This is a genomic window from Paludisphaera soli, from assembly GCF_011064595.1.
GTDB lineage: Bacteria > Planctomycetota > Planctomycetia > Isosphaerales > Isosphaeraceae > Paludisphaera > Paludisphaera soli.
On the sequence record NZ_JAALJI010000026.1, the window covers coordinates 1 to 55972 of the forward strand.

Here is a 55972-nt window from a genome sequence, read left to right on the forward strand (position 1 = left end):
CCGGCGAGGGCCAGGGCCGCCAGCAGGGCCAGGCGGGGCAGCTCCGACCCCCGGAAGAACGGGCTCGGTCGATCATGCATGGCGGCTCAGCCTCCCTCATCGCCCCGCAGCTCGTCGAAGCTCAGCTTGGGCTCCTTCTTCGCCTTGATGAACGCGTTGGTGAAGGCGTCGATGACCGTCATCAGCTCGGCGTAGCGGAGGTTCGGGTCGACCTTGATGAGGGTCTGGTCGAACGGCGAGTCGGGGTCCTGGAGGTGCCGGTCCAGCTCCTCTTGCAGGGCGGCCGGGTCGTTCGACACGTCCACGTCGGCCACGTTCACCTGCACCAGGCGGCCGGCGTCGTCGGCCCGGAGGACGACCGGGAGCGTCCGCAGGGTGGCCGGCAGCTCGTTTGAAGCGGCGGCGTCGGCCGGCGCGGCCGCCATGGCCGTCGCGGGCTGGGGGGGGAGCAGGTTCATCACGAACTGCCCCTCCACCGGCGCGGCGCGGTAAGTCAGCACGAAGAAGGTCAGGAGCTGGAACGCCATGTCGAGCATCGGCGCGACCGGCACGTCCGGCCCTTCCATCTCGATCCCTCCGCGTCGACGTCGCACGGCGCGTCCCCCTTGGTCTCGGTCTGATGCTCGCGTTCGGATGGCTGGATGGATCGGTCGATCGGCGGCGGTCAGCTTCGGATCATGGCCTTGAGGGCGAACTTGCGGAAGCCCTGGGCCTGGCAGGCCTTGATGATCCCCAGGACCGAGCCGAACGTCGTCTCCTTGTCGGCGCGGAGGATGATCGTGGTCGGCAGGCCGGCGGCCGCCGGGTCGAACTTCACGCCCGACGCCTTGAGGCCGAGCTTCACCAGGTCGGCCTGGTGGCGGATCGTCTGGACGGCCTGGTCGATCCCCTGGGCCTCGTCGCCTTGCAGCAGCCGGCCCTCGGAGTCGACGTTGAGGACCAGGCGGTCCTCGGCGATCCGCGAGTCGTCCTCCACCGGCCGGGCGGAGCCGGCGTCGGGGAGGTTGATCCGCTGGTCGTAGTTGTCGCTGGCGAAGTTGATCACGAGCATGAAGAACGTGATGAGCTGGAAGACGATGTCCAGCAGCGGCGTCAGGTTCGGCTCCGCCTTCTCCTTGGAGATCACTCCCCCGCTCATCGTGGCGACTCCCCGATCTGGGCTGGGCTGGGCGGTTCAGGAGGCGGTCGGCTTGGACGTCGAGGTGGTCTTGGCGGCGGCGACCAGCGAGTTGATCGTGCGGTCGGCCACGCGGTTGGCCTCGATGCTCATCGCGGCCACTCGGTTGCGGAAAAAGGCGAAGAAGAAGATCGCCGGGACCGACAGCGACACCCCTTCGAGCGTGATGAACAGGGCCGTCGAGATGCCCGCGGCCACCTTGTCGGGGCGGGGCTGGGCGCCGGCGGCGGTGGCGATCTCGCGGAAGCTCTCGATCATGCCCCAGACCGTGCCGACCAGCCCGATCATCGGGCCGAGCGTGCCGATGGTCGCCAGGTAGCTGATCTTCATCTCCAGCTCGGTGACGATCTCGGCCGAGGTCGTCGCCATCGCCTCCTTGGCCTCGGCCCGGCCGTTGGGGAGGTTGGCGATCCCGGTGCGGACCAGCCGCGCCAGGAACGAGTCGTTGTCCCGGCAGAGGTCGTAAGCCTCCTGGAACTTCTTGTCGCGGATCGCCGCTTCGAGCTTCTCGACCAGCGGCGGCGGCACGGCCTCGCTCACGCGGTACTCGATGAACAGCCGGATCACCAGCGCGGTGAAATAGACCGACAGGAAGACGAGGAAGACGCCGATCGGCCCCGAGGCCCGGATGGCCCACTGGAGCATGTTCTCGGGCGCGGCCGGGGCCGAGCCCTCCTCGCCGGCGGCGGGCGCGGCCCCCTCCTCGGCCGGGGCGGGGGCCTCGGCGGCGGGCTCCGGCGCGGGCTCGGCCGGGGCCTCGGCCGCGGGGGCTTCCTCCTTCGCCGGCTCCTGGGCCGACAGGCTCGCCGCGCCCCCGGCCGCCAGCCAGATCAAGAGGGCGGTCGCCGTCGAGAACGCCAGCCACGCCCCGCCCGCCAGGCGGGCCTCCTGTCGCAGACGCATGAAACGCTCCCCCCGACCGGCTCCCAGGGCCGCCGGAAACCTCGATGTGCCTCGACCGAACGCCCGCCCCGCGGATTCACTATCCGACGCCCGCCCGGCGCTGTCAATCCGCCGGAATTCGGACCCGGGCCGCTCTCCGCTACAATCTACGACGTCCCGCCCGCCGTGCGACCGGGCCGAAGCCAGGCTATCGGAAATCCTCGGCGTGGGCGATGACGAAGCGGGTCGCCCCGGCGACGAGGCTCTCCTCGCAGGCGTACCATCGACCTGCCAGCTCCTCCAGGGCCTGCCCGTGTCGCCGGCAACGTCGTCCGACGTCCGCGCGACGCCGGGCCGGCCTCCACCATCCTCCCACCATGAGGCCGACGGCCTTCCGGGCGATCGAGGCCCGTTCGACGAACCCCATCGCCTCCAGACCCTCCAACGCCAGGTGCCATTCATCCTCGGCCGTGCAAGTGAAGAAGTGATCGAACCCCCCATTGCCGACCAATCCGTCCAGCGCAATAACCGCTTCGTACCAGACCTCGTACCGAGTGCGACTCGCCCTCGGCTTCCGTTCGAGCCGCGCCTCCAAATCGTGCAGGCCGTGATAAGCGAGCAGGCCCTCGCTCGCCCCCTGGGCGGGGAACTCGTCCGGGCCGTCCAGCAGTCTTTCGAGTGCGGCCAGATCGCGCGGATCGCGATGCGACCCCAGGAGCGGAAGTGTTGGGGCCAGCAAGCCGTCCGCCGGATGCAGGTCTCCGCCCGGCTCCAACCGTCGAATGAAATCGACGAGTCGGTTTCGCGGCACGAGGACGCCGGCCTCGGCGAGGGCCGAGAGGGCGCCGGCGAACCAGTCTGGCGGGGACTGCCAACGTGATTCGGCGGCCAGGTACTCGACGGCCCGCTCGCGGTCGATCGCCAGCAGGAGCTTCGCCTCGTCCCGGCCGCTTCGAGCCGTCTCGTGCTTCGACCGGACCTCCTCGAACATCTCCGCGACGCTCCGCTCCGGGATCCGCCCCAGCCGGGCCGCGACGAGCAGCCCCTCCATCGCCGCAACGGCCATGCGCTCGTCGAGGTCTCGAAACGCCCGGCGCAGGAAGGGGAGTGCGTCCTCGGTCGCGAGCTTGCCGTACATCCGCGCCGCCTTCGCCCGGACGGCCTGCATAGGATAGACGAAGAAAGGGGCGAGCCGCGACGCGGCCTCGTGGGGCGGGGCGTCCCCGAGCAGGTCGCAGGCCCGGTCGAAGGGAGCCTCGCAGATCATGACGCCGCCGGGCCGATCCGCGAGGCGATCGCGGATCGACTCGTCCGCCAGCAGGTCGAGCACCGGGCCGTGGACGCGGTCGCCGAGCGCCCGCAACTCCTCCGGCACCGGTGTCTGGGGCTCGTCGGATGAGTCGTCGAAGACGAAGCGTCGGACTTCCTCGGCGATGCGGGCGTCCCTCCAAAGCTCGGGATCCGTCATAGGACAGGACCCTTCTGGACGCCCGTGTTCGCCGATCGGCGGCGTACCGGAACAACGAGGCGACGATCGCAGCTCACTTCAGTTCCTTGATCGCGATGTTCCGGAACTGGACGAGGCTGGGAGGGCCGGTCCATTCGCCGGCGGAGTTCTTCGCGCCGTGGTGCTGGAGGGCGAGGCGGCCTTTCGCGGGGAGGTCGGGGATCTCGGCGGCCTCGATGACGACGACGCCGTTGAGGACGGTCGTCACGGTGTTCCCCTTCACGGTGATCTCGAACGTGTTCCACTCGCCGACGGGTTTGTCGGCCTGGTGCTTGGGGGTCACGGCGGCGCGGAGTTCGGGGGAGGTGGCGGGGTCGGTGCGGAGGCCGTACATCTCGCCCGAGCCGATGGGCCAGCACCAGATGTTGGCCTGGTACGTCCCGTCGCCTCGGAGGAAGACGCCGGAGTCGGAATCCGGCAGCGCGAGCTGGAGCGGCTTGCCGTGGATGTCGCGGGCGTGGCTGCCGTCGGGGAGGATGTACGGGATGTGCTTGTTGATGAACGGAGTCTCTTTGATCCGCCAGTCGATCCGGAGCGTGAAGTCGCCGTACTCGCGCTCGGTCCAGAGATTCTTGTCCCCCTTCGCCTCGCTCTCGGCGTCGTAGTCGATCGCGCCGTCGACGACCTTCCAGTGGCCGCCGTCCCCCTCGGGGACCGTCCAGCCGGCGAGGTCCTTGCCGTTGAAGATCGGGGTGAAGCCGTCGGCGTCCTCGGCCCGGGCGGCCGAGATCGTCAGCAAGCCCAGGGCGGCGATCGCGGCGAGGCGGATTCCGGTCATCGGTCGGTCTCCTGTCGGCGTCCGTCGGATTCCCATCCCGGCGAGTCCGGGCCGACCTATCGTGGCCTCGCGGCGAGGGCGTCGCAAGGCGCCCTCGCCGAGCGAGTCGGCCGCGAGGATGGGGCCGCCCTCGCGCAATCCCGGAGACGCCCGGATGCATCCCGCGACCCGAGGCCATGATCACGATAAGGGATGCTCCGCGCGGGGCGGATCGCCGGCGGCCGAAGCGACGTGGAGAAGACTCGCATAACACGCGAATGCGCGCCGAACGAACCCAATCTCCGGGGGCGAAACGCGATGTTAAGTTGTTTTATCGATATGGCTTGCGTCGATTGGGTTCGTTCTCGGTCGGCGCGAACGGACCCAATTTTCGGATTCGCGACTCGGCCATTCCGCCGCATCGGGACGAGCGTCGGGGCCAGTCGATCCAGGGGCCGTCACCCCGGCGAAATTCTGCGGGGAGCCCTGTCGGATCGGACTCGAAAGCGCGCCGAACGAACCCAATTTCGTGGGCCGATCTCAGTAGGTAACATCAAGGAGATAAATGTTTTACGTCGATCGGCTTCGTTTTCGGGTCGGCGCGAACGAAGCCGATTTCCGGGCGGCTCCGGGCGTTCAACGGAGTTCCGGGGCGATGCCGGCGGCCTGGCGGACTTCGGGGTCGCTCGGTCGTTCGACCAGGGTTTCGGGGCCGGCGGGCTTCTCGATGACGAACGAGTCGGCGACCTCGCCGTCGCGGGTCCAGGCGCGGTAGGTGAGGCGGCGGGAGGTCTCGTCGATCTCCATGGTCTGATAGGTTGCGGTCCGGGTGCGGCCGACCTCGATGTAGTCGCGCGAAGGCTGGTCGTCGACGAACTTGTCGCCCGAGACGGCGACGACGTAGGTGGTCCCTTCCGCCGAGGTCGAGACCCGCTGATGGCCGCGCATCGGGGGCGTGCGGAGGTAGGCGTGGTCGTGCCCCTGGAGGACAATGTCGACGTGGTGGCGGTCGAAGACGGGGACCCAGTGCTCCCGGATGACGGGGTTGTCCCGGGTCGGGTGGGAGGGGTAGATCGGGTGGTGGAACATCACGAACTTCCAGTCGGAGCGGGTGTTCGCGAGGGCCTCGTCGAGCCATTCCGCCTGCCGACGCGCCTGGTCGTCGCTCATGACGGCCGAGGTGCTGTCGAGCACGGCGAAGAAGGCGCCGCCGTAGCGGAAGCTGTAGGCCAGGCCGGGGGTCAGGCCCGGCGGGCCGTCCTGAGGGAGCCGGAAGACCGAGTTGTAGAGCCGGGGGCCCTGGTCCAGGTACTCGTGGTTGCCGGCGGCCGGCATCAGCGGGACGCGGTCGAACACCTGCGCCGCGCGGAGGAAGAAATGGTCCCAGTTCGTCCGCTCGTTGCCCCGGTCGACGAGGTCGCCGGCCAGGAGGATGAAGTCCAGGCCGGGGTGGCGCCGGGAGGCGGCCGTGAGCAGCGTCCCCCAGGATTCGAAGCCGGTCTGGGCGTCGCCGAGGTAGAGGAACTCCATCCGCCTCGGGCGCGCGGGGCCGGTCTTGATCGTCCGCCAGGAGCCCCAATTGGCCGGAGAGCCGTCGCCGACCGAGTAGTAATACGTCGTGTCGGGCTCCAGGCCGTCGACCGTGACGGCGTGACGCAGGACGACCGGGTCGTTGAGCAGGCCGTCGCAGCGGATCGGGCGGGCGTCCCCCTGGATGGTCCGCATGCCGACCAGGTCGGGGGGCGAGGTCGGGTCGTCCTCGGGCGTCTTGTACTTCGCCGGGGCGATGCGGACGACGCTCGACGTGACCCGGAGGGAAGTCCGCCAGCTCAGGACGAGCTGCCGCGTCGGGTCCTCGCCGAAACTCACGACCATCTGGTCGGGCAGGTTCGTGGAGGCGGAATGCGTCTTCCAGACCCGTCCACGGGCCAGCAAGGCCGCGTGGCGACGATCGTGGGCGGGCTGGAGCAGGACCGAGCCGTCGAGTTCGTCGGGGATCGCGCGGATCGGCCGGTGGCCGTCGTTCGACGCGCTCACGCCGTCGCGGGCGACGACCGCTTTCCAGGTCGCTCCCTCGTCCGCGACCAGCGCGAGCGCGGCCGGATCGAGGGCCTCGCGACCCGGGAAGGGGCGGACGAAGGCGACGTAGTGGGCCTCGGGCGAGCGATCCAGGCCGTTGACCCCCAGGCCGATCCAGCCGGCGGGGAACGTCTTCCGGTGCACGTCCCAGGCGAGCCCGTCCACTTCGATCGTCAGGCCCGACGGGCGAAATCCCTGCTCGGCCAGCCAGAAGGGGGGCGACTTGGGAGGGGCGGCGACGGCGACCATCACCGGGACCTCGGCCCGGAACCGCACGGCGTCGCGCCCGAGGGCGTCGCGTTCCGAGGCTTCGAGCCACGGGAGGAGCAGGGCCTGGCGGGTCGCGGCGGCGGTCAGCTCGCGTTCCGACTTCACCTGGCTGAGCCGGACGCCCGCAGCGTCGAGGGTCGCGCGGGGGCCGGGGAGGGCCTCGATGGGCGCGGCGTCCCGGCAGCCGGCGCAAGCCAGGGCCATCAAGACGAACCAACCCCGGCATCGCTTCCATTCGTGCATGTTCCGCCGTCCCTCCTGGATCTGGCGCGTCGACTTGAGGAAAGATAGATACCGCATCGGGCCGAGTCTTCAAATGGCGATTTGCCGAGAAGCCACGCCCTTCCCCCTGATGAGACGACGCATGCCGCCGGCCGAACTCGCCCGATTCGCCCAGATCCCGCTCGCCTGGGCCGCTGGCGAGGAAGTCGACCTGAGGATCTGGGCGGTCGTGGTAGGCCTCGGGATGGCCCTCCTGGCGGTCGAACTGGCCCGGCTGGGACTGCGGGCCCGGCGAGCCTCGCGCGACTCGGCGAATCGCGAGGTCGCGACCGGGCCGATCGACAATCCGGCGCTGGGCGTCGTGGACCTTGACCTTGCGCCGAAGGAAGGGAACCCGCACGACCCTCGCTATTCCCGCTACGTGGGGCCGTTTCGCGACGACCAGCGGACCGACGAGCGGCCGGCGATGCCCTGGCGGCGGGTCGCCTGCCCGCCTTTGCGGGGGCGGGTCGCGCTGGTCTCTCTGTTCGTCGGGGCCGACGGCGTGGGCTGGAGCGAGGAGGAGGTCGCCCGGCACCTGGCGGCCCTCGACCGCGCGGCGAGGTGGATGGAGCAGGAGGCCGGCCGGTATGGCGCGAGCCTCGGCGTGGGGACGGCCGAGGTGTATTTTCAGGTGGACGGCGAGACGACCCCCGAGGTGGACATGGTGGTCGCCCAGAGCGGCGGCGAGGTCGGCCTGTTCGAGGCCGACATGACCGTCCGCGCCCTGACCCTGATGAGCCGGGCCGCCGCCGAGCTGGGATTCCGCGACGCGGTGGACTTCGTCCAGGAGGTCGCCGCGAGGCTCCCCGGATCGACCGCGGCCTGGCTCCTGCACCTGCGGCTGGCCGGGCGGTCGTTCGCCGTGCCGCTGGATCGGACCGAGCTGGACGGCGTGGGCCTGGCCTTCTGCCACGCCCGCCAGGCCAACTTCACCGAGCCCCTGATCCGCCCCCCCGCCCCCCGCGCGGCGGTGCTCGCCCACGAGGTCCTCCACCTCTTCGGCGCCCAGGACAAGTACGGCTGGCCGCTCTCCCACTTCCCTCCCCGCACCGTGACCCGCCGCGACGTGATGCGCCTCGACACCGAGCGGCTTTCCGAACTCCGGGTCGACCCCCTGACCGCGGGCGAGCTGGGGTGGACCCCCTGAACCTTCGGCCGACGCAAGGCGTCCGTAGATTCGTCGGATCGCCATCGCTCGATGCGGCTGGATTCGGGGCCCGCGCCGGGATACGATGGCCGCGGAATCCTCTCCCCCCGTTGGTGCACTGACGCGTCCCGCCTCCCGCGTCCCGTTTCGGCTCCCGACCGAGGAGCAACCATGTCCCAGTCGCCGCCGGCCTCCCTGCACGACCCCGACTTCGACGAGCCCGGGACGGCCGCCGTCAAGGCGGTCAAGGCCGAGGGCCTGGCTCACGCCGGTCGGCCCGACGACGCTTCGGGGGCCGGGATCTGGGGCCACTCGCGGCTCCTGCTGGCCCGCCTCGCGCCCGCTCCGCTGGCCCCCCTCGTGCTCCGTCCCCCATCCGGGGGGCTGATCGCGGACCTGGCCCGCGTCTATGCGACTATTCTTCTGGTGGGATTGAGCCAGCTCCTGGCCTGGTTGCGGCTCGTCGAGTTGGGGCTCCGGGGGCCGGCCGGCCTCGGGAACGCTTCGGCCGTCTGCGACGCGAAGGCCGGTCCCGGGGAATCGGCGGGGGCGTCCGATCCGCTGGTCTTCCGTCGCGTGGGGGACGTCGTCCGAGTCCGGACCCGCGAAGGGGTCGGCCGGATTGCGGTCGTCCGCGAGAAGGCGGGGGGGATCCGGATCCAGATCGCCCCGCCCCCCCGGGCGTCCGCGGGCGAGTTGAGCGTCGGGGATCTCGGGCTCCTGGCGTTGACGGGGTGTCTCGGCTTCCTGGCGATCGTCCTCGTCCGCACGGTCCGCGAGCAGTTCCGCATCACCGAGGTCGTCGTCCTGCGGGGGGGCTGGATCGGGATCCGGCGCCCGGGGTCGGAACGCGGCCACGAGAGCCATCCGCTCTCCGAGGTCCGCGACCTGGGTTGCGGGCGGTCCACGCCCCTCCTCTGGGCCCTGATCGCCGGCGAAGTGGGCTCCGTCGGAGGGCAGGGCGGCCTGCTCCGGTCGATTCGGGGCTGGAATCCGTTCCGACGGCCGACGATCCGGTTCGGGTGCCGGGGAGAGACGGTCCGGTTCGGCGACGCCTTGTCGCGGGACGAGGCCCGGTACGTCGTCTCGCTCCTCCGGGCCGGGATGGAGGGGGCCGGGCAGCCCGGGCAGGCCCCGGGGGACGCGGCGATGAAATCCTGGGACGCGAAGGGGGCGGGCGACTGGCCGGCGATCCCCTGGCAGGTCCGGGCCATCGTCTATCTCGGCCTCTGGACGGGAGTCGGGGGCGGCCTGCTGGCGATCGCCGAGCTTCGCCGACTGTCCCGGCCCGACGCCGCCGAGGACCTCGCCGTGATCCTCGGCGAAGGGACGGCCCGGGGGGCGATCCCGCTCGTCTGGGGGGACTGGGGGCACATCCGATATCGGATCGGCGGCGGCGACGGGCCGGGGGGAGGCTATTCGTCGGGAGGGACGATCTCCGTGACCCCCGGCGGGATGAGCTTCGTGGAGATCGGCGGGATCGGCGAGCTTCGGGGCCGTATCGACGACCTTCGGGCCCTCGGCAACGGCCTGGTCTTCCGGGGCGAACGCGCCCGCTGGGCCCTGCGGCTCCTGAACCTCTGGGCCCTGACCCGGGCCGCGGCGACGATCGCCGCCTGCGTGGCGACGGTCCGGCGTCATCCTCGGGCTCGGCCGGCCCTAACCGCCCTGGCCTGCCTGGGCCTGGCCGAGGGGCTCGCCTGGATCGGGCTGACGAGCGTCCGCGAGCCGGTCCTCGCCCTAAGCCTGATCGCCCCGACCCTGGTCTTGGTCGCGCTCGGCCGCCCGGACGTCCGATCGTATTTCCTTCGAGGCGGCGGTTCGTCGCCGGGGGAGGCCGATCGAGTCTGGGCCGAGGCCGCGCGCGACCTGGCGTGAATCCGGGCTTTCGGGCGGCTCACCTTGCCGATCGGCGGGCTCGCCGCGACAATGTGTTCAGACAGGATCGAAACCCAGGACCCCCCGGACGACGCCCCGTGCCCACCTCCGAAACCGCGACGCCCCCGCTCACACCGACCTCGTCCGAGGACAAGTCGAACCAGCGCGTCCGGCGGATGTTCGCGTCGATCGCCAAGCGGTACGACCTGCTCAACCACCTGCTGAGCCTGAACATCGACCGTTCCTGGCGGCGCTTCACCACGCGGACGGTCCCCCCGTCGCCGGGCGTGCCGGTCCTCGACTGCTGCACCGGCACGGCGGACCTGGCGCTGGAGTACCACAAGGCCGGGAAGGGCCGGTCGCCGATCGTGGGGGCCGACTTCTGCCGCGAGATGCTCCTCGTCGGCGACAAGAAGGTCCGGAAGGCCAAGGCCGAAGGCCTGGTGACGCTGGTCGAGGGGGACGCCCAGCATCTGCCCGTGCCCAGCGACACCTTCGGGGTGGTCAGCGTGGCCTTCGGCCTCCGGAACGTCCGCGACACGGTCGCCGGGCTGGACGAGCTGATCCGGGCGGCGAAGCCGGGGGGCAAGGTGGCCGTCCTGGAGTTCTCCCGCCCCCGGGGCCGCGTCCTGGGGCCGATCTATCTCGGCTTCTTCCGCAAGATCCTCCCCCGGATCGGCCAGGCGATCGCCCCGAACCAGGACTCGGCCTACCATTACCTCCCGAAGACGGTCCTGGAGTTCCCCGACGGCCAGGAGCTGCTGGACCTGATGGGTTCGCGAGGGCTCGTCGACCTGGAGATGCACCCGCTGACCTTCGGGATCGCGACGCTCTACGTCGGCGTCAAGCCGGCCGCCCGATCATGACGACCGAGCCTCCCCTCGTCCTGGCGATCACCGGAGCCAGCGGCGCGCTCTACGCCCTGGCCCTGCTCAGGACGCTGCTGGGCCTGGGCCGGACGGTCCACATGACGATGAGCCCGAGCGCCGTCGAGGTCTTCCGGGCCGAGGTGGGCCGCGCCCCCTCGCTCGACGCCTTCCGGGCCGAGGATCTGCTCGACGAGCCTGGGCCTGGGAAGCTGGTCTACCACGACCACCGGAACTTCTCGGCGGGGATCGCCAGCGGGTCTTTCCTGACCGCCGGCATGGTGGTCGTCCCCTGCAGCATGAGCACGCTGGGCTCGATCGCCCACGGCATCACGACGAACCTGATCACCCGCGCGGCCGACGTCCACCTTAAGGAGCGTCGCAAGCTGATCCTGGTGCCTCGCGAGACCCCCCTGAGCCTCGTCCACCTGGAGAACATGGTGCAGGTCACCCGCGCCGGGGCGATCGTCCTCCCCGCCGCGCCCGCCTGGTATCACCGACCCAAGGGGCTGGAGGACATGGTCGCCTTCGTCGTCGGCCGGATCTGCGACCAGCTCGGAGTCGCCAACCGCCTGATCCCGCGATGGGGCGAAGGGGAGGGGGCCGACTGATGGCCGACCCCTCCTCAAGCCTGGCCGCCGGCCGGGTCGTGCTGATCACCGGCGCATCGGCCGGGCTGGGCGCGGCGATCGCCCGCGAGGTCGTCCGCCGGGGCGAGGCCCGGGCGCTCGTCCTGGTCGCCCGCCGGGCCGACCGCCTGGACGCGCTCGCAGCCGAGCTGCGAGGGGTGGCTCCCGGCGTCGAGGTCCTGACGATCTCGGCCGACCTCTCCGAAGCCGACGCGTGCAGGAGGACGGCCGAAGAGGCGGTCGCGCGGTTCGGCGGCGTCGACGTGCTGGTGAACAACGCCGGCCTCGGCCTGCCGACCCTGTTCGCGGATTCGCCCGTCGAGGACCTGGTGCGGCAGGTCGCGGTCAATCTCACGGCCCCGATCCTGCTCACGCGGCATCTAGTCGGCACGCTCACCGCGAGGCGGGGGACGGTGATCAACATCGGCTCGGCGATCACCTGCGTGGCGAACTCGGCCCTCGGGGCCTACGGCGCGACCAAGGCCGGGCTCGCCTACTGGAACGACGCGATCCGCCGCGAGCTGGAGCGCGACGGCGTGACCGTCTGCCTCGTCGAGCCGGGGCCCATCAAGACCGAGTTCTCCGACGCCTTCCAGAAGCTCGCCCGCGACGGGGCCCGGCCGCACCCGGTGGTCGAAACCCCCTCGGGCTGGATGACCGCCGACGTGGACGACGTGGCGCGGCGGGTCGTCGGCCTGCTGTCGCGGCCGAAGCGTCGGCTCTCCGTCCGACGCCGGATGGTCTGGCCGTTCCGGGCGATGGGGGCGCTGGCCTGGGCGTTCCCGGCCCTGGGGGACTGGTTCGTCACCCGCGTTTTCGGCGTGGATCAGGCTTCGGGACGCGCCCGGGAGGCTCGCTAAACGTCATGTCGATCGCACTGCGGCGCGTCCGCGACTATCTGGAGCTGGTACGGTTCAGCCACACGCTGTTCGCGCTGCCGTTCGCCCTGCTGGGGGCCGTGCTGGCGGCCTGGGGATCGGACGGACTGGAGGGGAGGCCCCGCGACTGGCTGGGAATCTTGCTCTGCATGGCGACGGCCCGCTCGGCGGCCATGGCGTTCAACCGGCTCGTCGACCGCGACGTGGACGCCAAAAACCCCCGCACCGCCGGCCGGCACATCCCCCGGGGGGCGCTCTCGCCGGCGGCCGTGGCGTTGTTCACCCTGGCCTGCGCGGGGGCGTTCGTCGCCTCGACCCTGATCTTCCTGCCGAACCCCTGGCCGCTGCGGCTCTCGGTCCCGGTGCTGCTCTGGCTGCTGGCCTACTCGTACACCAAGCGGTTCACCAGCCTGGCGCACTTCTGGCTGGGGGCCTCGCTGAGCCTTTCGCCGATCGCCGCCTGGATCGCGCTGCGGGGCGACGTCGCCTGGGCTCCCGTCCTGCTCGGCCTGGCCGTCTTCTGGTGGGTCTCCGGCTTCGACCTGATCTACGCCTGCCAGGACGCCGAGTACGACCGGAGCGTCGGCCTGAACAGCGTGCCCGCACGGCTGGGGGCGGCCGGGGCCCTGCGGCTGGCGGCCTTCTGCCATGCCCTGATGGTCGTCGCCCTCGTCGGACTAGGGCTGTTCTACCCGCTGGGCCCGATCTACTACGCGGGGGTAGCCGCCGCCGCCGCGCTCCTGGTCTACGAGCACTCCCTGGTGCGGCCGGACGACCTGGACCGTGTCAACGTGGCCTTCTTCCACGTGAACGTCATCATCAGCGTCGGGCTGCTGGCCGTCACGATCCTCGACCTGATCGTCTGACGCGATGGGTTCGGCCCCTCCCGCGGCAATGTCGCGGCAGACGTTGCCGTAGGATTCAATCAGGACTAAAATTCCAGAAACCGCCCGGGCTCGCGGGCCGAACCGCTATTCGAGGATGGGAGCTGCAATGGCCGACGACGTCGCTCGTCTGAAGGTGATTCGCGAGAAGGTGGAGGCCGGAGAGCGGCTCAGCTTCGAAGACGGCCTGGCGATGGAGGCGTCGAGCGACATCCTGGAGCTGGGGGCGCTGGCCAACCTCGTCCGCGAGCGGAAGAACGGCAACCTCGGGTTCTACAACGTCAACACCCACATCAACCCGACCAACGTCTGCGTCTACACCTGCGACTTCTGCGCGTTCCGGGCCGACCTGGACGAGCCCAAGGCCTACGTCCTCTACCGCGACCAGGTGACCGAGCGGGCCCGCGAGGCGAGCGCCCGCGGCGCGACCGAGATGCACATCGTCGGCGGGCTGCACCACAAGCTCAAGCTCGACTACTACTGCGACGTCATCCGCTGGATCAAGGATGTCGCCCCCGAGATCCACGTCAAGGCGTACACCGCCGTGGAGATCGAGTTCTTCGCCAGGATCACCCGCGTCTCGACCGAGGAAGTGCTGAAGCGCCTGATCGACGCCGGCCTGGGGAGCCTCCCCGGCGGCGGGGCCGAGATCTTCCACCCCGAGGTCCGCGAGAAGATCTGCGGGGCCAAGGCGACGACCGAGCAATGGCTCGACGTCCACCGCACCGCCCACCGACTGGGGCTGCATTCGAACGCCACGATGCTCTACGGCCACATCGACGGCCCGGTCCACCGCATCGACCACATGGTCCGCCTCCGCGAGCTGCAGGACGAGACCGGCGGCTTCCAGACCTTCATCCCGCTGGCCTTCCACCCGGACAACTCCGAGATGGCCGACATCCCCAAACCCTCGGGGATGATGGACCTGAAGACGATGGCCATCAGCCGGCTGATGCTGGACAACTTCCCGCACATCAAGGCCTACTGGGTCATGCTCGGCCTCAAGACCGCCCAGGTCGCCCTGGCGTTCGGGGCCGACGACATCGACGGCACCGTAGTCCACGAGAAGATCTACCACGAGGCCGGGGCCGAGACCCCCCAGGAAGTGACGGTCGACGAGATCCGCCGCCTGATCGCCGAGGCCGGTCGCGTCCCCATCGAGCGCGACACCCTCTACCGCGAGATCCGCCGCGAAGGGGGCCGCTGGACGGCCGGCTCCAAGATCAAGACCCCCGGCCTGGTCGTGCTGAACTCCTGATCGATTGGCCTTGCCCGTCTCCCGGGCCCCTGGCATCCTCCCGGCGATCGCCGGCGCGCACGAGGCGCGTCGGCCGTCCTGGCCGAAAGGATGCGGGCATGCAACCGATCTTGTTCGAACTTCTGGGCTTCAAGGTCCACGCCTACGGCCTGATGATGGCCCTGGCCTGCTCCTCGGCCCTGGGAATCTCGGTCTGGCGGGCCCGTCGCGAGGGGATGGACGCCGACGTCGTCTATGAGCTGGCGACCTGGCTGTTCTTGGGGGGCGTCGTCGGCGCGCGGGCCCTCTACGTCCTCGTCTGGCCCGAGTCGCTCCGATCGCCGCTCGACCTGTTCCGGGTGTGGGAAGGGGGCGGGGTCTTCTACGGCTGCATCCTCGGCGGCCTGGGCGGGACGCTGCTGTACCACCGGCGAAAGCCCTTCCCGTTCCTGAAGATGGCCGACGTCGTCGCCCCGGCGCTGGCGGTCGGGGCCTTCTTCGGCCGGATCGGCTGCCACCTTAATGGCTGCTGCCACGGCGCGGTGACGGAATCCGCCTGGGGCGTCCGCTTCCCCGCCGGCTCGCACGCCTGGGCCGAGCACGTCGATCTCGGCCTGATCCCGCCCGAGGCCGCCTGGTCGCTGCCGGTCCACCCGACCCAGCTCCTGGCGGCGTTCGCAGGCCTCGCGCTCCTTGTCGCCCTGACGGCCTACTTCCCGTTCCGGCGTCGGCCGGGGCAGGTGATGGCGCTCTTGATGATCGCCTATCCGATCAGCCGGTGGCCCGTCGAGATGCTCCGCGGCGACGACCCGGGCCTGGTCGCCGGCCTGACGATCTCGCAGCTCATCAGCCTGGCCCTCTGCGCGGCCGGCGCGGCCCTCTGGCTGCGGCTCCGAAGCGAGGAAGGCGGGCCGACGCTGGCCGCGGCCGCCCGGGAAGCCCGGGTCGTCCCCACCTGAGTTGGGCCGGGGTCACTCCCCGTTTGGGCCGGGGTCCTTGCGGCGGGCCTTGGTCTCGCTGTGCTTCTTCTTGGACGCCAGCCGGCGCTTCTGGGAGCCGAGGGTCGGCCGCGACGGGCGTCGCGGCTTGGGGCGCTCGCAGGCCTTGGCGACCAGTTCGACCAGGCGCTCGACGGCCTCGCGTCGGTTCGTCTCCTGGGTCCGCCCGGCCTGGGCGAGGATCGAAAGGAAGCCGTCGGCACCGATCCGACGCCCCGCCAGCGTGAACAGCCTCCGGCGCACATCCTCGGGCAGCGACGGCGAGTTCGTGGCGTCGAACCGCAGGCGGACGGCCGTGGAGACCTTGTTGACGTTCTGGCCGCCGGGGCCCGAGGATCGGATGAACTCGAAGTCGAGCTCCCCCTCGTCGAGCGACACCCGTTCGTTGACTTCGATCATGGCGTGCCGTCCAGCCGTCCCGAGATGAGCCACTCCGCGTCCCCACATCTCAAGTGTATCCCGCCCGCCTCGAAATCGCCCCGGAACTTCGCAAGGCGGTCGGGGCGCGGGACATCCTCACGGCGGCTTCATGGATTCTTCACGATCGCCGGTTAGACTGAAGCGGAAGCGAACGGGCGGGCCGCCGAGCGGCGGCGCGTCCTCGAACCCTCCCTGACACGAGGATGAGCGACCCATGCGGTCTTGGCGCGAACGAGCCTGGCTCCCGGCCCTCGGTGCGGCCCTGGCGGTCGTAGGCGGGTGCGGCGGCGGCGACGTCACCCCGACGGAGACGATCATCATCGACGGCTCCAGCACCGTCTTCCGGATCAGCAAGGCGGCCCAGGAGGCCTTCGCCGAGGTCGACCCGGACGTCACGGTGGTCGTCGACAACCACGGCACCGGCGGCGGCTTCAGCCGCTATCTCCAGGGCGAGGTCGACATCGTCGACGCCTCGCGCGACGCCAAGCCCGACGAGGAATCCAAGGCGAAGAGCCAGGGCATCGAGTGGACCCGCCTGATCGTGGGCTACGACGGCATCACCCTGGCGACCAACGACAAGAACGACTTCGCCAAGTCCCTCACCGTCGAGCAGCTCAAGAAGCTCTGGGAGCCCGGCTCGACCGTCCGGACGTGGAAGGACCTCGACCCTTCGTGGCCCGACCGCAAGATCGTCCTGTACTCGCCCGACAACGACTCCGGCACCTTCGAGTTCTTCACCGAGGCGATCGTCGGCAAGGCGGGGAGCCAGCGCGAGGGAGTCCAGCAGAGTTCGGACGACAACATCCTGATCAACGGCGTCGCCGGCGACCCGGACGGCCTCGGATACTTCGGTTACGCCTATTACGCGGCCAACCGCGAACGCCTGCACGCCCTGGCCGTGCAGGCCGGGCCCGACGCCCCGGCCGTCCTCCCCAGCCCCGAGAGCATCGCCGACAAGAGCTATCGCCCGCTCTCGCGCCCGCTCTACCTGTTCGTCAAGAACTCGGCGACGCGGCGGCCCGAGGTGGGGCGATTCCTGAAGTTCTACCTCGACAACATCTCGACGCTCGCCGTGAAGGGCGGTTACGATCCACCGACGCCGCAGGACGACCTCGCCAACCGCACGGCGCTCGCCCGGCCCATGTCGGCGGGGGACGCCGCGGCGCCGGATCCGACGCCGACGTCCGCCCCGGCGCCCGCGACCCCGTGAGCGAGCGACCCCCTGAAGACCGTCCCGTCCCCGGCCCTTCCGACACGATCATGACTCAAGACGCGTCGACTCCGCCGAACACCCCCCCGCCGGAAGTCGACGCGTGGGGCGGGCAGTCTCGGATCTCGGCCCTCGCCGAGGTCCTCGCCCCCGTGCTGCTGGCCGCCTGCGGCCTCGTCACGGTCCTGACGACGATCGGCATCCTGCTGGTCCTGGCGGTCCAGAGCGTGGAGTTCTTCCTGAAGGCCGGCATCGGCGTGGGCGAGTTCCTGTTCGGGACGGTGCTCAAGCCCGAGGCTTCGCCGCCGAAGTTCGGCATCCTGCCGCTGATCTGGGGGACCTTCCTGATCGCCCTGGGGTCGTCGCTCATCGCCCTCCCGATCGGCCTGATGAGCGCGATCTATCTGAGCGAGTACGCCCCCCGAGTCGTCCGGGCGGTCCTCAAGCCGACCCTGGAACTGCTCGCCGGCGTCCCCACGATCGTCTACGGCTACCTGGCCCTGCTTTTGATCACGCCGTTACTCAAGACGGTTTTGGAGCCGCTCGGCTTCCGGGTCGAGCAGTTCAACGCGCTCTCGGCGTGCATCGTCGTGGGGGTGATGATCGTCCCGCTAGTCTCGTCGCTGAGCGAGGACGTCCTCTCCGCCGTCCCCCAGGGCCTCCGCGAGGCGGCCTACGGGCTGGGGGCGACGAAGTTCGAGGTCTCGACGCGGATCGTGCTGCCGGCCGGGCTCTCGGGCGTGGTGGCCTCGTTCATCCTGGCGATCAGCCGGGCGGTGGGCGAGACGATGGCCGTGGTCCTGGCGGCGGGCATGATGCCCCAGATCACGCTCAACCCGCTGACCTCGGTCGAGACGATGACGACCTACATCGTCCAGGTCATCGGCGGCGAGGCGTCGTACGGCACGCCCAAGTACCTCTCGCTCTTCGCCGTCGGGCTGGCGCTCTTCGGGATCACGCTGACGCTCAACATCCTGTCCAGCCTGGTGCTCAGGCGTTACCGCGAGGTCTACCAATGAGCGACGCGGCGGCCGACTCGTTCCGACCGCACCGCCGGATGCGGCGCTGGCTGGGGCCGGTCTTCGGCGCGGCCTGCTTCGTGGCGACCCTGACCGGCGTCGTCGTGCTCACGGTGCTGATGGGGGCGATCCTGGCGGCCGCGCTCTCCGGGCCCCCCCACTCGCCCTGGCACGACCTCGGGGCCAACCTCCGCGAGCTGTCCGCGCTGCTGGGGCGACTCCTGGCGAACCGGCAGTCGAGCGACCCGGCCGTCGCCGGCTACCACGTCGGGGTGATCGGCAGCCTCTGGCTGTTGGGGCTGGTCGCGGCGATCGGCATCCCGGTGGGGATCGGCGCCGGGGTGTTCCTGGAGGAATACCTGCCGGCGGGGCGGATCCGGCGGATCATCCAGACCAACATCGCCAACCTGGCGGGCGTCCCGTCGATCGTCTACGGCATCCTCGGGCTGGCGCTGTTCGTGCGGGCCTTCGGGGTCCGCGGGCTGGCGCTGGGGCCGTCGCTCCTGGCCGGCGTGTTGACGCTCGGCCTGCTGATCCTGCCGACGATCGTGATCACGACCCAGGAGGCCCTGCGGACGGTCCCCTCCTCGCTCCGCCAGGCGGCGTTGGCCCTGGGGGCGACGCGGTGGCAGGTGATCAGCGGCCACGTCCTGCCGGCGGCCCTGCCGGGGATCATGACCGGGACGATCCTGGGGCTCTCGCGGGCCGTGGGCGAGACGGCGCCGCTCCTCATGGTGGGGGCGGCCGGCTCGCTGCTGAGGGCGCCGCGGGGCCCGCTGGACCGCTACACGGCCCTCCCGGTGGAGATCTACAACTACGCCAAGGAGCCGAATCGAGATTTCCAGGCGGTCGCCGCCGGCGGTATCCTGATCCTGGTGGTGCTGCTGCTGTCGATGAACGCGGTCGCCATCCTGATCCGGAACCGCTTCCGTCGCGCCCGCTGAGTCGATCGATCGAGCCCCCTCCTCCAACCCCGGCGACCCGCCCATGAACGCCTCCGAGAGCCGCGTGCAGCAGGCCCCGCCCGTCCCCGACGCCGAGGCGGCAGACCTCGCGCCGCCGACGCCCCGGCCCGACGATCCGACGGTCCTGCAGACCCGCGGGCTCCACATCTGGTACGGCCGTTCGCTCGCCCTGAAGCACATCGACATCGACATCCCCCGCCACAAGATCACCGCCATGATCGGGCCGTCCGGCTGCGGCAAGAGCACCCTGCTGCGCTGCTTCAACCGGATGAACGACCTGATCGCCGAGGCCCGGATGGAGGGGGAGATCCGCTTCGACGGCGAGTCGATCGCCGGCCCCAAGGTCGACGCCGTGGCGCTCCGGCGGCGCATCGGCATGGTCTTCCAGAAGCCGAACCCGTTCCCCAAGAGCATCTACAACAACATCGCCTGGGGGGCGCGGATCAACGGCTACCGCGGGGACATGGACGACCTGGTCGAGCGTTCGCTCCGCCGCGCCGCCCTGTGGGACGAGGTCAAGAACAAGATCCATCGCTCCGGCCTGGAGCTGTCCGGCGGTCAGCAGCAGCGGCTCTGCATCGCGCGGACGCTGGCCGTGGAGCCCGAGGTGATCCTGATGGACGAGCCCTGCTCGGCGCTCGACCCGATCTCGACCGCCCGGGTCGAGGACCTGATGGACGACCTCAAGGACGACTACACGATCGTGATCGTCACCCACAACATGCAGCAGGCCCGCCGCGTCAGCGACATGACCGCCTGCCTCATGCCCGACGAGGCCGCGACCGACGGCCAGCGCACCGGCGTCCTCGTCGAGTTCAGCCCCACCGACCTGCTCTTCACCAACCCCAAGGACAAGCGGACCGAGGCGTACATCACCGGCCGCATCGGCTGATCTCGGCGCCGAGCGTCCGCCTCGGCTTCCGTCTTGTCGTTCCCCCCGCCGACGGGTAGCCTGGTCTGTTCGACTCCACGCCCGCGATCCGCCTCGCGGCACCCCAACTCGACCCTCCGATCCGGACGCGCAATGGGCATCCTCGATTATTTCTCAAGGGGTTACGTCATCAACCTGCCGTCCCGGACCGACCGCAGGCGCGAGACGGAGGCCATGTTCCGTCGCGTGGGGCTGGTGGATTGGCGGGAGCACATCGAGTTCCACGCGGCGACCCGCCCCCGGTCGGCAGAAGGGTACGCCAGCCTCGGGGCCCGCGGCGGTCTGCTGAGCCACACGGCGGTCCTCCGCAAGGCGCTCGACCAGGGGGCGAGGAACGTGCTGGTGATGGAGGACGACCTGGAGATCTCCCCGGAGTTCGTCGCCAAGGGCGAGGCCATCGCCGAGGCGCTGGACCGCGAGGAATGGGGCTTCGCCTACTTCGGCCACTGCCTGGACGACCTCGGCGAGCCGATCCCCGGCCGCCCGCTCCAGCGCTACGACGGCCCGATCCTGCTGGCCCACTTCCTGGCGGTCAACGGGACGGTCCTGCCTCGCCTCGTCGAGTTCATGGAGTCGGTCGACAAGCGGCCCGCCGGCCACCCCGACGGCGGCCCGATGTTCGCCGACGGCGCCCTGACGTTCTTCCGGATGCGAAACCCCGACGTGCTGACGCTGGCGGCCAACCCGAACCTGGGCCTCCAGCGTTCCTCGAAGAGCGACATCACGACGAGGTGGTTCGACGAGATCCCGGGGGTCGGCGCGGTCGCCCGGCCCCTCCGGCGGGTGAAGAGGTGGCTCAAGCGATAATCCGCCGGCCGCGACCCGAGGACCCTCGCATCCCCGCCCCGCCCCCGCACACCGTTCGACGGGCCATCACGAGCATGTCCGACTGGCGAGACCCCCTGGACCGCTGGATCGATTCGAGGGCCGATCGGCTTCGGGAGATCCGTCGCCACCTCCACGCCCATCCCGAGCTGAGCCGCGAGGAGTACCAGACGACCCGATTTCTCGCCGACCGGCTCGAAGAGGCCGGGATTCCCTACTCGCTGGTCCCTTCGCGGCGGGGGATCCTGGCGGGTAACCTCGACGCCGGCCGGCCGATCGTGGCCTTCCGCGCCGACGTCGACGCCCTGCCGATCGCCGACGCGAAGGACGACGTCTCCTATCGGTCGACCCGCGACGGCGTCATGCACGCCTGCGGGCACGACGCCCACGCGACGATGGCCCTCGGGGCGGCCGAGGCCCTCTGGGCCTGCCGCGACGTCCTCCCGGCGCGAATCCTCTGGCGGGCCGTGTTCCAGCCCGCCGAGGAGGTGGGCGAGGGGGCCCGCGAGATGGTCGCCGCCGGCGCGATGGAGGGGGTCCGGGCCGTGGCGGCCCTGCATGTCGACCCCGAGCGGCCGGTCGGCCGCGTCGGCTGCCGTCGCCACGAGATGACGGCCTTCTGCCACGACCTCGACGTCGTCGTGCGGGGGGTCGGCGGCCATGCGGCCCGCCCCCACCAGGCCAGCGATCCGCTCCTGGCCGCCGCCCAGTTCCTCGCGACGGTCTACCAGGCGATCCCCCGGAGCGTCGACTCGCGCGACCCCACCGTCGTCACCTTCGGCAGCCTGCACGCCGGGACCGGGGGCAACGTCATCGCCGAAGAGGCCGTCCTCCGGGGCACGATCCGCACGCTGTCGCGCCAGGCCACCCAGCGCGTCGCCGAGCGGCTGAAGCAGATCGCCGACGGCCTGGGCGAGGCGACTGAGACGTCGATCGAGCTGACCCTGAGCCACGGCACCGACGGCGTGTTCAACGATCCCGAGGTCACCGCCGTCTGCACCCGTGCCGCCGCGGAGATCCTCGGGGCCGGCCACGTCGACGAGATCCGCCTCCCCAGCATGGGGGGCGAGGACTTCTCGGGCTACCTGGCGGAGGCCCCCGGCTGCCTGCTCCGCCTCGGCACGGCGACGCCTGGCAACCCCGCGCACCACCTGCACTCGCCGTCCTTCGACATCGACGAGCGGGCCCTGACGCTCGGGGCGAAGCTCCTCGCCCGGTCGGCCGTGCTCATGGCCGAGGCCTTCGCGGTGCCCCTCGACGACGCGGGTTCATGAATTCTTCGCGCAAGGTTCATCTCGGCGACAACGCCGGCTGTACACTTGAGTGCGGTGACGAACGCCCGCGGGCCCACCCCCCCCGCCTCGCTCAACGGACCCGACGCCCATGCCCAAGCCGAAAATCCTCATCGTCGAAGACGAGCGGTCGCTGGTCGAGATCCTCTGCTGCAACCTCGAGCGGGAAGGATACGAGACGATCGTCGCCGGCGACGGAGTCGAGGGGCTCCGGCAGGCCCAGCTCAAGTCGCCCGACCTGATCGTGCTCGACCTGATGCTCCCGCTGAAGGGGGGCTTGGACGTCTGCCGCGAGCTGAAGGCGAGCCCCCGGACCAGGGACGTCCCGGTCGTCATGGTGACCGCGCGGGGCGAGGAGTCGGACCAGCTGGTGGGCTTCGCCACGGGCGCCGACGACTACGTGACGAAGCCCTACAGCATGAAGGTGCTGATCCAGCGGATCAAGAAGGAGCTGCGTCGCGCCCAGGCCCGCGAGGAGACCCCCGCCGGCTCCCAGATCGCCAGCCAGGGGGTGATGATCGACCGCCACAGCCATCGTGCGTTCTATCGGGATCAGGAGCTGATCCTGACTCCCACCGAGTTCCGCCTGCTGGAAGTCCTGCTCCGGCAGATCGGCCGGGCGTTCACCCGCTACGAGCTGATGGACGCCGCCATCGGCGAGGACGCCGTGGTCCTGGAACGGACGATCGACGTCCACGTCAAGAGCCTCCGCAAGAAGCTGGGGGAGGCGGGCGACCTCATCGAAACCGTCCGGGGCGTGGGATATCGATTCCACGAGCCGCGGCTTGTGGGCGCCTGACCGCGTCGTCGCCGGCCGCTTCGTCGTTTCGCGACCGCCGGGCCGACGTCTCCGCCGAGCGTTCCGGCACGAGTTCGGCCCGGACCACCGACACCTCGCGCGGGGCCTCGATGCCCAGTCGCACCTGGCCCCCCTCCAGCCGCACGACCGTCACGCAGACGTCGTCGCCGATGTAGAGCCTTTCCATGAGCTTCCGCGTCAAGACCAGCATGGCGTGGTGTCCCCTCGTTCGTCCCTGATGCCCGTCCTCAGCCTCGGGGCTCCCGCCGCGGAAGCGACCGGCTCCGCTCATCAGGGTGTCTGCTGGAAATCTAGGTCACGACCCCCTAGGATTGGGAGTCGATCGGAGAGAATGCGCAAAATTTCGGAGTCGCCTCCGCGTGCGGCGACGCGACCCGGCGCCCTCCGATCCCGGAGGCCCTCCCTCCCGCGAGCCTCCCGCCCCACGGGCGCGAGGAGTGCCGGGGTCGGCCCCGGCCCGGTCTGGTCCGCGATCCGCATTGCTGGGAAAGGGTGACGATGTCTGCTGCTCATTCGGCCGTGATCATCATCGGCTCGGGGTCCGCCGGGCTCACCGCCGCCATCTACGTCGCGCGGGCCAACCTGGCCCCGCTGGTCCTCGAGGGGAGGGAGCCGGGCGGTCAACTCACGCTCACGACCACGGTCGACAACTTCCCCGGCTTCCCGGAGGGAATCGAGGGCCCCGACCTCATGGACCGGATGCGCAAGCAGGCCCAGCGGTACGGGGCCGAGACGCGCTGGGAGACCGTCTTCGAGGCCGACCTCTCGAAGCGGCCGTTCACGATCAAGACGACCGACGACCCCTCCGGCGACCCCTCCAGCGGCGACATCCGCACGTACACCGCCGACGCGCTCATCATCGCCACGGGTGCCGCGGCCCGCTGGCTCGGCATCGAGGGCCCGTACAAGGGCAACGGCGTCACCACCTGCGCCACCTGCGACGGGGCCCTCTACAAGGGCAAGGAGATCGCCGTCGTCGGCGGCGGCGACTCGGCCATCGAGGAGGCCACGTTCCTCACCCGGTTCGCGACCAAGGTCACGCTCATCCACCGCCGCGAGGACTTCCGCGCGTCGAAGATCATGCAGGACCGCCTGAAGGACCATCCCAAGATCGAGTACGCCCTCAACTCGGTCGTCGAGGAGATCCTGGGCGACGCCAGCGACGGCGCGCCGCAGCTCCAGGGGGTCCGGCTCCGTTCCACGGCGGACGACTCCAGCCGTGACCTGAAGATCGCCGGGCTGTTCCTGGCGATCGGCCACGACCCGAACTCGACCGTCTTCAAGGGACAGCTCGCGATGACGCCTGAGGGCTACATCCTGAACCGGACCGCCCTGGCCTGGAAGGACGACGGGGCCCCGGACGGGCTGCTCGAAACGCTCCCCAACTACGGCACCGCGACGAGCGTCGAAGGGGTCTTCGCCTGCGGCGACGTGGTCGATACCCACTACCGGCAGGCCATCACCGCCGCCGGCTCAGGATGCGCCGCGGCGATGGACAGCGAGAAGTGGCTCGAAACGCAGCACAAATGAGGAGGCCCGCCCCGCGCCTTCCGGTTCAGGTCGGGGGCGCGGCGGCGGCCTGGGCGCGGGGGAGCCGGACGAGGAACCGCGAGCCGGAGCCGAGCCGGCTGGTCACCTCCACCCGCCCCTCGAGCGACGAGACCAGGTGCTTGACGATGGCCAGGCCCAGGCCCGTCCCCCCCAGCTCGCGGCTCCGCGCCTTGTCGACGCGGTAGAACCGCTCGAAGATCCGCGCCTGGTCCTCACGCGGGATGCCGACGCCCGTGTCGCTCACCTCGACGGCCACCTCGGCCGCCGAGGCCGAACAGACGACCGCCACGCGCCCGCCGGGGGGCGTGTACTTGATCGCGTTGTCGATCAGGTTGTCGACGATCTGGCGGACCGCCTCCTCGTCGGCGAGGACCGTGACCTGGAGCCCCAGGCCTCCGGCGTCGATCGTCAGGGCGAGGTCCCCGGCCTCGGCGCGGTCGCGATGCGCTTCGACGCAGCGTTCGAGCACCGGGACGAGCGCGAGCGGCTCGTGCCGGAAGACGTCCTGGTTGGCCTCCAGGCGGGCGAGGCTGAGCATATCGCGGATGAGGGCGTCGAGCCGGTCGACCTGCTCGTCGATCCGTTCGAGGAACCGCCGGTTCACCGACGGGTCCTCCAGCGCCCAGTCGAGGAGGGTCTCGGCGTAGGCCTTGATCGACGCCAGCGGCGTCTTGAGTTCGTGGGAGGCGTTGGCGACGAAATCCTGGCGCATCCGTTCGAGGCGACGAAGGTCCGTCACGTCGTGGAACACGAGCACCGCGCCGGCGGTGGGATCTCCCGGCAACGGCGAGCCCCGGACGGCCAGGATCCGCGGCGCGGGCCGGAGGCCATCCCGACCCGGAAGCGCGAACTCGGAGAGATAGGCCTCGGGGTAGTTCAGCCGGAACGTCGCCTCGACGGCGTCCTGCACCTGCGGGCTCCGGATCAACTCGGGCATCAGCCGTCCGACCGAGGAGGCGTCCAGGCCGAACAGGGCGTCGGCGCTGGCGTTGGCGAAGAGGAGCCGCCTTCGGGGGTCGACGGCGAGCACGGCTTCCGCCATCGCCCCGAGCACCACCCGGAGCTGCTGGCGGTCGGCCTCGAGCCGGCGGGTCCGCTCGTAAAGCTCCGGGGCCGCGGCGTTGAAGGCGGCGACCATGGCCCCGAGCCTCCCCGCCGGCACGGTCAGGACCTGTCGCGCTCGCCGCCCCTCGGACAGCCTCCCCAGGCCCCTTGCGACTTCATCCGCAGCACGGGCCCGCCGCAGGGCGGTCGCGACGGCCGCGACCGCCGCGATCAGGACGAGGGCCGTTGCAAAGTAAGCCATCTTCGCCCATCCGAGACCCGTCCGCTTCTCTCATCATCACGTCCTTTCAGTATCAAATCTTCCGCCGAGCGGGTCAACGGTCGAGGGCCGGCCTGGGCTCGCGGACGAGTGGGGTCGAGGCCCGCGACAGCTCGTCGGCGTGGGTCACCCGGTTGCGGCCCTGGCGCTTCGAGTGGTAGAGCGCCAGGTCGGCGTTCTCGACCAGGCTCGCGGCGGAGGTCTGCGGGCCGATCTCCTTGTGGCGGATCGTGGCCGCGCCGAAGCTCGCGGTGACCGGCCGGACCTCCCACGAGCGGGCCTCCAGGGTGCGTCGGACCCGCTCGGCCATCGCCATGGCGCCGGCCCGGCCGGTCCCCGGCAGTAGGATCGCGAACTCCTCCCCGCCGTACCGCGCGACCACGTCGTGGTCGCGGGCGCAGCGGCGGACGATGGACGCGACCTGGCGCAGAACCTCGTCCCCCGCGGCGTGCCCGTGGGCGTCGTTGAACGACTTGAAAGCGTCCACGTCCATCAAGACGAACGAGAGCGGCAGGCGATGACGCACCGCGAACGAAAACGAGACGTCGAGGGAATCGATCAGGAACCGGCGGTTCCAGAGGTCGGTCAGGCCGTCGGTTGAGGCGACGCGCTGGAGGCGGTCCAGGTCGTCCTCCAGGCCGTTCCCCTTGGTCCGGAGCGAATCGATGGTCGCGTAGGCCTCCTCCAGCCGCGACCGCAGCCGGTGGATCTCGGCGAGGAGGGCCGGCTCCGCCTCGCCGTCGGTCCCCGAGCCTTTGCGTTCATCCCATCGGTCGTCGAACCAGCTCATAGGGCTGTGGCCTTCCCGTGCGTGGTCAGGCCCTCGGTCGGCGTCGTCCAGGCCTCTTCCCCGGGGGCCTTCACCCGTGGGCGGGACGTCGCGGAATCCCCGACCGGGGGCGACGAAGAGAGCCCGGCCCGACGGCGGCGCCCCCCCTCGCTATCACGAGAATAGGCCGGCGCGCCCGTCAGGGGGACGACGTTTCGAGTTTTCTGCGTGATGGGGGATTTGCTGCCTGCACGCAACGATGTCGCTGCCGATCGATGCGGTCAGCTGCTGGCGCTTCGATAGGAGCGGAGCGCGACGTGGAAGAATCGCCTGCTGACCCAGAGCGAGGCCAGGGCGACGGTCACGGTCCACGCGACCATGCCGGGGTCCAGCACGCGCACCATCACGTTCGCCGGCACGTTCGAGACCAGCAGGATCGGGATGATGAACGTGAAGACGTTGCCCAGCGGCTCGGCCCATCGCCCCGAGAAGATCTCGCGGGGGTAGCGGGCGAGGCTGGAGAAGAGCCACCACATCTCCATCAGGCTGGTGTTGCGGACCATCCAGACCGAGACCGAGGTCAGCATCATCATGAAGCTGTACGCGATGGCGACGCCGCAGGCGAAGGTCGCGAAGAAGGCCGCCACCCGCGTGGGGTCGAACACCCAGCCCTTCTGCACCAGGGCGATGATCATGAGGATCGCACCCATGACCAGGTTCGGCGCGGTCCCCCAGTCGATCCGGCGGCAGGAGATGAGGAACTGCTCGTCGATCGGCTTGAGCAGCAGGAAGTCCAGGTCTCCCGTCCGCACCAGTTCCGCGAACTCGTTGCAGTTCTCCAGGAACAGGGTCTCGATCAGCCCGTTCAGGGCGAAGAAGCACCCGACGAAAAAGAAGTAATCGGGCTCGCTCCAATTGGCGATGTGGCTGGTCTTCGCGAAGACGGTGCGGTAGAAGGCGATCAGGATGCCCATCCAGAGCAGCTCGACCGACACCTTGACCAGGAAGTTGCCGCGGAAGGCCATCTCGCGGGCCAGGGTGAAGCGGGCCAGCCCGCCCATCAGCCGCGCGTATCGGGTGACGCCAGGGACCACGGCTCAACCTCCGTAGGCGCTGTAGCGCCGCAGGCCTGCGCGGTAGAGCGTCCGCGCCAGGACGAGGAACGCGACCGCCCAGAACAGTTCCAGGCCCAGGTGGAGCAGGAGCTCCGTCCCCCGGATCTTGCCCTGGAACACCACGGCCGGGAAGTACGCCATGTACTGGAAGGGCAAGACCTTCAGGATTCCCGCCCAGGGCTGCGGCAGCAGGTCGAGCGGCAGCATGTGGCCGGAGATGAAGAAGTTGAGCGTCATCACGATGTACAGCAGCGACGTCACTTCCAGGAACCAGAAGCCGACCATCCCCACGCTGACCTCGAAGTAGAAGCCGACCATGAACGCGAGGATCAGCGAGACCGCATACGCCAGGAGCGTGAGGGGGTCCGGGAAGCCGTCGAAGTAGCCGCGGCAGAGGTAGAACAGCACCGCGTACGGCACGAACGACATCGTGATGTAGGCGACCTTGTGCGCCACCCGCGACGAGAGCAAGTAGCCGATGAGGTCGAGCGGCTGGATCAGGTAGCGCTTCAGCGTCCCCTCACGGACCTCGCGGGCGACGCCGCCCGCCAGGCCGGGCATACTGGAGAACATCCGGCTGATGTTGGTCAGCAGGAGGTAGGCGATCATCTCGCGGTAGTTGAAGCCCCCCAGCTCGGTCTGTCCGGAGCCTTCGTAGATCGCCCTCCAGAGGAGGATCGTGGTGACGATCGGCAGGAAGCGGAGGATCGTGCCCAGCAGGAAGTCGCTCCGGTAGGTCATCCGCTCGATGAGGGCCACGCGGAAGATCCGTGCGTACTTGACCATCGAGGGGAGGAGGGCGGGGCGTGGAGGGGCCGGGCCGGGGGCCTCCGGTTGGATCGGCGGGAGGGGGCGCGGGAGGGGCGCTGTGGTCGCGTCAGGCGGCGTCATGGGCGAGCCGGGCCTCCTCGAAGACCTTGGCGATGACCTCTTCCAGCGGGGGGTCTTCCACGCTGACGTCCGCCAGGGCGTGCTGGTTGAGCAGGGCGCCGAGGGTCTCGGCCACCCGCGCCCGCTCGATGCGGACGTCGGCGAACGGGCCTTCGCGGCGGACGACCTCGCCGAACCGTTCGAGGCCCTCGGGGGCGGGTTCCTCGAACTGGAGGCGGACGAGCTTCGACTCGCCGAACCGCTCGATGATCCCGGCGAGGGGGCCGTCGTACACGAGCCTCCCCTGGGTGATGACGATGACGCGGTCGCAGAGCGCCTCGACGTCGCGCATGTAGTGGCTGGTCAGGAGCATGGTCACGCCGCGGCTCTCGTGATAGTCCCGCAGGCATTTCTGGATCGCGGCCTGGGCCACCACGTCGAGCCCGATCGTCGGCTCGTCGAGCAGCAGGAGCTTCGGCCCGTGGAGCAGGGCGGCGATCAGCTCCATCTTCATCCGCTCGCCGAGGGACAGCTCGCGGACGGCCTGGCGGGTCAGCTTCTGGACGCCGAGCAGCTCGACCAGCTCGCCCAGGGTCCGGTCGAACTCCTCCTTCGGGATGGAGTAGATCTCGCGGTGGAGCTGGAAGCTGTCGCCGGCCGGGAGGTCCCACCAGAGTTGATTCTTCTGGCCCATGACCAGGGCGAACTGGCGGCGGAAAGCGTCCTCGCGGCGCCAGGGCGTGTAGCCGAGCACGCGGGCGTCGCCCGACGTCGGGTAGACCAGGCCCGAGAGCATCTTGAGCGTGGTGGTCTTGCCGGCGCCGTTGGGGCCGAGGAACGCGACCATCTCGCCAGGCTCGATCGAGAAGCCGATCCGGTCGACGGCCTTGACCTCCTTGTACTCGCGGCGGTACAGGCCGCGTAGCGCGCCCATGAGGCCGTCGCGCTTCTGGAAGACGCGGTACGTCTTGGTGAGATCCTCGACCTCGATGATCGGCATGGGACGCGGTTTCCTCGCGGGCGTGGCGTTGCGATGCGTGGTGTTCCGTCGGTCGGTCGACGGTCGACGGGTCAGATGTCGATGTCCTTGGCCGTATAGGCCTCTTCCATGATGAACTTGAAGCGGGCCTCGGGTTCCTTGCCCATCAGGTCGCTGACGGTCCGCTCGGTGTAGGGGCGGTCCTCCTCGGGGACGATCACGCGGAGTAGGCGGCGGCTGCCGGGGTCGAGGGTCGTCTCGAAGAGGAGCTTCGCGGGCATCTCGCCGAGGCCCTTGAAGCGGGTGATGTCGGGCTTGGCGTTCGACGGCAGCTTGTTCAGGATCCGGTCGCGGTGGCCGTCGTCGGAGGCCCAGTAGGTCTCCTTGCCCCACGAGATCTTGTAGAGCGGCGGGCAGCCGAGGAAGATGCGGCCCTCGGCGAGGAGCCCGGGCGTGTGGCGGTAGAAGAAGGTCAGCAGAAGGGTGGCGATGTGGTGGCCGTCGCTGTCGGCGTCGGTCAGGATGATGATCTTGCCGTAGCGGAGGCGAGCGGGGTCGTAGTGGTCGTCCATGCCGCAGCCCAGGGCGCTGATCAGGTCGGTCAGCTCCTTGTTGTCGAGCACCTTGGCCTTGCCCGCCTGCTCGGCGTTGAGCACCTTGCCCCGGAGGGGGAGGATCGCCTGGACGTCGCGGTCGCGGCCCTGCTTGGCCGAGCCGCCGGCGCTGTCGCCCTCGACGATGAACAGCTCGGATTCCTCGGGGTCGGTGCTGTCGCAGTCGGCGAGCTTCCCCGGGAGGTTGAGCTTGCCGCCGACGGCGGTCTTGCGGCGCACCTGCGACGCGGCGGCCCGGCTGGCCTCGCGGGCCTTGGCCGCCTGGATGACCCGCGCCACGATCGCGTCGCCCACGCTCTTGTTTTGGAGCAGGAACGACTCCAGGCTGGGCCGGACCATCGACTCGACCTGGCTGCGGACCTCGGGGTTGTTCAGCCGGCCCTTGGTCTGGCCCTGGAACTGAGGCTCGTGGATGCAGACGGAGAGGACCGCCGTGAGCCCCTCGCGGACGTCCTCGCGCTTGATCTCCAGGCCCTTCTTGACGAGGTCGTGCGTCTCCATGAACCGCTGCACGGCGGTGGCCACGGCGGCCAGCATGCCCATCTCGTGGGTGCCGCCGTCGCGGGTCGGGATCGTGTTGACGAACGAGCGCACGTCCTCGTCGGTGGACTCGGTCCAGGCCAGGGCGAGGTGGCAGCGGATGCCGTCGTCCTCCAGCTCGCGCTCCAGGACGAAGGGGAGGGGGGCGACCCGCACGTCGCTGCGCTGGCGGTTCACTGAGTCGAGGAAGTCGGCCACCCCGCCGTCGTGGCGGAACTCGACGCTGGTCTTGGCCTTCTCGTCGATGAACTGGATCACCAGGCCTTTGTTCAGGTACGTCTTCACGTCGAGGCGCTCGGCGATCAGGGCCGAATCGTAGTCGAGGGCCTGGAAGATCTCCGGGTCGGGCGTGTAGGTGACGGTGGTCCCGGTCCCGCGCGCCGGCTCGCCGGCCTCGACCGGGCCCAGCGCCTTGCCGCGCTTGTAGCGCTGGGTGTAGGTGCGGCCGTCGCGGCGAACCTCGGCGACGAGACTCTTGCTCAGGGCGTTGACCACGCTGGCGCCGACGCCGTGGAGGCCGCCGGCGACCTTGTAGGCGTCGTTGTCGAACTTGCCGCCGGCGTGGAGCGTCGTGAAGATCACCTCGAGCGCGCTCTGGCCGGTTTTGGGATGCTTGTCGACGGGGATGCCGCGGCCGTTGTCGGCGATGGTCATCGTGCGGCCGTCGTGGTGGAGGGTGACCACGATCCGGGAGGCGTGGCCGTTCATCACCTCGTCGACGGCGTTGTCGACGATCTCCCAGAGGAGGTGGTGGAGCCCCGCCTTGTCGACGCCGCCGATGTACATGCCCGGCCGGCGGCGGACCGCCTCGAGCCCTTCGAGCACGGTGATCGACTTGGCGTCGTAGGTTGCGGGTCCGTTCGCCATCGGGGTCTGGTTCCTCTCGCTTCGGCCCGGCGGACGCCGCCGAGACGCGGTATTGTTCGCGGGCGCGGGGGTTCGTCAATCCCGGGGTCGTCGGATCAGGGTCGGGCGTCGCCGCTCTCGGCGATCTGCTCGGGGGGAGGGATGGGCTCGGCCTCGCCCGGCAGGACGCATTCGAGCGACCCGCGTTGGAGGATGGCGTAGCCCTTGCCGCCCCGGCCGGTGACGGGATACTTCGTCGCGCGGACGATCTGCTCGGCCCCGCGATTGGTCCGCACGGCCAGACCCTCGCGCTTCTTGTTCGCGAGCACGAAGCCGATGACCCGGTCCTTGGCGTCGAGCTTGATTGCGGCCACGCCGCGCGCCGCCGAGGAGACGACGTTGGCCTCGGTGACCGGGAAGATCAGCACCCGGGCCAGCTTCGTCGCCAGGCAGACGTTCTCCGAGCCGTCCGTGGCCTCCACGCCGACGATCGAATCCCCCTTGATCGTCGGGTCGAGTCGGGCGATGAGCCGCCCCTTCTTGGTCGAGACCGGAGCGAGCGTCGCCAGGGGGAATCGCAGGGTCTTGCCCCCCGCGGTGAGGACGATGACGTACGGCGGCGGGGGCGTCGTGGGGCCGCCGATCTGGCCGTTGACCGCGCCGTCCCCATGCCCATCGCCGTTGGTCGATGCGTGACCGTTGGCCGACGTCGGGGCGTCGAGGTCGGCGTCGAGTGTCCGCTGCACCATCCTCGAGGGCGTCTGGACGTACTTGGCGTAGTCCGGCAGGCAGCGCGGGTCGTGGCAGGTCACGCCGACGAGCCGCTCCTGGTCCTCGAACGCGAACTGCTTCTGGATCGGGTCGCCGTGACCGGTGGTCATGGGGATGTCGTTGGCGCGGAGCGTGTACGCCACGCCGCGGTCGGTGAAGAAGGTGATCGTCTGGCGGGCCCGGGCCCGATAGACCCAGCCCACCTGGTCTCCTTCGCGGACGCGGATGCTGGCGACGTCGGTGAACGACTTCTGCCGCTTCGTCCAGCCCTCGCGGGTGACGATGACCCAGGAGTCCTCGTCGACGATGTAGTCTTCCTCGCGGAACTCCATCGGGGCGGCCGGGGCCTCGATCCGGGTCCGGCGCTCGTCGCCGAAGGTCTTGGCGATGTGCTTCAGCTCGGCCTTGATGATGGCCCAGCGAGCCGGCTCGTCGTCCAGGAGCTTCTGGATCTCGGCGGCGCGGGCCCGCTTGGCGGCCAGCTCGGCGAGGATGTCCTGGATCTCCAGCTTGCCAAGGCGGTAGAGCTTGGTCTCCAGGATCGCGTCGGCCTGGATGTCGCTGAGTCCGAAGCGGTCGATGAGCTTGGGGGCGGCGTCGGCCTTGCCGTCGCTGGCCCGGATGATCCGGATCGCCTCGTCCAGGTTGTTGAAGACGATCGCGAACCCTTCCAGGACGTGGATCCGCGCCAGCAGCAGCCGCAGCTCGTAGTTGAGCCGCCGCGTGACGACGTCCATGCGGAAGTCGAGGAAGTGCTGGAGGATCGTCTTCAGGTCGAGCCGGCTGGGGACCGCGACCGCCGCGCCGTCGGCGGGCAGCAGGCACGTCAGGTTGACGCCGTAGTTGACCTGGAGCGGCGTGTTCTTGAACAGGTACGCCATGGCCGCCTCGACGTTCGAGCCCGGCCGCAGTTCCAGGACGATCCGGATGTCGTCGGTGCTCAGGTCCTTGACGTTCGTCAGCTGCGGGACCATGCCCTTGCCGATCAGCTCGCCGATCCGGCCCACCAGGGGGTCCTTCTCGATGCCGTAGGGGATCGAGTCGATGATAATGGTGTTCGGGCGGTCCTCAGGACGGACGTACGTCCCCCGGAGCTTGAGGCTCCCCTGGCCCGTGGCGTAGATCCTGCGAATGTCGTCGGGGGAGTTGAGGATGACGCCGCCGGTGGGGAAGTCGGGGCCGAGGACGTGCTTCGTGAGCTTGTCCAGTGGGGCCTCCCGATTGTCCATCAGCACGACCAGCGCGTTGCAAACCTCCCTGAGGTTGTGCGGCGGGATGTTCGTCGCCATGCCGACCGCGATGCCCGCTGCGCCGTTGACCAGGAGGTTCGGGAACTGCGCGGGGAGGACGACCGGCTCCTGGGTCGTCGCCATGTAGTTGTCGCGGAGGTCGACCGTCTGCTCGCGAAGCTCGCTGAGCAAGGTCTGGGCGATGGGGGTCAGGCGGCACTCGGTGTATCGGAAGGCGGCCGGAGGGTCGCCGTCGATCGAGCCGAAGTTGCCGTAGCCCTCGATGAGCGGCTGGCGGAGCGAGAACGGCTGGGCCATGCGGACCAGCGCGTCGTAGATCGAGGAGTCGCCGTGGGGGTGGTAGTTCTTCATCACCTCGCCGACGACCGCCGCGCACTTCATGAACCGGCCGTCGGCGGTGATCCGCAGGTCCGACCACATCGCGTACAAGATTCGTCGCTGCACGGGCTTGAGGCCGTCGCGGACGTCCGGCAGGGCGCGCGAGGTGATCACGCTGAGCGCGTAATTGAGATACCGCTCCCGCGCCGCCTCCGCCAGCGGGACGTCCTCCGTCAGCGAAGTCCGCCGCGCGCGGACCTCCCGATCGTCATTCCCGCGGCGGTTCCGTTTCGCCATCGCTGGATCCCAGCCCCCATCCTGTGCTTCGTCTCGATCGCGGCCTCATGCCCGACAGATCAAACCAACTCCTGAGATCGCCACAATACCAATAATCGGCCTCCGACCGCAATTGATACTGTACAAAATTACAATTCACCGCCGGGGGAGACGGGAGAAGATGGGTGAATACGGGGCCGTAGGCGGCTCAGGCGTGGTCGGCGTACATGGCTTCCAGATTCCGCCGCAGGCAGTCAAGGCTCCGCCGGGCGGTCTCCTCGGCACCGGGGGAGAAGTCGAAGACCTCGACGGAAACCCAGCGGTCGTAACCGGATTCGACGAGAGCCTTGAGGATGGGGGCGAAGTCGACGTCCCCCATGCCGGGGCCTTGCAGGTTGACGTCCTGGGCGTGGAAGTGGCCGGCGGATCGGGCGTGGCCACGGATCAGTTCGGGGACCGTGGCGTCGGTCTCGCCGCTCTGGGCTTTCACGTCCATGTGAAGCTTGAAGCGGGGGTGGTCGACCTGGGCGATCAGGGCTTCGGCCTGGGCGCAGGTGTTCAGGAAGTTCGTCTCGGAGGGTGCCAGAGGCTCCAGGCAGAGGTCGATCCCGAGGTCGCCCACCCGGGGCATGATCCGCCGGAAAACCTCCAGCGCGTAGCCTTCGGCCTCCTCGTAGGACACTCCCGGCAGCAGGTCGCGCTGCTTCGGAGAGCCCAGGACCAGGAGCGATCCGCCGAGGTCGCGCGCGGCCTCGGCCAGCGCCAGGAAGTAATCTCCCGTGCGGAGCCGGATCTCGGGGTCGGGGGAGGTGAGGTAGAATCCCTCGGTCTTGGCGAGCAGCCAGTGGAGGCCGATCGTCGTCAGGCCGGCGTCCTCGATGGTCCGTCGAATCTCGCGTCGCTGCTCCGCCGAGAGGTCCGTGATGAGCGGGGCGAGGGTGAACGGGGCGAGTTCCAGGCCGTCGTAGCCAAGTCCTCGGACGGTCTTGCAGACGTCCTTGAGGTCCCAGCCTTCGAACAGTTCGTTGCAGATTCCGAGTCGGATCACGGGGTCAACCTCGGCGTTCGACGGCGAGTTCCGCCGCGTGAAGCGTGTTGCGAAGAAGCATGGCGACGGTCATCGGCCCGACGCCGCCGGGGACGGGGGTGATCTTCGACGCGACCTGCGAGACCTCGGCGAAATCGACGTCGCCGCAGAGCTTGCCGTCGGCCTTGCGGTGGATGCCGACGTCGATCACCACGGCGTGCGGCTTGACCCAGTCGGCCTTCACGGCCTCGGGCACGCCCATGGCGGCGATGAGGATGTCGGCCTCGCGGGCGAAACGCGCCGGCTCCCGGGTCCCGGTGTGACAGACGGTCAAGGTGGCGTCGGCCCCCGGGCCCTTTTGCAGGAGCAGGAGCGCAACCGGCTTGCCGACGACCTGCGATCGGCCGAGCACGACGACGTGGGCTCCGCGCGTGTCGATCTCCGCGTCCTTAAGCAGCTCGATGATCCCCAGGGGGGTGCAAGGGACGAACCGGGGAGTACCCTGGGCGAGCAGTCCGACGTTCAGGGTGTGGAAGCCGTCGACGTCCTTGAGCGGGTCGACGCGTTCGATGATCGTTCGGGAATCCAGGTGCTTCGGCAGGGGGAGCTGGACGAGGATGCCGTGGACCGCCGGGTCGGCGTTGAGGCGGTCGACGGCGGCGAGGACCTCGTCCTGGGTCGACTCGGCCGGCAGGCGGACGACGTCGCCGTTCATGCCGGCGGCCTTGACGGCGTTCTCCTTGTTGCGGACGTAGACCCGGCTCGCCGGATCCTCGCCCACCAGGACGACCGACAACCCAGGCGTGACGCCCGTTCGGTCGCGGAACTTCGCCACCTCGCCGGCCAGTTCGCCCCGGATCCGCTCCGCCAGGCCCTTCCCATCCAGGATCACAGAAGGCACGTGTCAAGTTCCCCGAGAGCCAAAATCCCCGGCCGCCGAGTCGCGACCGCGGCGCCTCATTATGACGCATGCTTCCGAAGGAGGCGAGGGGGCCGGGCGCGATCGGAGCGTCGGGCGGGTCAGGGCTGGCCCGGAGGAGCCGCGCCGGCCGCACCGCCCGTGCCGGGGTCGGGGAGGCGGACCAGCGTGTACTGGAGTTGCTGGCCGTCCGGAGTGTGGACGAGCATCGTCGTCTGGTCCTTGACCAGATTGGCGATGCCGGCCTCGTAGATGGGCGTCTTGTCGCCGCCGATCGTCCAGGCGACGCGCTGCGACTGGCGGTCGACCGAGCCCGCGACGGGCGTGGCCTCCTTCGTCTTGAGATTGTGGTAGTTGCCGCGAATCGCCCCCTTGTCGCTGATCGCGAGCTGGAAGAAATCGTTGGGCTGCGCGTCGGGGTCGACGATCATGGCGAACACGCCGATCGGCTGCCATTGCGTGTTCGCGTCGGGTTGGGGCTCGCCGGCCGCGGCGATCTGCCCGGCCTGGTCGGCGTATTCCTGGGGCGTCCCGGCCGGGTCGCCGTTGACGTAGACGGCGTCGGGCTGGGCGACGACGTTGCCGCCGTAGTCGTAAGGGACCGGCTGCTCGGCCAGGCCGACCTGACCGGCGACGGCCCCGTAGCCCGGGTTCGCGTACAGCGAGGGATCGCTCAGGTTCGTCGGCTGCCAGGCATTGGGATATCCCGCATACATGGCGGGCGTGTACGCCGGATAGGCGTAGGACGCGGCGACCACGGCGTTCCTCTGGGCCGCGAGAGCGGCAGTCGACGCGTAGTAAGTCCCGTAGTAGGGACGAGCGACGCCATACGCCCCGGGGACGCCGGCCGCGCCGAAGCCCGCGCCGGGCAGCACGCCCGCTCCGCTGGCCGGCCCGCCCACGCCGCCCGCCCCGACGCCCGGCCGTCTAGCCCCCGCGCCGGGAAGCGCGCCGATCCCGCTGGCCGGCCCGCCCACGCCGCCGGCACCGATGCCCGGCCGCCCAGCCCCCGCGCCGGGAAGCGCGCCGATCCCACTGGCCGGCCCGCCCACGCCGCCGGCACCGACGCCCGGCCGCCCTGAAGCCATCCCCGGCTGGGCCGAGCCTCCTTTTCCGTAAGGTCCCATACCGGGGGCACCACCCGACATGCCGCCCTGGCGACCGCCGCTGGGGAGTCCGCCACCGAATCCCGCACCACCGCCGCCCTGCTGCATGCCGCCGCCGTAGCCGCCGCGTTGCATGCCGCCCCCATAGCCGCCTTGCTGCATGCCGCCGTAGCCGCCGCCGCGTTGCATGCCGCCGCCACCGCCGCCCTGCTGCATGCCACCGTAGCCGCCGCCGCGTTGCATGCCGCCGCCACCGCCGCCTCGTCCTCGACCACCACCGCCTCTCTGGGCGAAAGTTCGGGAATCGAGCGTGACGAAGAGGGTCAGGGCCAGGACGGGGAGGGTCGCGTGTCTGAGGCGCATGATGAGGCTCCGATCTTCGAGATCCGGCGGCTTCGCGGGATGGTCGGCCTGATGATCGCTCACTCGACGGTCTTGACTCGGGCGACCTTGACGGGGGCCAGGTCTGGCAACGCAACGTCGTCAAGCTGCCGATCGATGGACTGCCAGGTGAACAGGTCGTCGTTCACCCGACGGAGGATGTTGGTCTCGATGAGCGTCCGCCCGTCGGCGAGGGATCCCGACGATTGCAGGACCCAGTGGTCGCCGTCGGCGGTCCAATCGGCCTCGCTGACGCCGCCGTCGGCCTCGAACGTCCAGGTGTGGAGCGCACCGGTCTCGGGATCGACGCCGGTCACCTGCGAGCCCGTGAGGGCGATCTCCTTTTCCCGAATGCTGAACTGAGAGTGCAGGAACTTCTTGCCGGGAGACCACGCGTAGGTGGTGCGGATCTCGGTCCCTTGCCCGACCACCGACTTCCACTCTCCGACCAGCCAGGAGAGGTCGGCGACCGAGACCCGTTCCTCGCTCGACTCGCCCATCTGGGCGATGAGCCATCGGCCGTCCTCGCGGACGAAAAGGACCTTGAACCGGGACTGGGAGGCGGGGGCCGCCGAACCGCGGCGCACGACCGCCGAGCCTTCGGCGATCGCCGCCCCGCTCCCCAGGAAGCGGAGCGTCCCGACGCGGGAGTCCGCCTTCACCTCGGGCGTCCTGGCGAAGAACGCCTCGAACCCCTTCTCGAGCGCGTCGCGCCCGCGGACGGTCTCGATCGCCTCGCCCTCGTACTCGCCGTCGGTCGTCCAGTGGGCGGCGAGGGCCTTCGCGTCTCGGGACTTGAACGCCTTGACGAACGACTCCATCGTCGACCGGATCGCCTCGCGATCCTCCGGGCGGTCGGTCGCCTGGGACGGCGACGGCGCCTGCGCCAGGGCGGCGGCGCCCGGACCGACCTCGACCTGGAGGCACGACAGGACGCCCGCGATGGCCAGGGGTGTCAAGAAGCACGTGATCCGCGAAGGGGGCGGGAGGAACATGATCGGCGGTCCTCGTGAAATGAGCGGATTCTGAGGCGATCTTCAGGTTAGCATGGCGCACAACTCGGATATACAACCGACGCTCGCCCGCGCGATTTCTCCACGTTCCCGGCGAGCCGATGGAACGGGCTGTCGCTCCACGCCGAGAGGGCCTGCCGATTCAAGTGGCGGGCGTCGAGTCCAGGACGATGCGAGCCGCCGCCGTGCGCGTTAGTCTCGGTGTGAAGTGCCCGACGTCTCAGCATCGACTCGCGGCTCCTCGGCCCAGGGCGGTTCGAGAGCTTCCCCTGGGCCGCTTCCGGCTCAATCCGGCCCGATCGGGCGGCGTCGCCCGACTCGCGAGACGTGCCGACGGACGCTCCGCATCGAAGGAGCAACCCACGATGGTCGAATCAGCGAGCCTTGATCATGCGATCGCCGCGCACGCCAAGTCGAAGTTCCGCCTGCGCGAGGCCATCAAGACGGGCCGGAGCGAGTGGTCGGTCGAGAACGTGCGACCCGACGACCAGTGCGAGTTCGGCAAGTGGTTGAACGCGTTGCCCCTGTCGGATCGAATGCGGAAGGAGTGGCGGGAGGTGAAAGTCCTGCACTCGCAATTCCACACGGCCGCGGCGTCCGTGCTGGAATCTGCCACCTCCGGCCGCATGGTGGAGGCCGAGGCCGCGATGGCCCCCGGCGGCGCGTTCTCGGATATCTCCACGAAACTCGTGAGGCACATCACGGACTGGAAGAAGGCCGCGGCCGGCGGCGGGCACGGTTGAGGCGTCCGGGCCGCCCTCCCCAGCCGTCGCAGTCGGGAGCGAGCCCGGTCGCGGATCAGAATAGCCCGTCGATCCAGCTTCGGATCCACGGGAAACGCGCCCCCAGCGCCGAGTGGACGTAGGCGACCGACCACGCCGCGACCCAGGCCAGCACGATCCAGCCGCGCACGTCCGTCGTTCGCGAGGGCAGTTCAGGATGCGGGGTTGAAGTCGTGTTCATAAGCGATCTCGAGCCCTCGAGACGGGGTGGGTCGGCGGGCCGGCTCGGCGCGGTTCGCCCGGGTCAGCCAGCGCCGTGAGGCCCTGTAGACGCGGTCGGGGTCCAGCCCGGTCATGCAGGGGTGATCGGGCAGTGGGCAGGTCTTCTGGTGGCAGGGGCGGCAGGGGACGCGTTTGCGGAGGACCAGGGAGCGCGTCGACCAGGGCCGCCATTGCATCGGGTTGTTCGTGCCGCTGAAGAGGATCACCGAGAGCGCGCCGGCGGAGGCCGCGAGGTGGGCCGGACCCGAATCGGCCCCGATGAACAGGTCGGTACGTTCCAGCAGGGCCGTCGTCTGGGGGACCGACAGGCGGCCGGACCAGTCGACGAGCCGATCGTGCGGGGCGAGGATCCGCGAGAGCGGCGGGTCCTCGGGCCCTCCCACGATGACCACGCGCCAGCCGTCTTCGAGGAACCGCTCGACGAGGGCCTTCCAGTGCCGCTTCGGCCAGCGCTTGGCGGCCGTGCCGGCGCCCAGGTGGACGGCCAGCATCGGCGGGTGAGGGCGGAACTGCTCGGCGTTCAGCCGGCCGTCGGCCTCACCGCCGGAGATCGCCCGCGAGGGGCGTTCGCGGCGACGGCCCGAGCGTCGGGGCCAGGCTTCGAGAAGGCGGGCGGCGACCTCGGCCCGGTCCTCGTCCCGGACGTGCACCAGGGCCCGCCCGCCGAAGTCGGGCTCGATCCCCAGCGGCTCGAGCAGGGCGAGCCGCGAGCGGACCTCGTGTCGGCCCGGCGTCCACTCGGCCACGTCGGAGAGCAGGAAGGAACCGCCCCCCATCGCGAATCCGACGCGACGCGCCACTCCGCCGATCGCCAGCACGAGGATCGAGAGCACGTCGCCCCGGACGTCGATGCCCAAGTCGTAGCGAGCCTCCCGCAGGGACGAGCCGAGCCGCCAGACCTCGCCGAGGAGGCCCCGCCGCGAAGGGCTGCGCTCGAACCAGGTCCGTTCGGCGATGCGCACCCGCGCCACGTCGGCGTTGGACTCGAAGACCTCGTGGTTGCTCGGAGAGGCCAGGACGTCGATCTCGGCCCGGGGATAGGCCTCGCGCAGGTGGGCGATGAGCGGTGCGGTCAGGACGGCGTCGCCGAGATGGTCGAGCTGGACCACGAGGATCCGACGCGGGGATTCGACCACGCGAGGGGGGCGCAGCCGCCGCCAGAGCGGCGCGACGAGGCCCCCGGCCGCGTCGAACGCGCGCACCAGGATCCGCCATCGCAGCTTGCTGTAGCGATAGCGTCCCGTCCGAACAGGCTTGAGGTCAGTCGGCGACCTGCTCATAAACCTCCGCCGTAAGCTTGGCGACTCGATCCCAAAGGTAGTTCGAAGCGACGTGGGCCGCAAGGCCAGGTCGGGGCCCTTCTCGCCAGGCTCGCGCGAGGGCCTCGCCGATCTCGTCGAGCCGCCAGGGGCGCGCGTAGGCGGCGCGATCGCCGAAGTACGACCTCGTCGACCCATGGGGCGTGACGACCACGGCGGCCCCGGCCAGGGCGGCCTCCAGAGCGGCCAGCCCGGGCGTCTCGAACCAGCTGCACAGGGCGAAGACCCGAGCGGCCGAGTATGTCGAGACCAGGAGCGGGTCGTGGTGGTCCAGCCCCTCCAGCCAGACCACGCGGTCGCCCCCCTCGCGTCGGCACTGGCGCTCGTAGGCCTCGTGCTGCGGCGGGGCCTCGCCGACGACGACCAGCGGGTATCCCAGCCGCCTCGCCGCCCGGATCACGCCGAGCGGGTTCTTGCGGGGCTCGATCCGGCCGACGAACAGGACGAACTCGAAGTCACCGACCCGCTCGCGGAAAAGGCGGGGAGATCCCCATCCGAAGTCCGGCAGGACGCCGTTCGGGACCACGCTGATCCGCTCGCGAGGCACGCCGAACAGGCGGGCGAGCTGATCGGCCTCCTCTTCCGAGTTCGGCAGCACGCGGTCGGCCAGCCGCAGGAGGTCGCGGCGCCAGCCAGGGAGGGATGGGAAGCCGCGGCGTAGGGCCCAGGCCCCGAGCGCCCCCAGCTTGCGGGTCGCGTTCGGCTCCAACGCCCAAAGCGCGCGCGGCTCGTACCAGCAGATGGGGGAGAGGACGACCGGCACCTCGCGAGCCTTCGCGGCCCGGGCCAGCTCCAGCCCTTCGCGCGACATCCCGAACAGATGGAGCAGCCGCGCGTCGTCGAGTCGGTCGGTCCAGGGGGAGAAGAGCCGGACGGAGACGTCCAGATTCTCCAGGTGCCGACCCGTCTGGATTAGTTGGTTCTCGCCCCCGCCGGGGGCCTGGAAGGCCGACGAGGGTGCGTGCAGGTACGCCGAGCCGGCCGGGAACGGCCCCTGCGAGCGGGAGGCCCGCCATTGCGCGGCGGTCGGCTCGGTGTCGAAGGTTTCGAGGGGTCGGTCGTCCATCAACTCGTCCCCGTCCTCGGAAGTTTCCAGCGTCGTAGGCCCTTCTTCACGCGCCCGGCGATCGTCGCGGAGGGGATCTCGTCGATGGGCGTCTCGGTCTCCCAATCGATGGCCTGGCGGATGATCTGTTTCAGCGACGGGTTGCGACGGTCGGGCTCGGGAGGTCGGACGGAGCGTCGCGCGGGCTCCGGCCGACGGTCGTAGGCGAGCGTGCGCAGGTCGAGGACCGTCCTCGGCCCGTTCAGCGGCAGGAGGCAGCGGAAGTCGCCGCGCTGGACTTCCAGAGCAACCGGATAGCGCGCGTCCCAGTCTTCGAACTGGACCTCGTAGCGTCCCGGCCCGCGGGGGATGGCGAGCCACTTCCGCGAGGCCCGCCAGCGCCACCATCGGGCCATCTCGGTCAGGGTCGTGCGCCAGACCAGCGGCTGACGTCGGAGCGTCGCGGCCAGGGCCAGCGGGACCTCGGGCATCCGGCCGAGCCTGCGCTCGGGATGGCCGTAAACGAAGGCCGGCTCGCCCGCCGCCACCTTCTCCTCCACCACGCGTGCGAGGTGTTCGGCGACGACCCGCCCGCCGGTCGCCCCGGCGTCGAGGAACAGCCCCTCGCAGATCGGATGCACGGGGACCTGCAGGACCTTCGAGAATCGCCCGTCCTTCCACGGGAAGAATGGGAAATCGTCGTAGCCGAGCTGGAAGTCGGTGGAGTACGAGTAGCCGAGCGACTCCAGCGCGTCGTCGAGCGAGGCGTTCCAGCGGCCGTGGGGCGCGGCGAAGCCTTCGACCGGGAAGCCCTGGGCGCGGAGGATGCCGTCCGCTCGTTCGAGGTTGCGGAGGTTGGCCTCGCCGTCGCGGTGGATGTAGTGGTAGTGGCCGTGCGACTGGGCGTCACGGCCCGCGAGGTTCGCCAGGACTTCGGCCTCGTGCTGATAGGCGTTGGTGCTGACGAAGTGCGTGCAGCAGTCGTCCAGCAGGTTCCGGCCCAGCGCGAATCGGAAGTAGTCCTCGGCCGCCGGCTCGTCGAGGTCGACGCGGAGGTTGAACGCCGAGCGATAGGGGTGCGGAAACGGGGCGAGCCGCATCCAGAGGCCGTCGCGGGCCGCCACGGCCTCGCGAAGCCGGGCGATCAGGCGTTCGCGGATCCACGCCTTGGGGTGTCGCGCGACCCGCTCGTGAAGCGTCCAGCCCTGGACTTGCCACGCGCCCCGCATCGGCCGATCGTCGATCAGGGCCTGGAACGGGTCGATGGGCTCTCCTTCGCGGAGCGAGTCCACGTCGATCGCGACGTGGGCCGAGGTGAGCAGGGCGCGCATCGCCGACGCCGACTCGCGACGGCCGTCGAAGAGGACGAACCGACCGCCCCGGAAGGCGAACGGATGCGCATCGCGGATCGACTCGTAGGCGATCCCCTCCTGCCCCAGGATCAGTTCCAGTCCCGGCGGGGTCTTCCACAGCAGGAAGGGCAGGGCGGCGGCGTTCGGGCCGAGGATCTCAGACATCGCCGCCCCCCTCGCCGCGCGCGACCCAGAGGGCCATCAGCCGGGCCGACGGCACCTTGCGGAACAGCATCAGCCGCTTCTCGACCGGCGAGAGCAGGTGGACGACCCGGACGTCGGGGAAGGACTTCAGCAGCTCCTTGCGCAGGCGGCTCGGCCAGAACCACCGCTCGCGGGCGGGGCCGTCGGTCGGGTACATCCAGAGCCCCCGGCGCTCGTCGATGAATTTCACCACGGCGCTCGGCATCCAGGGCCGCTCGGCGTTGAACGAGGCCAGGCTCTTGTCGACGATCGCCAGCGCCCCCCGCGGCGCCAGGACGCGTCGCGCCTCGGCGATCGTGTCGTCCCAGCTGGCCGGGTCGAGGTGCTCGAAGACCTCGACCGCGACGACCGCGTCGAAGCTCCCCGAGCGGAACGGCAGGCTTCGCGCGCTGCCTCGAACGCGATCGATCCCGTCGGCGTCGGCGAGCATGGCCGTCGACAGGTCGACCCCCGCGACGATCGCCCCGCGCTCCTGGAGGGCGCGGGAGAACCGCCCCTTGCCGCAGCCCAGGTCCAGGACCCGAAGGCCCTCGACGGGGCCGATCGCGTCGAGCACGCCGCGAAGGCGGTAATCCTCGGGGTCGACCGAGTCCTTGAAACGCCAGTGCAGCGCGTCGAACCGGAACGTGACTTCCGCCTCGTGAGCCGAGATCATGCGACCTCCATGTGGTCCAGTTCCCGCAACTTCCATGTGCGGACCGCCGCCGAAACACCAGACAACGCGCAGAACATCAGGCCCTCGAGCCCGTCGCGGAACCCCTGCTTGTACAGGTACAGCTTGAGGAACAGCCAGGCCGGGCGGAGCGTCAGGTCCCTCGCCCGGAAGCGGGCACCGGCCCGGTACAGGTCGCGGGCTTCGAGCGACGTGTACTGGTCGATCTTGCGCAGGAAGACCTGCACGTCGGGAAGCGTGCGGTGCTCCAGGGGGGCGGCCATCCGGCCGACCTCGCCGTCGAGCCGCACGGTTTCGTGCACTCGCCCCGTCCACTCGCCGCAGTCGCGACGGAAGAGTCGAAGCGGCAGATCTTGCTGGGTGCCCGAGTAGCCGAACGGCCGGCCGAGGATCTCGCTGCGGATGGGGATGCGGAAGCCGACCTGGGGGAGATCCGGGTCGGAGAGGGCCTCCTGGATCTCGACGGCCAACTCGGGCGTGGCCCGCTCGTCGGCGTCGATCGAGAGGACCCAGTCGCCCGAGGCCGCCTCGCGGCCCGCATTGCGCTGCGAAGCGAAATCGTCGAAGCGACGGACCAGAACGACGTCGGCGAGCCGACGCGCCACGTCCAGCGTGGCGTCGTCGCTCGACGGATCGACGACGACGATCCGCTCGTACGCGAAACCCAGCGACGCGAGGCAGCCGGGAAGGTTCGCCTCCTCGTTCCGCGCGACGATCAGGGCGGAGATCCGGGGCTCAGGCATGGGCCGCCCCCTTGCGCGCGATCCCCGCGAACGCCCTCAAGGAGAAGTAGGCGGCGTAGACCACCAGCGCCGCGTCGAGACGACCGACGGCCGCCAGGACGATCCAGAGGTGCCAGCGAAGGTCGGCGTGGCCCAGGGCGGCGACCAGCCGGCGGACCGGCCCCGCGACCGAGGCGAGCCGGCCGCTCCGGGCGGATCGGGGGGGGGCCGCGTCTGCGAGCGTCGACTTCTCCAGATCCTCGCCGGTCAGCGATTGGATCAGGAACATGTATTTGCCCGAGGCGAACAGCATCCCGAGGACGAGCCAGGTCGGGGACCCGGTGGCGACGAAGGACGCCCAGGCGATCGCGGCGTGGAGCGCGACGTCGGCCAGTTCGTCGAGCACCTGGTCGAGCCACCGGCCGAACGCCGTGCAGGCGCCCTGGAGGCGGGCCAGGCGGCCGTCGGCCGTGTCGAGCACCAGGGCTGCGGCGAACGCCAGGGCGGTGGCCGCCCGACCGGTCCAGCCCAGTCCTCCGCAGGCGACGGCCGCGACGCCGGAGAGCATCAGCGCCCCAGCGCCGAGCGTCAGCGCGTTCGGGCCGACGCGCGAATGCTGGAGCGAGGCGGCGAGGCGTTCGGCCAGCGGGAACGCCCAGTAGCGTCCCAGCGGCTGATAATTCAGGCGGCGGTTCAGTTCCTGCTCGGCGCCGGCAAGGGATTCGGGGCGGTCCAGCCGCCAGAAGGCGGCGGACTCGGGGTCGCGGCCGCGGCTCAGGGCGCGCCGGAGTCGCCGACCGTCGTAGAGGCGGTCGGTGCGGAGGACCGCGCCGTCGGCGGGCATGTCCTCCACGAACTCGACCCGGACGGACCCGGCGTCGTCGAGCAGCGGGGCGACGTCGGCCGATCGGCCGCGGGCCGCGAGCACGGCGATGACGCTCCCGGGGCCGACGATCTCCCGCGCCTGTTCGACCAGGCGGGAGAGCACAGGGCGGCCCAGCACGACCTCGGCGGCGATCAGCCCGCGAGGCCCGCGAGGGCGGGCGTCGATCACCAGATTGCGGGCCGGAGCGGCCATCGGTTCGCCTCCCTGCGGTTCGTCGCCCCCGGTCGGTCCCGACGCCCTCGCGATTCCTTCGCGACGAGTCGCCGGATCGTTACGCGCTCACCATTCGAATCGATGAAAGAAAGCTTCCTGACGCTCGATCCAGCCGACGCTCCCTTCGTGGAGGGTCCGTCGAGCCCGTACGACGTCGCGCCATCGCGAGGCCGCCTCGACGAACGCCGTCGCGAAGCCGCGACGACCGGGGGCGAGCGACCCGAGGAGGCGGATCGGCAGCCATCCCAGGTGCTTCGCCAGCCTCGCGCCGCGGAGGTTCTTCCAGGCGAAGATCAGGGTGTTGCGGACCGCCAGGCCGTCGCAACGCTCCTCGCCCAGCTCGGGGGCGAAGGTCGCGAAGCCCTTGTGGTAGGCCGTCGAGCCGGGGACGTAATAGCCTCGCAGCCCGGCCATCCAGGCGCGGAAGCCGAGGTCCAGGTCCTCGATCCGGCCGGGGTGGAAGATGGGGTCGTAGCCGCCCAGCTCCAGGAACCGGACCCGGTCGACGGCCAGCACGGGGCCGGCGGCGGCGGTGAGGTCGGCGTGGTCGACGAGCGCCTCGTGCCCCGGGACGCGGCTCATCCCCTGCACCAGGCCGAAGCGAGTCCGGACCCTCGTCCGCATCCCTTCGTAATGCCGACCGTCGAACGTCCAGCACTGGGGTGCCGAGAAGAAGGCGTCGTCGTGATCGGCGAACGCGTCGAGCAGCGGGCCGACGGCGTCGGGGGCGAGCTTCACGTCGTTGTTCAGCAGCAGGACGACGGGCTCGTCGAGCATCTTCAGAGCGTCGTTGAACGAGGCGAGCCCGCGATTCGGCAGGCGGATCACCCGGACCTGGGGGTGGCGGGAGGCCAGCCAGGGCAGCGAATCGTCGGTCGAATCATTGTCGACGACGATCACTCCGCATGGAGCCGGCGATCGACGCGCCGCCTCGACGACGGAGGGGAGGCACTCCTGGAGGAGGGCCCGGCCGTTGTAGTTCAGCACCAGGATCTGGGTGCGATCGGGCGACAAGGGTTCCGTCCCTGGTTCGTCGTGGTGTGTCGTGGCGTCGGAGACTGCAGCGGCCGATCGGACGGACCCGCGGGACCTCCCGTCCTCGCTCGCCCGGGCGACCTTTCGGCCGCATTCCCCGAGATGGGTGGCGTACGATACGAAACGCCGCGGACCCGGTCAAGGCCGGGTCCGCGGGCGTCTGAGACTGTCGCGAGGAGGCGGTCAGCCGCGGTATTCCGAACCCCGGAGCGACTCCAGGAGCTTCTTCGTGGCCTTGATCCCCTCGGCCTCGCCGAGCTTGCTCCCCTCGTACTCGATGCCGACCCAGCCCTTGTAGCCGGCGTCGGTGACGATCTTCATGATGCGGGCGAAGTCGAGGTTGGATTCCTCGCCCTTTTCGTCGAAGTCGTAGCTCTTGGCCGAGACCCCGTGGGCGTGGGGCATCATCCGGGCGATGGCGTCGTAGACGTCGAGCTTGTACTTGCCGTCGGCCTTCGGGAAGTTGCCGAAGTCGGGCAGGGTTCCGAAGCTCGGGTTGTTCACGGCCTTGATCAGGGCGAGCAGCGCGTCGGGGTCGCTCGACGGCCCGCCGTGGTTCTCGCAGATGACGTGGATCTTGTGCTGAACGCCGTAGTCCGCCAGGGCCGAGCAGGCCTCGGCCGCGTCGGCGACGTCGGACTTGCTGTAGTGATTGCCGGTGTTGACGCGGATGGCGTGGCAGCCCAGGGCCGCGGCCGCGTCGACCCATTTCTTGTGGTTCTCGACGGCCTGGCCGCGTGCGGCCTTGTCCGGCGCGCTCAGGTCGCCCTCGCCGTCGATCATGATCAGCACGTTCGTGACGCCGTGGTCGTCGGCCCGCTTCTTCAGGTCCTTCAGGTAGACGGAATCGTGAGCCTTGTCCTTGAAGAACTGATTGACGTACTCGACCCCTTCGATCCCGAACTCCTCGCGGGCGACCTTCGGGAAGTCGAGGTTGTCGAGCTTCTTGGCGAAGAGCGACTTGTGAAGAGACCATTCGGCCAGCGAGATCTTGAAGTCGCCGATCTTGCCGGGCTTCGGCCGGCCCGTGACCTCGGCGCCGAAGGTCAGGCCTCCTCGCAGGCCGAGGCCGAGCAGGGCCCCGCCGGCCGCGGCGCCTTGGAGGAACGAACGACGGTTGAGCGATTCGTGCCGACTCATGGACGACTCCCTGGGAAAGTGGGGCGGTTGAGATTCAGGCGAAGGCGATCGACCCCTCGTCGAGGATCCGTTTGAGCGCGTTGGCCGCGTCGGCGAAGCGTTCGGGGCCGGTGAAGCCGTAGGAAAGCTCCGCGACGGTGAGGTGCGGCTCCAGCACGACGAAGCCGTCGTAGCCGGTCCGTACGGCGTCTTCCAGGAGTCGGGGGATGTGACCGTCCCCCTCGCCGGCGGGGACGTTGCGTCGCTGGGCCTCGCTGTAGTCCTTCACGTGGAAGTGGCCAACATGCGGGCGGAGCAGGGCCCAGGCGTCGTCGATCGGCTGGCCGACCTCGACGTAGTTCGCCGGGTCGAAGGCGTGCGAAAGGGCCGGCGAACCGACCGTCGCGAGGATGTCGCGGACGCGCTCGGCGTGGTCGCCGTAGATGCCCTTCTCGTTCTCTAGGAACAGCCTCACGCCGCGGTCGTGGGCGATCGAGGCCAGCTCGGCCATGCGATCGACGACGGCCGAGCGATGGTTCGCGGGGTCGTCGCCCGGGGGCATGTAGAAGCTGAAGACGCGGATCCGGGGGCATTCGTAATGGTCGGCCACGTCGAGCGCGCGGGCGAAGCGGGCCAGGTGCTCGTCGAACGGGTCGGTGATCTTGATCTTGCCGATCGGCGATCCGATCGCGCTGAGGCCGAAGCCGGCGTCCCGGAGCCGGTCCCGGAACTCGCGGTGCTGCTCCTCGGAGAGATCGAGGACGTTGGTGCCGTGGATCGCGCGGAACTCGATGTGCTTGACGCCGTGCCGGGTCAAGACCTCGATCTGCTCCCGCGGGTCCTGGGAGATCTCGTCGGCGAAGGCGCTGAGGCGGATCATCGGGGCGGGTCTCGCGTCGCGTCGGTCGTGTCGTCTGGTTCGCTCACCTTCCTCGCGATCATAGCACTTCGGAGAGAAACCTCCAGGGGCCGGTGGTGCGAGGCGCGGCTTCGGAGTACGATACGGCCGGTCGACCGACGAAGACCCGGATCAACCGCCCGGCATCTTGGGACGCCTGCTCATGTGGACGCTCTTTTTCACGTTCGTGGTCTACTGGCTCGTGGCCTTCGTGGGCTGCTTCACCGTGGTCGAGATGGCGCAAGACGCCCTCTACGACGAGGTGACGCCGCGTGCGGGCCTGAAAGTGACCCTGGCCTCGCTGATCTTGGCGGCGACGATGACCTACTTCCATCCGTCGTTCGACTCGATGTTCACGGCGAACATCCTGGGCACGGTCTTCCAGGCGATCATCTGGTTCGGCGTCTTCACGCTCGTCCTCCAGTTCCACCCGTGGCACGCGCTGGGGCTGGGGCTGCTGCTGATGTGCCTGGTCTCGCCGCTGGCGACCATGGGCGTCGACAGCATGCTCGCCCCGGACGCCCAGGCCTCCCGCGTCCGCGCCGGGACCACGCCGGCGGTCACGAAGCCGGTCCGCGAGTCGCTCGCGCCCGCCGGGGCCGCCCCCAAGGCGGCCGCTCCCGCAACCCCCTGAGACGCGATCCCTCGGCTCAGTCCAGGATCCAATGCCCCTCGTACGTCGTGTCGGGGTCGGGGCCGATGATCTGCCAGCCGACCACGGCGCCGTCCAGGACCTCGAACATCCGCGTCGGCCTGATCGGCCGACGTTCCTCGGGCGCGTCGATCTTGTAGCCGATCAGGCTGAGACGGCCCGCGGGCCTCCGGCTGGGCATCAGGATCCACATCGACGCCACCTTCGTGACGCCGTTGCTGACGTGGACGAGCGAATTGACCCCGACGCGCCCCGCGCGGATCTCGGGGCCGCGATAGATCTGCTCGACCACGACCTCGACCACCTCGCCGTGCGGGACGCCGCTGAAGTCGAGGTCCAGCTCCCAGCGATACGTCACGCCGTCGCCTTCGGTCGGCTCGGGCTCCGTACGCCTGAGGACGGGGGAGAGGTTCTTGTTCAGGAAGTTCACCACGAGGTCCGGCGACCGGCTGGTGAGATGGAACCTCAGGTGGTCGCCCGCGTTCTCGACCTCGGTCCGGCGCACCAGGTAGCGACGATGCTGGTAGACCTGAGGCTCCGAGGCGGCCGGCCAGGGGGCCGCGGATCGCTCCCATCGACGCAGGTCGACGATGTGCGAATCGCTCAAAAACTCGAAGCCCCGGTAGTCGGTCGGGGCGAAGCGATCGGCGGGGACCGGCGTGAGGCCGTCCAGGCTCGCCACCGGGCCGTCGCGGACCAGGCTCAGGAGCCGGGCCTCGTCCGGGCTCCCCTCGGCCACGAGCCCCAGCGCCTGCCGAACGCCAGTGCTGCTGACGTAAGTCCGATAGAGCAGGTAGGGGCCGGCGAGCAGGAGGAGGAGCATGAACGGCAGGAAGACGTAGGTCATCGCGTCCCGCCAGTCGAGGAGCGTGCTGAAGATGCGTCGCGAGGCCGAGGCTTGCAGTTGCCTGGCCAGCACCGTCCCGTCATTGGCGGGGCGGTCGCGCCAGCTCAGGATGCGGCCGAGCTTTCGCGGCTTTTCCGGCATCGGGTCCCAGGGCGGGCCGTCGGGGAGGACGTCGCCGAAGACGTCGGGCCTCGAGCGGCAGGCCTGACGCGCGACGCAGTATCCGTGGCGGACCAGGCTGCGGATCTCGGTCGACGAGAAGCGGTCGAGGTCGGTGCGCATGCCGACGATCTGTCGTTGGATCACCGGCAAGGGGGCGGTCGGGTCCTCCTCGGGCTCCACCAGGCGATAGATGGGCGTGAAGAGGAATCCCGCCGCCGCGCCGAAGATCTCCTTCTCCAGCTGCCAGACGCGGTCCATGAGGATGTCCGAGGCTCGCATGGCGGTCTGGATCAGGCCGCCGCTGAAGGCGTCGCGGGTGATGCTCAGCTTGGCACCGGCGTCGCTGGCGATGACCACGTCGAACTCCGAGACGCTGGGTCGCACAGACGGCGGGGCGCCGGGGACGTGGTCGGGGACCGCGCCCGTGCCGTCGCCGGGCTCCGCGTCCTCGGCTTCCACCACCTGGCCATTCGAATCGCGACCCGACGGCCGGCTCTGGACGGGCCCCCCCGCGCCGACGGCGGCCGGCTCCAGGTCGGCTTCCTCGGGCTCCTCGACCTCCACCTCGCGGCCGTCGGCGTCGGTGGGGCGGCAGGTCTCCGACCAGCATCGCTCGATGAACCGGAAGGCCCGGATCCCCAGGTTGTCGAACACGCCTCCGTCGGTGAACGCCTGATGCGAGAAGGCGGCCTCGCTCGCGCCGATGTCCTGGGATCGGACCTGGATCGGCGGGAAGAAGCCGGGGAACGCCGACGAGGCTGCGACGGCCAGGGGGATCGTCGCCAGGCCGGCCTGGATCCGCTCGAACTGGATTCGATCGCCCGGGAGCCTGCGCTGCAGGATCAGCCCGGAGCGGGTGAACGAGGTGATGCAGCCCTCGCTCAGGTTCGTGGCCAGGATGTGGAGCTCGGGCTTGTCGGGCAGTTCGTAGAGGCAGGTGTCGCCGTAGAGGTGCTTCTGGTAGTGGTATTCCAGCATGCCGGCCCGGGTGTAGCGGCGGTTGACGGGCCGGCGCGTCAGCCATCGAGGGGCCGTGGCCAGGACGGCGAACGGATAGCGGCGGACGATCCGGTTGCGGACGTCCATCCGGACGAAGTCCAGGATCTCCTTCGCGGCCTTGTCGAACTCCTCGGCGGGGCCGTTGTAGCGGTCCCAGTTGAGCACGAGGTGAGCGGCGAGGATGCTCCCGCCGGAGACCGAAGTGATGTGCGAGACGTTCTCCAGGGCCCCGGCGTCGCGGAGGAACCGGATGATGCCCAGATGATAAAGGGTCGCGCGGAAGCCGCCCCCGGACAGGGCCAGGCCGATCTTGGGCATATTGTCGCCTCCCTTCCCTTTCGCGTCGGCGCAGGGATTCGCGGCTGTCGAGAATCACGTCCATTTCCCCTCGTCCGGCGGGAGCCGGGCGAGTGGTGCGGCGACGTCGGATGAGGTAGGTCGCCCTGAAACGCCGCGCGGGGCTCTCGTTGACCTCGATGCGCGGGCTCGGGCGATCTCAATGCAACCGGCGCGCCGGCGTGACGGGCGGCGGCTCAGGTCAGGCCGCGTAAGAAGACCTGGAGGCCGTCAGCGAGGCGGTCGGCCGCTTCGAGTGCGTGGGCGTGTAGCGACCAGAAATCCTTGAGCGACGAAGGTCGGCCCACGAGCGCGCGCAGGGCCGCGCCGACGCGGTAGCTGCCGGATGTGTTCAGCAGGCGGCCGACCTCGGGGGGGAGGTCCGTCCGGGCGTCGTCGCTGACGACCCGGAGCGAGAGGAATGGGACGCGACGTTCGCGGGCGGCGACGGCCGCGGCGAAGGTCTCCATGTCGATCAGGTCGGCCTGGTGCTCATTTCGGAGCCTGGCCTTTTCGGCTGCGGACGTCACGACGTGATCGACGAGGAGCAGCCGGCCGACCGATCGGATGCCGGGGACGGGCCCGACGAGGCCGGCGGCGATCTCGACGACCTCGCCCGACCCGTCGATCAGCGAGCGCGGGGCGATCAGGTCGTTGCGGTTCAGGGCGGGATCGAGCGCGCCGGCGAAGCCGGCCGAGACGATCACTTGCGGCCGGTGACCGGCGAGCAGGTGCTCGACGCCCCGACGGGCCGAGGCTGCGCCGACGCCCGAGGCCAGCACGGCGAGGATTCGGCCCTCAAGCTCCCCCTCGACCACCGTCAGCCCCCGGGCGGCGTAGCGCCGGACTCGGGCCAGCTTGTCGATCAGGTGGCCGGCCTCCATCGGCATCGCCATGACGACGCCGACGTCGGCCGGGGAGGGGGCGGGGGCCAGTCGCTGGGGCTCGGGGTCGATCAAAGGAACTGCCACTTGACCATCTTGAGGGTGTCGCCGAGGCGGCTGTTCACGCCGAGGGCGGCCGAGGTCTCGAAGCCCGAGTGCATCATGCAGTTCTCGCAGCGCGGGTCGTTGCCCGGGCCGTAGTCCTCCCACTCGGTCTTGTTGATCAGGTCGCCGAAGGTCGGGTGGTGGATGTCGGTGATGAGGTAGCAGGGGCCCTTCCATCCCTTGATGTTGCGGGTGGGGTTGGCCCAGGCGGTGCAAGACAGCTCGCGCTTGCCCTGAAGGAACTCCAGGTAGATCGGCGACGAGTAGAATCGGTACTTGCGGAACATGGCCTCGGCCGCCCGGAACTTGGCCCGGATGTCGGCGCGGGTCATGAACATCTCCTTGGAATCGACCGCGGCGTAGCCGTAGCCGGGGGAGATGAGGAAGCCGTCGACGTCCAGGCTCGTGAGGTAGCCGAACAGCTCGTCCAGCTCCTTCATGTCGGTCTCCTGGAAGACCGTCGTGTTGGTGCAGACGAGGAAGCCGGCCTCCTTGGCCGCCTTCACGCCGTCGATGGCCGAGTCGAAGACGCCCTGACGCTCGACGGCGATGTCGTGGCTCTCGCGCATGCCGTCGAAGTGGACGTTGAAGAAGAACCGGGAATTCGGCTTGAAGTCCTGGATCTTCTTGCGGATGAACATCCCGTTTGTGCAGAGGTAGACGACCTTCTTGCGCTCCAGGATCTTGGCGGTCAGCTCGCCGATGCCGGGGTAGATCATCGGCTCCCCGCCGCAGATCGACACGACCGGCGCGCCGCATTCGTCGACCGCCGCGAGGCACTCGTCGATCGAGAGCTTCTGCTTGATGGTCTGCGAGTACTCGCGGATCCGCCCGCAGCCGGTGCAGGTCAGGTTGCAGGCGTGGAGCGGCTCCAGCATCAGGACCATCGGGAACTTCTTGGCCCGGGAGAGCTTCTTCTTGGCGATGTAACCGGCGATTCGGCTCGTCATCTGCAGTGGAAAACGCATGCGGCGATCACTCCCTTGTTCTGCTTGCGCGACCTGACCGAATCGGGGGCGAAATGGGATGGGGACCGTCAGACCAGAGGCCGGGGGTCGGCCGGGATGCGGCTGGCCAACGCCCCGGGCGCGAGGCTCCGATCCCGGGCGAGGGCCTGGCCGTAGCGGGCGATCGCCATGAGCGGGAAGGAGACGCTGTAGAGGTGGTACTTGAGATAGAAGACCTTGGGGAACCCGGTCCCGGTGAACTCGGGCTCGTCCCACGAGCCGTCCTCGAGCTGCGAGTCGACGAGGTACTGGATCCCCCGGGCGACGGCCTCGCCGTCGACGCGGCCGGCGGCGATCAGCCCGAGCACGGCCCAGGCGGTCTGCGAGGCGGTCGGCGTCCCCGTGCCTTTCAGGGCGGGATCGTCGTACGTCCCGCAGGTCTCGCCCCAGCCGCCGCAAGGCTGCTGGACCGACTCCAGCCAGTCGGCCGCCCGCACCAGCGCCGGGACGTCCATCGGGTGGTCGATCGCCTTGAGCCCCTGGAGGACCTGCCAGGTCCCGTAGATGTAGTTCACGCCCCAGCGCCCGTACCAGCAGCCCTCGGGCTCCTGCGTCCGCCAGAGGTAATCCAGGCCCCGGGCGACCGCCGGGTGGTCGAGTCGGAAGCCGAGGGCGCCGAACAGCTCGATCTGGCGGGCCGTGATGTCGGCGCAGCTCGGGTCGAGCATGGCGTTGTGGTCGGCGAACGGGACCTTGGTGAGGACCTCGTTGTCGATGTCCACGTCGAACGCCGCCCAGCCGCCGTCGCGGTTCTGCATCGCGAGCAGCCAGTCGGTGCCGCGGCGGATCGCCCCGGCGATCGGCGGCTCGTCGGCGGCCGGCGAGCGGAGCAGGGCCATCAGCACCATCGCCGTGTCGTCGATGTCCGGATAGAAGGCGTTGGCGTACTCGAACGGCCAGCCGCTCGGCTCGACGCCCGGCCGGCGGACGGCCCAGTCTCCCGGCCTCCGCAGCTCCTTCGAGAGCAGCCACTCGGCCGCCCTCTCGACGGCCGCCGCGTCGGCCGGCTCGTCGGCGTCGGAGATCGCGATGGCCGTGATCGCCGTATCCCAGACGGGGGACACGCAGGGTTGGAAACGGGTCGTCTCCCCCTCGTCGATCCGCAGGTCGTCAAGGTGTCGCCAGGCCCAGGTCACCGACGGCGAATCGGGCTCATACCCCAGGCAGTGGAGCGCGAGGATCGTGTAGATCATCGGCGGGTAGATCGCCCCCAGGCCGTCGGAATCCTCGAAGTGCTCGACCATCCAGCGGTGCGCCTCGCGCAGCCCCCGGCGTCGCAAGGCGGCCGGCGTGACGCGGTCGGCGAACTTCAGGCCCCGATCCACCGCCAGGAAGAACCGGCCCCACGAGAACAGGGGCGGTCGGGGACGGGCCCAGGACCGGGGACCGTCGAACAGCTCGGCGATGCCCCGCTCGGGCTGGACCCTCCGCACCGGCTTGAAGTGCGACACGATGGAGAGCGGCACGACGATCGAGCGGGTCCACGAGGACATCGCGCTCAGGCTGAAGCCGAACCGCGAGGGGATCAGGGCCATCTCGGGGGGGACGATCGGGCACTCGTCGTACGAGATCTCGCCGAGCAGGGCGAGATAGAACCGGGTGAAGCTGTTGCTGGCCCCGGCCCCGCCCAGGGCGAGGATGACTTCTCGCGCCTTGACCATGGCCGGGTCGTCGGCCGGCACGCCGGTCAGCTTGAGGGCGAAGTAGGCCTCCACCGAAGTGCTCACGTCGGCCGGCCCGCCGGGGTAGGTCGGCCAGCCGCCGGTCGGCAGCTGGTGCGCCAGGATGTAGCGTGCACAGCGCCGGCAGACGTCCTCGCGCTCGCGGCCGAAGAAGGCCAGCAGGAGGATGTATTCGGATTCGAGGATCGTGTCGCCTTCGAGTTCGCCGACCCAGTGGCCGTCGT

Annotated in this window: 50 protein-coding genes (1 of these 50 cut by a window edge); 18 read left to right on the forward strand and 32 right to left on the reverse strand. The window is 70.0% G+C overall.

Annotated elements, in window-relative coordinates:
- Nucleotides 1–86 precede the first annotated feature (86 nt).
- The 6 genes from G6O68_RS24920 to G6O68_RS24945 form a co-directional block, all read right to left on the reverse strand.
- Entirely contained in the window at nucleotides 87–593 is a 507-nt protein-coding gene (locus G6O68_RS24920) for an ExbD/TolR family protein (RefSeq protein ID WP_240911497.1), read from the reverse strand.
- A gap of 71 nt (nucleotides 594–664) precedes the next feature.
- Nucleotides 665–1138, reverse strand: a complete 474-nt coding sequence (locus G6O68_RS24925) for an ExbD/TolR family protein (protein ID WP_240911498.1) — start codon at nucleotides 1136–1138, stop codon at nucleotides 665–667.
- 36 nt (nucleotides 1139–1174) lie between these two features.
- Nucleotides 1175–2080, reverse strand: coding sequence for a MotA/TolQ/ExbB proton channel family protein (locus G6O68_RS24930; protein WP_165251377.1), 906 nt, complete (start codon nucleotides 2078–2080; stop codon nucleotides 1175–1177).
- A 187-nt stretch (nucleotides 2081–2267) separates the two neighbouring features.
- A complete protein-coding gene (locus tag G6O68_RS24935; protein ID WP_165251378.1) occupies nucleotides 2268–3527 on the reverse strand; it encodes a DMP19 family protein in 1260 nt (419 codons plus the stop codon).
- A 73-nt stretch (nucleotides 3528–3600) separates the two neighbouring features.
- Complete coding sequence (locus tag G6O68_RS24940) at nucleotides 3601–4344, reverse strand: 3-keto-disaccharide hydrolase (RefSeq protein WP_165251379.1); 744 nt, start codon at nucleotides 4342–4344, stop codon at nucleotides 3601–3603.
- 615 nt (nucleotides 4345–4959) lie between these two features.
- The gene (locus G6O68_RS24945; RefSeq protein WP_165251380.1) at nucleotides 4960–6972 is read right to left on the reverse strand and encodes a purple acid phosphatase family protein; all 2013 of its coding nucleotides are present in this window, start codon (nucleotides 6970–6972) and stop codon (nucleotides 4960–4962) included.
- Nucleotides 6973–7036: 64 nt separating this feature from the next.
- Here G6O68_RS24945 and G6O68_RS24950 point away from each other — a divergent pair, with 64 nt between their 5' ends.
- The 8 genes from G6O68_RS24950 (at nucleotide 7037) to lgt (ending at nucleotide 15414) form a co-directional block, all read left to right on the forward strand.
- Nucleotides 7037–8083 carry a hypothetical protein gene (locus tag G6O68_RS24950; RefSeq protein WP_165251381.1) on the forward strand — a complete coding sequence of 349 codons (1047 nt, stop codon included), beginning with the start codon at nucleotides 7037–7039 and terminating at the stop codon, nucleotides 8081–8083.
- A gap of 171 nt (nucleotides 8084–8254) precedes the next feature.
- Nucleotides 8255–9961, forward strand: coding sequence for a hypothetical protein (locus G6O68_RS24955; RefSeq protein ID WP_165251382.1), 1707 nt, complete (start codon nucleotides 8255–8257; stop codon nucleotides 9959–9961).
- 98 nt (nucleotides 9962–10059) lie between these two features.
- Complete coding sequence (locus tag G6O68_RS24960; protein ID WP_240911500.1) at nucleotides 10060–10827, forward strand: ubiquinone/menaquinone biosynthesis methyltransferase; 768 nt, start codon at nucleotides 10060–10062, stop codon at nucleotides 10825–10827.
- Nucleotides 10824–11438, forward strand: a complete 615-nt coding sequence (locus G6O68_RS24965) for a UbiX family flavin prenyltransferase (protein ID WP_165251383.1) — start codon at nucleotides 10824–10826, stop codon at nucleotides 11436–11438. Before G6O68_RS24960 ends, G6O68_RS24965 begins: the two co-directional genes overlap by 4 nt.
- The gene (locus tag G6O68_RS24970) at nucleotides 11438–12316 is read left to right on the forward strand and encodes an SDR family NAD(P)-dependent oxidoreductase (protein WP_165251384.1); all 879 of its coding nucleotides are present in this window, start codon (nucleotides 11438–11440) and stop codon (nucleotides 12314–12316) included. The genes G6O68_RS24965 and G6O68_RS24970 overlap by 1 nt, the downstream gene beginning before the upstream one ends.
- 5 nt (nucleotides 12317–12321) lie before the next feature.
- A complete protein-coding gene (locus tag G6O68_RS24975) occupies nucleotides 12322–13200 on the forward strand; it encodes a UbiA-like polyprenyltransferase (protein WP_165251385.1) in 879 nt (292 codons plus the stop codon).
- 127 nt (nucleotides 13201–13327) lie between these two features.
- Complete coding sequence (gene mqnE / locus G6O68_RS24980) at nucleotides 13328–14476, forward strand: aminofutalosine synthase MqnE (RefSeq protein WP_165251386.1); 1149 nt, start codon at nucleotides 13328–13330, stop codon at nucleotides 14474–14476.
- Nucleotides 14477–14574: 98 nt separating this feature from the next.
- Nucleotides 14575–15414, forward strand: coding sequence for a prolipoprotein diacylglyceryl transferase (gene lgt / locus G6O68_RS24985; RefSeq protein WP_165251387.1), 840 nt, complete (start codon nucleotides 14575–14577; stop codon nucleotides 15412–15414).
- A 12-nt stretch (nucleotides 15415–15426) separates the two neighbouring features.
- On the opposite strand, the gene arfB is transcribed toward lgt, so the two are convergent.
- Nucleotides 15427–15852, reverse strand: a complete 426-nt coding sequence (gene arfB, locus G6O68_RS24990; protein WP_165251388.1) for an alternative ribosome rescue aminoacyl-tRNA hydrolase ArfB — start codon at nucleotides 15850–15852, stop codon at nucleotides 15427–15429.
- A gap of 235 nt (nucleotides 15853–16087) precedes the next feature.
- On the opposite strand from arfB, the gene G6O68_RS24995 reads away from it, so the two are divergent.
- From G6O68_RS24995 to G6O68_RS25025, 7 genes are all read left to right on the forward strand, one after another.
- Complete coding sequence (locus tag G6O68_RS24995; protein ID WP_165251389.1) at nucleotides 16088–17083, forward strand: PstS family phosphate ABC transporter substrate-binding protein; 996 nt, start codon at nucleotides 16088–16090, stop codon at nucleotides 17081–17083.
- A gap of 50 nt (nucleotides 17084–17133) precedes the next feature.
- On the forward strand, nucleotides 17134–18102 hold the full coding sequence (pstC, locus tag G6O68_RS25000; RefSeq protein WP_165251390.1) for a phosphate ABC transporter permease subunit PstC: 969 nt from the start codon (nucleotides 17134–17136) through the stop codon (nucleotides 18100–18102).
- The gene (gene pstA / locus G6O68_RS25005; protein WP_165251391.1) at nucleotides 18099–19046 is read left to right on the forward strand and encodes a phosphate ABC transporter permease PstA; all 948 of its coding nucleotides are present in this window, start codon (nucleotides 18099–18101) and stop codon (nucleotides 19044–19046) included. The genes pstC and pstA overlap by 4 nt, the downstream gene beginning before the upstream one ends.
- Before the next feature lie 43 nt (nucleotides 19047–19089).
- The gene (gene pstB / locus G6O68_RS25010; RefSeq protein WP_165251392.1) at nucleotides 19090–19959 is read left to right on the forward strand and encodes a phosphate ABC transporter ATP-binding protein PstB; all 870 of its coding nucleotides are present in this window, start codon (nucleotides 19090–19092) and stop codon (nucleotides 19957–19959) included.
- A gap of 132 nt (nucleotides 19960–20091) precedes the next feature.
- Nucleotides 20092–20805 carry an LPS biosynthesis glycosyltransferase gene (locus tag G6O68_RS25015; protein WP_165251393.1) on the forward strand — a complete coding sequence of 238 codons (714 nt, stop codon included), beginning with the start codon at nucleotides 20092–20094 and terminating at the stop codon, nucleotides 20803–20805.
- A gap of 74 nt (nucleotides 20806–20879) precedes the next feature.
- Nucleotides 20880–22097 carry a M20 metallopeptidase family protein gene (locus G6O68_RS25020; RefSeq protein ID WP_165251394.1) on the forward strand — a complete coding sequence of 406 codons (1218 nt, stop codon included), beginning with the start codon at nucleotides 20880–20882 and terminating at the stop codon, nucleotides 22095–22097.
- A 109-nt stretch (nucleotides 22098–22206) separates the two neighbouring features.
- A complete protein-coding gene (locus tag G6O68_RS25025) occupies nucleotides 22207–22914 on the forward strand; it encodes a winged helix-turn-helix domain-containing protein (RefSeq protein WP_165251395.1) in 708 nt (235 codons plus the stop codon).
- On the opposite strand, the gene G6O68_RS33640 is transcribed toward G6O68_RS25025, so the two are convergent.
- Nucleotides 22853–23206 carry a carbon storage regulator gene (locus G6O68_RS33640; RefSeq protein ID WP_390625389.1) on the reverse strand — a complete coding sequence of 118 codons (354 nt, stop codon included), beginning with the start codon at nucleotides 23204–23206 and terminating at the stop codon, nucleotides 22853–22855. The two genes, G6O68_RS25025 and G6O68_RS33640, sit on opposite strands and share 62 nt — an antisense overlap.
- Before the next feature lie 227 nt (nucleotides 23207–23433).
- Between G6O68_RS33640 and trxB the strand changes: the two genes are divergently transcribed.
- Nucleotides 23434–24465 carry a thioredoxin-disulfide reductase gene (gene trxB / locus G6O68_RS25035; RefSeq protein ID WP_165251397.1) on the forward strand — a complete coding sequence of 344 codons (1032 nt, stop codon included), beginning with the start codon at nucleotides 23434–23436 and terminating at the stop codon, nucleotides 24463–24465.
- Between the two features lie 25 nt (nucleotides 24466–24490).
- Here trxB and G6O68_RS25040 read toward each other — a convergent pair whose 3' ends face one another.
- From G6O68_RS25040 to G6O68_RS25090, 11 genes are all read right to left on the reverse strand, one after another.
- Entirely contained in the window at nucleotides 24491–25792 is a 1302-nt protein-coding gene (locus G6O68_RS25040) for a sensor histidine kinase (protein WP_240911501.1), read from the reverse strand.
- Between the two features lie 73 nt (nucleotides 25793–25865).
- Complete coding sequence (locus G6O68_RS25045; RefSeq protein ID WP_165251398.1) at nucleotides 25866–26600, reverse strand: GGDEF domain-containing protein; 735 nt, start codon at nucleotides 26598–26600, stop codon at nucleotides 25866–25868.
- A gap of 260 nt (nucleotides 26601–26860) precedes the next feature.
- Nucleotides 26861–27673, reverse strand: a complete 813-nt coding sequence (locus G6O68_RS25050; RefSeq protein WP_240911502.1) for an ABC transporter permease — start codon at nucleotides 27671–27673, stop codon at nucleotides 26861–26863.
- A gap of 3 nt (nucleotides 27674–27676) precedes the next feature.
- Entirely contained in the window at nucleotides 27677–28585 is a 909-nt protein-coding gene (locus G6O68_RS25055) for an ABC transporter permease (protein WP_165251399.1), read from the reverse strand.
- Entirely contained in the window at nucleotides 28572–29564 is a 993-nt protein-coding gene (locus G6O68_RS25060; RefSeq protein WP_165251400.1) for an ABC transporter ATP-binding protein, read from the reverse strand. The genes G6O68_RS25055 and G6O68_RS25060 overlap by 14 nt, the downstream gene beginning before the upstream one ends.
- Nucleotides 29565–29635: 71 nt before the next feature.
- Entirely contained in the window at nucleotides 29636–31564 is a 1929-nt protein-coding gene (locus G6O68_RS25065; RefSeq protein ID WP_165251401.1) for a DNA gyrase/topoisomerase IV subunit B, read from the reverse strand.
- Between the two features lie 95 nt (nucleotides 31565–31659).
- Nucleotides 31660–34179 carry a DNA gyrase/topoisomerase IV subunit A gene (locus tag G6O68_RS25070; RefSeq protein WP_165251402.1) on the reverse strand — a complete coding sequence of 840 codons (2520 nt, stop codon included), beginning with the start codon at nucleotides 34177–34179 and terminating at the stop codon, nucleotides 31660–31662.
- Nucleotides 34180–34366: 187 nt separating this feature from the next.
- Nucleotides 34367–35206 carry a sugar phosphate isomerase/epimerase family protein gene (locus G6O68_RS25075; protein WP_165251403.1) on the reverse strand — a complete coding sequence of 280 codons (840 nt, stop codon included), beginning with the start codon at nucleotides 35204–35206 and terminating at the stop codon, nucleotides 34367–34369.
- Nucleotides 35207–35210: 4 nt separating this feature from the next.
- Nucleotides 35211–36086 carry a bifunctional 5,10-methylenetetrahydrofolate dehydrogenase/5,10-methenyltetrahydrofolate cyclohydrolase gene (locus G6O68_RS25080; RefSeq protein WP_165251404.1) on the reverse strand — a complete coding sequence of 292 codons (876 nt, stop codon included), beginning with the start codon at nucleotides 36084–36086 and terminating at the stop codon, nucleotides 35211–35213.
- Between the two features lie 119 nt (nucleotides 36087–36205).
- Nucleotides 36206–37573: a hypothetical protein gene (locus G6O68_RS25085; protein WP_165251405.1), complete on the reverse strand. Its 1368-nt coding sequence runs from the start codon at nucleotides 37571–37573 to the stop codon at nucleotides 36206–36208.
- 59 nt (nucleotides 37574–37632) lie between these two features.
- Nucleotides 37633–38586, reverse strand: coding sequence for a YybH family protein (locus G6O68_RS25090; protein ID WP_165251406.1), 954 nt, complete (start codon nucleotides 38584–38586; stop codon nucleotides 37633–37635).
- A gap of 383 nt (nucleotides 38587–38969) precedes the next feature.
- On the opposite strand from G6O68_RS25090, the gene G6O68_RS25095 reads away from it, so the two are divergent.
- Entirely contained in the window at nucleotides 38970–39347 is a 378-nt protein-coding gene (locus G6O68_RS25095; RefSeq protein ID WP_165251407.1) for a CZB domain-containing protein, read from the forward strand.
- A gap of 191 nt (nucleotides 39348–39538) precedes the next feature.
- Here the strand turns inward: G6O68_RS25095 and G6O68_RS25100 are convergent, their stop codons facing one another.
- The 9 genes from G6O68_RS25100 to G6O68_RS25140 form a co-directional block, all read right to left on the reverse strand.
- A complete protein-coding gene (locus tag G6O68_RS25100) occupies nucleotides 39539–40888 on the reverse strand; it encodes a glycosyltransferase family 9 protein (protein WP_165251408.1) in 1350 nt (449 codons plus the stop codon).
- A complete protein-coding gene (locus G6O68_RS25105; RefSeq protein WP_165251409.1) occupies nucleotides 40869–41993 on the reverse strand; it encodes a glycosyltransferase in 1125 nt (374 codons plus the stop codon). Before G6O68_RS25105 ends, G6O68_RS25100 begins: the two co-directional genes overlap by 20 nt.
- A complete protein-coding gene (locus G6O68_RS25110) occupies nucleotides 41993–43489 on the reverse strand; it encodes a hypothetical protein (protein ID WP_165251410.1) in 1497 nt (498 codons plus the stop codon). The genes G6O68_RS25105 and G6O68_RS25110 overlap by 1 nt, the downstream gene beginning before the upstream one ends.
- Entirely contained in the window at nucleotides 43482–44183 is a 702-nt protein-coding gene (locus G6O68_RS25115) for a class I SAM-dependent methyltransferase (protein ID WP_165251411.1), read from the reverse strand. The genes G6O68_RS25110 and G6O68_RS25115 overlap by 8 nt, the downstream gene beginning before the upstream one ends.
- Nucleotides 44180–44944, reverse strand: coding sequence for a glycosyltransferase family 2 protein (locus G6O68_RS25120; protein WP_165251412.1), 765 nt, complete (start codon nucleotides 44942–44944; stop codon nucleotides 44180–44182). Before G6O68_RS25120 ends, G6O68_RS25115 begins: the two co-directional genes overlap by 4 nt.
- Nucleotides 44937–46001 carry a CDP-alcohol phosphatidyltransferase family protein gene (locus G6O68_RS25125; RefSeq protein WP_165251413.1) on the reverse strand — a complete coding sequence of 355 codons (1065 nt, stop codon included), beginning with the start codon at nucleotides 45999–46001 and terminating at the stop codon, nucleotides 44937–44939. The genes G6O68_RS25120 and G6O68_RS25125 overlap by 8 nt, the downstream gene beginning before the upstream one ends.
- A gap of 87 nt (nucleotides 46002–46088) precedes the next feature.
- Nucleotides 46089–47036 (reverse strand): glycosyltransferase family 2 protein, encoded by a 948-nt coding sequence (locus tag G6O68_RS25130; protein ID WP_165251414.1) that lies wholly within the window; start codon nucleotides 47034–47036, stop codon nucleotides 46089–46091.
- Nucleotides 47037–47240: 204 nt separating this feature from the next.
- Complete coding sequence (locus G6O68_RS25135) at nucleotides 47241–48197, reverse strand: sugar phosphate isomerase/epimerase family protein (protein ID WP_165251415.1); 957 nt, start codon at nucleotides 48195–48197, stop codon at nucleotides 47241–47243.
- A gap of 34 nt (nucleotides 48198–48231) precedes the next feature.
- Nucleotides 48232–49056 carry a sugar phosphate isomerase/epimerase family protein gene (locus G6O68_RS25140; RefSeq protein WP_165251416.1) on the reverse strand — a complete coding sequence of 275 codons (825 nt, stop codon included), beginning with the start codon at nucleotides 49054–49056 and terminating at the stop codon, nucleotides 48232–48234.
- 181 nt (nucleotides 49057–49237) lie between these two features.
- On the opposite strand from G6O68_RS25140, the gene G6O68_RS25145 reads away from it, so the two are divergent.
- Nucleotides 49238–49708 (forward strand): hypothetical protein, encoded by a 471-nt coding sequence (locus G6O68_RS25145; RefSeq protein ID WP_165251417.1) that lies wholly within the window; start codon nucleotides 49238–49240, stop codon nucleotides 49706–49708.
- Nucleotides 49709–49724: 16 nt separating this feature from the next.
- Here the strand turns inward: G6O68_RS25145 and G6O68_RS25150 are convergent, their stop codons facing one another.
- The 4 genes from G6O68_RS25150 to shc form a co-directional block, all read right to left on the reverse strand.
- Nucleotides 49725–52052, reverse strand: coding sequence for a patatin-like phospholipase family protein (locus G6O68_RS25150; RefSeq protein WP_165251418.1), 2328 nt, complete (start codon nucleotides 52050–52052; stop codon nucleotides 49725–49727).
- 215 nt (nucleotides 52053–52267) lie between these two features.
- Nucleotides 52268–53041 carry a phosphorylase family protein gene (locus G6O68_RS25155; RefSeq protein WP_240911503.1) on the reverse strand — a complete coding sequence of 258 codons (774 nt, stop codon included), beginning with the start codon at nucleotides 53039–53041 and terminating at the stop codon, nucleotides 52268–52270.
- Nucleotides 53026–54027, reverse strand: a complete 1002-nt coding sequence (hpnH, locus tag G6O68_RS25160; RefSeq protein WP_165251419.1) for an adenosyl-hopene transferase HpnH — start codon at nucleotides 54025–54027, stop codon at nucleotides 53026–53028. The genes G6O68_RS25155 and hpnH overlap by 16 nt, the downstream gene beginning before the upstream one ends.
- A 68-nt stretch (nucleotides 54028–54095) precedes the next feature.
- On the reverse strand, nucleotides 54096–55972 hold the 3' portion of the coding sequence (gene shc, locus G6O68_RS25165; protein WP_165251420.1) for a squalene--hopene cyclase. 148 nt of this gene lie beyond the right edge of the window; the window shows 1877 of its 2025 coding nt (coding positions 149–2025); its start codon lies off the right edge, out of view; its stop codon occupies nucleotides 54096–54098.

What these genes read in the sequence shown, in the direction of transcription:
- G6O68_RS24925 (WP_240911498.1), bottom strand. Translation starts at nt 1,138, where the DNA reads ATGAGCGGGGGAGTGATCTCCAAGGAGAAGGCGGAGCCGAACCTGACG.
- G6O68_RS24930 (WP_165251377.1), bottom strand. Translation starts at nt 2,080, where the DNA reads ATGCGTCTGCGACAGGAGGCCCGCCTGGCGGGCGGGGCGTGGCTGGCG.
- G6O68_RS24935 (WP_165251378.1), bottom strand. Translation starts at nt 3,527, where the DNA reads ATGACGGATCCCGAGCTTTGGAGGGACGCCCGCATCGCCGAGGAAGTC.
- G6O68_RS24940 (WP_165251379.1), bottom strand. Translation starts at nt 4,344, where the DNA reads ATGACCGGAATCCGCCTCGCCGCGATCGCCGCCCTGGGCTTGCTGACG.
- G6O68_RS24945 (WP_165251380.1), bottom strand. Translation starts at nt 6,972, where the DNA reads ATGCGGTATCTATCTTTCCTCAAGTCGACGCGCCAGATCCAGGAGGGA.
- G6O68_RS24950 (WP_165251381.1), top strand. Translation starts at nt 7,037, where the DNA reads ATGCCGCCGGCCGAACTCGCCCGATTCGCCCAGATCCCGCTCGCCTGG.
- G6O68_RS24955 (WP_165251382.1), top strand. Translation starts at nt 8,255, where the DNA reads ATGTCCCAGTCGCCGCCGGCCTCCCTGCACGACCCCGACTTCGACGAG.
- G6O68_RS24965 (WP_165251383.1), top strand. Translation starts at nt 10,824, where the DNA reads ATGACGACCGAGCCTCCCCTCGTCCTGGCGATCACCGGAGCCAGCGGC.
- G6O68_RS24970 (WP_165251384.1), top strand. Translation starts at nt 11,438, where the DNA reads ATGGCCGACCCCTCCTCAAGCCTGGCCGCCGGCCGGGTCGTGCTGATC.
- G6O68_RS24975 (WP_165251385.1), top strand. Translation starts at nt 12,322, where the DNA reads ATGTCGATCGCACTGCGGCGCGTCCGCGACTATCTGGAGCTGGTACGG.
- mqnE (WP_165251386.1), top strand. Translation starts at nt 13,328, where the DNA reads ATGGCCGACGACGTCGCTCGTCTGAAGGTGATTCGCGAGAAGGTGGAG.
- lgt (WP_165251387.1), top strand. Translation starts at nt 14,575, where the DNA reads ATGCAACCGATCTTGTTCGAACTTCTGGGCTTCAAGGTCCACGCCTAC.
- arfB (WP_165251388.1), bottom strand. Translation starts at nt 15,852, where the DNA reads ATGATCGAAGTCAACGAACGGGTGTCGCTCGACGAGGGGGAGCTCGAC.
- G6O68_RS24995 (WP_165251389.1), top strand. Translation starts at nt 16,088, where the DNA reads ATGCGGTCTTGGCGCGAACGAGCCTGGCTCCCGGCCCTCGGTGCGGCC.
- pstC (WP_165251390.1), top strand. Translation starts at nt 17,134, where the DNA reads ATGACTCAAGACGCGTCGACTCCGCCGAACACCCCCCCGCCGGAAGTC.
- pstA (WP_165251391.1), top strand. Translation starts at nt 18,099, where the DNA reads ATGAGCGACGCGGCGGCCGACTCGTTCCGACCGCACCGCCGGATGCGG.
- pstB (WP_165251392.1), top strand. Translation starts at nt 19,090, where the DNA reads ATGAACGCCTCCGAGAGCCGCGTGCAGCAGGCCCCGCCCGTCCCCGAC.
- G6O68_RS25015 (WP_165251393.1), top strand. Translation starts at nt 20,092, where the DNA reads ATGGGCATCCTCGATTATTTCTCAAGGGGTTACGTCATCAACCTGCCG.
- G6O68_RS25020 (WP_165251394.1), top strand. Translation starts at nt 20,880, where the DNA reads ATGTCCGACTGGCGAGACCCCCTGGACCGCTGGATCGATTCGAGGGCC.
- G6O68_RS25025 (WP_165251395.1), top strand. Translation starts at nt 22,207, where the DNA reads ATGCCCAAGCCGAAAATCCTCATCGTCGAAGACGAGCGGTCGCTGGTC.
- G6O68_RS33640 (WP_390625389.1), bottom strand. Translation starts at nt 23,206, where the DNA reads ATGAGCGGAGCCGGTCGCTTCCGCGGCGGGAGCCCCGAGGCTGAGGAC.
- trxB (WP_165251397.1), top strand. Translation starts at nt 23,434, where the DNA reads ATGTCTGCTGCTCATTCGGCCGTGATCATCATCGGCTCGGGGTCCGCC.
- G6O68_RS25040 (WP_240911501.1), bottom strand. Translation starts at nt 25,792, where the DNA reads ATGGCTTACTTTGCAACGGCCCTCGTCCTGATCGCGGCGGTCGCGGCC.
- G6O68_RS25045 (WP_165251398.1), bottom strand. Translation starts at nt 26,600, where the DNA reads ATGAGCTGGTTCGACGACCGATGGGATGAACGCAAAGGCTCGGGGACC.
- G6O68_RS25055 (WP_165251399.1), bottom strand. Translation starts at nt 28,585, where the DNA reads ATGACGCCGCCTGACGCGACCACAGCGCCCCTCCCGCGCCCCCTCCCG.
- G6O68_RS25060 (WP_165251400.1), bottom strand. Translation starts at nt 29,564, where the DNA reads ATGCCGATCATCGAGGTCGAGGATCTCACCAAGACGTACCGCGTCTTC.
- G6O68_RS25065 (WP_165251401.1), bottom strand. Translation starts at nt 31,564, where the DNA reads ATGGCGAACGGACCCGCAACCTACGACGCCAAGTCGATCACCGTGCTC.
- G6O68_RS25070 (WP_165251402.1), bottom strand. Translation starts at nt 34,179, where the DNA reads ATGGCGAAACGGAACCGCCGCGGGAATGACGATCGGGAGGTCCGCGCG.
- G6O68_RS25085 (WP_165251405.1), bottom strand. Translation starts at nt 37,573, where the DNA reads ATGCGCCTCAGACACGCGACCCTCCCCGTCCTGGCCCTGACCCTCTTC.
- G6O68_RS25090 (WP_165251406.1), bottom strand. Translation starts at nt 38,586, where the DNA reads ATGTTCCTCCCGCCCCCTTCGCGGATCACGTGCTTCTTGACACCCCTG.
- G6O68_RS25095 (WP_165251407.1), top strand. Translation starts at nt 38,970, where the DNA reads ATGGTCGAATCAGCGAGCCTTGATCATGCGATCGCCGCGCACGCCAAG.
- G6O68_RS25100 (WP_165251408.1), bottom strand. Translation starts at nt 40,888, where the DNA reads ATGAGCAGGTCGCCGACTGACCTCAAGCCTGTTCGGACGGGACGCTAT.
- G6O68_RS25105 (WP_165251409.1), bottom strand. Translation starts at nt 41,993, where the DNA reads ATGGACGACCGACCCCTCGAAACCTTCGACACCGAGCCGACCGCCGCG.
- G6O68_RS25110 (WP_165251410.1), bottom strand. Translation starts at nt 43,489, where the DNA reads ATGTCTGAGATCCTCGGCCCGAACGCCGCCGCCCTGCCCTTCCTGCTG.
- G6O68_RS25115 (WP_165251411.1), bottom strand. Translation starts at nt 44,183, where the DNA reads ATGATCTCGGCTCACGAGGCGGAAGTCACGTTCCGGTTCGACGCGCTG.
- G6O68_RS25120 (WP_165251412.1), bottom strand. Translation starts at nt 44,944, where the DNA reads ATGCCTGAGCCCCGGATCTCCGCCCTGATCGTCGCGCGGAACGAGGAG.
- G6O68_RS25125 (WP_165251413.1), bottom strand. Translation starts at nt 46,001, where the DNA reads ATGGCCGCTCCGGCCCGCAATCTGGTGATCGACGCCCGCCCTCGCGGG.
- G6O68_RS25135 (WP_165251415.1), bottom strand. Translation starts at nt 48,197, where the DNA reads ATGAGTCGGCACGAATCGCTCAACCGTCGTTCGTTCCTCCAAGGCGCC.
- G6O68_RS25140 (WP_165251416.1), bottom strand. Translation starts at nt 49,056, where the DNA reads ATGATCCGCCTCAGCGCCTTCGCCGACGAGATCTCCCAGGACCCGCGG.
- G6O68_RS25145 (WP_165251417.1), top strand. Translation starts at nt 49,238, where the DNA reads ATGTGGACGCTCTTTTTCACGTTCGTGGTCTACTGGCTCGTGGCCTTC.
- G6O68_RS25150 (WP_165251418.1), bottom strand. Translation starts at nt 52,052, where the DNA reads ATGCCCAAGATCGGCCTGGCCCTGTCCGGGGGCGGCTTCCGCGCGACC.
- hpnH (WP_165251419.1), bottom strand. Translation starts at nt 54,027, where the DNA reads ATGCGTTTTCCACTGCAGATGACGAGCCGAATCGCCGGTTACATCGCC.